This window comes from Pseudomonas sp. M20, assembly GCF_045037865.1.
Taxonomy (GTDB): domain Bacteria; phylum Pseudomonadota; class Gammaproteobacteria; order Pseudomonadales; family Pseudomonadaceae; genus Aquipseudomonas.
This window is the reverse complement of sequence record NZ_CP173611.1, coordinates 1,725,505-1,782,964: the sequence shown is the minus strand read 5'-3', so window position 1 is coordinate 1,782,964 and position 57,460 is coordinate 1,725,505. Positions and strand designations below refer to the sequence as shown.

Here is a 57,460-nt window from a genome sequence, read left to right as displayed (position 1 = left end):
GTTCGCGCAGAAAGTCGATGCGGAAATGGAACACCTGCGCGGTGGCCAGACCACATTGACCGACGCTGAGCTGCAGCGTGTGGCCAAGCACTTCGTCGATCCGGACTACAAGGCGCTGGACAACCAGACCGCGCAATTGGCCGATCTCGACAAGGAACATCCGGGTTTCGCCCGCTGGCGCACCCGCAACACTCTGGCGCACAAGAAGCCGGGTTATGTGGCCGTGACCCTGTCGCTGAAGCCGACCGGCGTTGCCCCGGGCGACATCACCGACAAGCAGCTCGATGCCGTCGCCGATCTGGCCGACCGCTACAGCTTCGGCCAACTGCGCACCTCGCACGAACAGAACATCATTCTCGCCGACGTCGAGCAAAGCCAGCTGTTTACCCTGTGGGGCGAACTGCGTGAAGGCGGTTTCGCCACGCCGAACATCGGCTTGCTGACCGACATCATCTGCTGCCCTGGCGGTGACTTCTGCTCGCTGGCCAACGCCAAGTCGATCCCGATTGCCGAATCGATCCAGCGCCGCTTCGACGACCTCGATTACCTGTTCGACATCGGCGAGCTGGATCTGAATATCTCCGGTTGCATGAACGCCTGCGGTCACCACCATGTCGGCCACATCGGTATCCTTGGCGTCGACAAGAAAGGCGAAGAGTTCTATCAGGTCTCCCTCGGCGGCAGCGCCAGCCGTGATGCGAGCCTGGGCAAGATCCTCGGCCCATCCTTCGCTCAGGAAGCCATGCCTGACGTGATCTCGAAGCTGATCGACGTGTACGTTGAACAACGTACCGAAGACGAGCGCTTCATCGACACCTACCAGCGTATTGGCATCGACCTCTTCAAGGAACGCGTCTATGCAGCGAATCATTAAAAACAACGAGGTCGTCGACGAAACCTGGCACTTGCTGCCCAAGGATTTCAACATCGACGAGATCAGCAACTGCGACGATCTGATCGTGCCACTGCAACTGTGGCGCGAACACAGCCGCATGCTCAAGGCCCGCGACGGTGGTCTGGGCATCTGGCTGGATGCCGACGAAGAAGCCGAAGAAATCGGTGAAGACGTCGCCGAGTTTCAGGTGATTGCGCTGAATTTCCCGGCGTTCACCGACGGCCGCAACTATTCCAACGCCCGTCTGCTGCGTGACCGTTACGGTTTCAAAGGCGAACTGCGGGCGATTGGCGATGTACTGCGCGATCAGCTGTTTTATATGCATCGCTGCGGTTTCGACGCCTTTGCCATTCGCGCGGACAAAGACCCGTACGAAGCGCTGGAAGGCCTCAAGGACTTCTCGGTGACCTATCAGGCCGCCACTGACGAGCCGCTGCCGCTGTTCCGTCGCCGCTAAGTCTTCAGGTTTAGCGCGGACAAAAAAACGCCGGTCATGTGACCGGCGTTTTTTTATGCCTGCTCGTGTTACCAGAAGCGCTGCTGAGTCAGACGACTCCACCAGCTCAGCAGTACGCGGTCGACCGAGCCGCTGGCGGCCATGCCGATACGCTCCTGTAAGCTTTTGCGCTCGGCGTAGTGCAGGTGATAGACCTCGGCTTTTTTTGCCCGGTCCGCCAGGTATTCATCACTGGTCTTCAGTTCATCAACCAGTTGTTTATCCAGCGCCGCGACGCCGAGCCAGACTTCACCGGTGGCGACATCGTCAATCGCCAGTTGCGGGCGATAACGGGCGACGAAGTTCTTGAACAGTTGATGAGTGATGTCGAGGTCTTCCTGGAACTTCTCCCGGCCCTTTTCGGTGTTTTCGCCGAACACCGTCAGAGTGCGTTTGTATTCGCCAGCCGTCAGCACTTCGAAGTCGATATCGTGCTTCTTCAGCAAGCGATTGACGTTAGGCAACTGCGCCACAACACCGATCGAACCGAGGATCGCGAACGGCGCACTGATGATCTTCTCGCCGATGCACGCCATCATGTAGCCGCCGCTGGCCGCGACCTTGTCGATGCAAACGGTCAACGGCACACCGGCCTCGCGAATACGCGCCAGTTGCGACGACGCCAGGCCGTAGCTGTGGACCATGCCGCCGCCACTTTCCAGACGCAGGACCACTTCGTCCTTGGCTGTAGCGAGGGTCAGCAGCGCGGTGATTTCATGGCGCAGGCTTTCGGTGGCCGAGGCCTTGATGTCGCCGTCGAAATCCAGCACGAACACACGAGGTTTGGCCTCGGGCTTGTTCTTCTGCTTCTTCTCGCTTTTCTCGGACTTGGCTTCGCCCTTGCGCAAAGCCTTGAGCTGATCCTTGTCGAGCAAGGTCTGCTCCAGGCGCTCACGCAGGCCCTTGTAGAAATCATTGAGCTTGCTGACCTGCAACTGACCGGCCGACTTGCGCCGGCCCTTGCTGCGCAATGCGGCAAAACTGGCGAGCACCACCAGAATGGCGATCACCAGAGTGACGGTCTTGGCCAGGAAGCTGGCGTATTCGGTGAAAAACTCCACAGAGACTCCTTAGAACAGTGCGTGGATGTGAAACACACGCGGGATGGCTCCAGCATACCCATGCGCCGGCTCATCGGCCAGCCGTGAAACCTCTGGCAACACCCCTGTAACGGGCATTTCAAACAAGCGTATGTTTTTTCATTGACAGCTCCCCGCCATCCTCATAACCTCGCCAAACCTTCAACGTACCGGGATGACGCGGACGTGGGCAGTATCTACTTGATTCGACATGGCCAGGCCTCCTTTGGTGCAGACGACTATGACGTCCTGTCGCCGACCGGTGTGCGCCAGGCAGAAATCCTCGGTCAGCACCTCGCTGAACTGGGTATCAGCTTCGATCGCTGCCTCGCCGGTGACCTGCGTCGCCAACAGCACACGGCCACCAGCGCGCTGGCGCAGTACGCCGCCAAAGGCCTGCCGGTGCCGACGCTGGAAACCGATTCTGCGTTCAACGAATTCGATGCCGACGCGGTCATTCGCGCGCTGCTCCCGGACATGCTGGCAGACGAGCCGGAAGCCCTCGACATCCTGCGCAACGCCGCGCAGAACCGTGGCGAATTCCAACGCATTTTCGCCCTGATCATCGAGCGCTGGCTGGCCGGCACTTACGACACACCGGGGCTGGAAAGCTGGCTGGGTTTCGTCGAACGCGTCCAGGCCGGGCTGCACCGCATTCTTGATCTGGCCGATAAAAACCAGAAAATCGCCGTGTTCACCTCCGGCGGCACCATCACCGCCCTGCTCCACCTCATTACGCAAATGCCTGCCAGACAGGCCTTTGAATTGAACTGGCAAATCGTCAACACCTCGCTCAACCAGCTGAAGTTCCGCGGTCGCGAGGTGGCTTTGGCCTCCTTCAACAGTCATGCACATTTGCAGTTGTTGAAGGCTCCGGAACTCATCACTTTCCGTTGAGTCCGGTTAACTGTGAACCTTGCTGTAATCAACCTCATAAGGATCGAACCATGACCTCCGTAGCCGATGCCGTAAAAGCAATGCAAGCCAAGTTCAACCCAGCCGCTGCTGCCGGTCTGGATCTGGTTTTCGGTTTCAACATCACCGACGAAGACAAGCAGTACTCGCTGATTGTCAAAGACGGCACCTGCGACATCCAGGAAGGCGAAAACCCGGACGCCAACTGCACGCTGGTACTGGATAGCGAAACCCTGAAAGGTATCGTCAGCGGCGAAACCGACGGCATGCAGGCTTTCATGGGCGGCAAGCTGCGCGTTGAAGGCGACATGATGCTGTCGATGAAACTGTCCGAGCTGTTCCCGGCGTAATAGCGACGTTCAGTGACACAAGAATCCCGCCCCCAGTGGCGGGATTTTTGCGTTTCGGCCCTGTAGGAGCTGCGGCACGCTGCGATCTTTTGATCTGTTTTTTTTAGAACGCAAAGTCAAAAGATCGCAGCCTCGTTTCACTCGACAGTTCCTACAGGGTTACCCAGTGAACGAAGCCGCCAGCAACTCTCGGGTATACGGATGCTGCGCCGCATCAAACAGCGCATTCGTCTCGCCACGCTCCACCACCTCGCCGTCCTTCATCACAATCAAGTCATGCGCCAACGCGCGCACCACCGCCAGATCGTGGCTGATAAACAGGTAAGTCAGGCCGTGTTCTGCCTGCAAACGCCGCAACAACGCGACGATCTGCTTTTGCACCGTGCGATCCAGCGCCGAGGTCGGCTCATCCAGCAGGATCAAGTCAGGCTTGAGCACCAGCGCCCGGGCAATGGCGATGCGTTGGCGCTGACCACCGGAAAACTCGTGGGGATAACGATGGCGAGTAGCCGGATCAAGACCGACTTCGCGCAGCACATCAATCACCGCCCTCTCGCGCTCGCTGGCGTTCAAATCGCTGTGCACCTGTAGACCTTCGGCGATGATCTGCTCCACGCACAGGCGCGGACTGAGGCTGCCGAACGGATCCTGAAACACCACTTGCAGGCGTTTTCGCAGCGGCCGGAGTTGTTTGCCGCTCAAGTGCTCCAGCGCCTCGCCTTGAAAGCGAATACTGCCTCGGGCATCGAGCAAACGCAGAATCGCCTGGCCCAGCGTCGATTTTCCGGAACCGGACTCGCCGACGATCCCCAGGGTTTTGCCGCGCTGGAGATTCAAGTCAATGCCGTTCACCGCGTGCAACCAGGATTTCGCGCGCAGCCATCCGCCGCCCAAACGGAAGCGCACATTGAGATCACGCACCTCCAGCAAATCCTCAGCGGGTTCCCGGCACAATGCCTCGCCACCCGGCTCGGCGTTGAGCAACTCGACGCTATAAGGATGCTGCGGCGCGCTGAACAACTGTTCGCACGACGCCTGTTCGACAATCACCCCGCCACGCATCACCGCCACCCGCTGAGCGATATTGCGCACCAGATTCAGGTCGTGGCTGATGATCAGCAACGCCATGCCCAGCCGCTCCTGCAGTTCTTTGAGCAGCAACAGAATCTTGCGTTGCACGGTTACGTCCAGCGCTGTAGTCGGTTCGTCGGCAATCAGTAACTGCGGCTCGCAGGCCAGCGCCATGGCGATCATCACCCGTTGCCGTTGTCCGCCCGACAGCTGATGTGGATAGGCCTTGAGCCGTTCGCGCGGGCGTTGAATGCCGACCAGTTCGAGCAACTGCAGAATCCGTTGGCGCGCCGCCGCGCCGGCCAGACCTTTGTGCAGGGCGAGGCTTTCACCCAGTTGTCGCTCAATCGTGTGCAAAGGGTTCAGCGAGCTCATCGGCTCCTGAAAAATCATCGCGATGCGGTTGCCGCGCAATTGCCGCAAGTAGCGTTCATGCACGCCGAGCAGCTCCTCGCCGGCATAACGGATGCTGCCGTCGATCCGCGCGATGGCCGGGTCCAGCAATTGCAGAATGCTGTGCGCCGTCACCGATTTGCCGGAGCCGGATTCCCCAACCAGCGCCACGCACTCCCCGGGACGAATATCGAGGTCGATGCCGTGCACCACAGATTGGCCATTGAAGGCGACACGCAGGTCGCGTATTTCGATCAGATGTTCAGGCATATCAAGTCCTCGGATCAAACGCATCGCGGCAGGCTTCGCCGATGAATACCAGTAGCGAAAGAATCAGCGCCAAAGCAAAGAACGCGGTCAAACCGAGCCACGGCGCTTGCAGGTTGCTCTTGCCCTGGCCGATCAACTCACCCAGCGAAGCGCTGCCGGCCGGCATGCCGAAACCGAGAAAATCCAGCGCCGACAAGGTCGCGATCGCTCCGGTGAGAATGAACGGCAGATAAGTCAGCGTCGCGCTCATGGCATTGGGCAGGATGTGCCGAAAGATCACTTGCGCATCGCCAACCCCCAGTGCCCGGGCGGCTTTCACGTACTCCAGACCGCGACTGCGCAGGAACTCGGCCCGCACCACATCGACCAGGCTCAACCAGGAAAACAGCGCCATGATCCCCAGCAACCACCAGAAATTCGGCTCGACAAACCCGGACAGAATGATCAGCAGGTACAACACCGGCAGTCCCGACCAGACCTCCAGCACGCGCTGACCGATCAGGTCGACCCAACCGCCGTAGTAACCCTGCAATGCGCCGGCGGCGATGCCGATCAGCGCACTCGCCGCCGTCAGCGCCAAGGCAAACAGCAGCGAAACGCGCGTGCCGAAAATCACCCGTGCCAGCACGTCGCGTGCCTGATCATCGGTGCCCAGCCAGTTGTCGCCACTGGGCGGACTCGGTGCCGGCTCCGTGAGGTCGTAATTGACCGTGTCGAAAGCGAACGGAATCGGCGCAAACCACAGCCGCCCGCCCTGCCCCTCGATCAACTGCCGCACCTGCGCGCTGCGATAGTCCGGTTGAAACGGCAACTCGCCGCCGAAGTCCTGCTCGGTGTAGCGCTTGAACGCCGGGAAATACCAGTCGCCCTGATACGTCACCAGCAGCGGTTTGTCATTGGCTACCAACTCACCGCCGAGGCTCGTGCCAAACAACAAGAGAAACAGCCACAGCGACCACCAGCCGCGCCGATGTGCCTTGAAGCGCGCCCAGCGGCGCTGGCCGATTGGAGATAACGTCAGCATCAGGCAGCCCTCGCGGTGAAGTCGATGCGCGGGTCGACCAGTGTGTAGCAAAGGTCGCCGAGCAGTTTTATCAGCAGGCCGAACAAGGTGAAGATGAACAGCGAACCGAACACCACCGGATAGTCGCGCGCCACCGCCGCTTCATAACTGAGGCGGCCGAGGCCATCCAGCGAGAAGATCACTTCGATCAGCAGCGAACCGCCGAAGAACACCGTCACCAATGCTTGCGGCAATCCGGCGACGACCAGCAGCATCGCATTGCGAAACACATGGCCGTACAACACCTGTTTTTCACTCAGGCCCTTGGCGCGCGCCGTCACCACATACAGGCGCGAGATCTCGTTGAGAAAGCTGTTCTTGGTCAGGATGGTCAATGTGGCAAAACCGCCAATGACCAAGGCGATCACCGGCAGCACCAAGTGCCAGAAATAGTCGGCCACCTTGCCCCATGGTGACAGTTCGGCGAAGTTGTCCGAGACCAGCCCGCGCACCGGAAACCAGTCCAGCGCCATGCCACCGGCAAACACCACGATCAGCAGCAGCGCAAAGAGAAATCCCGGCAGCGCATAACCGATGATGATCGCCACGCTGCTCCAGACATCGAACGCCGAGCCGTTGTGCACCGCTTTGCGAATGCCCAGCGGAATCGACACCAGATAGGTGATCAGTGTCGCCCACAGGCCCAGCGACAAGGTCACCGGCAGTTTCTGCCAGATCAATTCGGTGACGCTGGCACCGCGAAAGAAACTCTGGCCAAAGTCCAGTTGCGCATACCTTTTGAGCATCAGCCACAAGCGCTCGCTGGCCGGTTTATCGAAGCCGTACTGGCGCTCGATATCGGCCACCAGTTTCGGGTCCAGCCCTCGGGTCGCGCGGGACTCACCTCCAACGGTTTCGACATGGCTGGAACCCACCGCCGCGCCCACGCCAATCCCCTGCAAGCGCGCGATGGCCTGCTCGACCGGGCCACCGGGCGCGGCTTGCACGATAACGAAATTGACCAGCAGGATCGCCAGCAACGTCGGCACGATCAGCAGCAGGCGGCGCAGGCTATAACCCCACATGGCTGTACTCCTTGGGCTTCTGAGTTGTGGTCAGTGCGGTCGGGCTGATTTCCCACCAGGTGTCGAGGCCAGCGTCGTATAACGGCGCAATCGCCGGTCGGCCGAAGCGGTTCCACCACACCGTGGAAATCCCCGGCGGGTAATAGTTGGGCACCCAGTAATAGCCCCACTGCAACACCCGATCCAGCGCATGAGCATGACGCAGCAGACTCTGGCGATTGTCGGCCTGCACCAGCCCTTCGAGCAGTGCATCGACGGCCGGATCGCGCAACACCATGTAATTGTTCGAGCCGGGATCAGCGGCACCGTCGGAGCCAAAGTAATTGAACATCTCGCGCCCCGGTGCCTGACTCACCGGGTAACCGGCAACGATCATGTCGTAGTCGCGATTGCGCACGCGGTTGGTGTATTGCGCGGCGTCGACCTGGCGGATATCGAAGCCGATGCCGATCTGCGCCAGGTTGCGTTTGAACGGCAATAACAGCCGTTCGAAACCTTTCTGGCCATTGAGAAACGTGAAGTGCAGAGGCTCGCCATTCGCGTTCACCAACTGATCGCCCTGAGGTTTCCAGCCAGCGGCCTCCAGCAGTTTCAGTGCCTGCAATTGTTCGGCGCGGATGTTGCCACTGCCGTCGGTTTTCGGTGCTTCAAACACCGTGGTAAACACTTCCTCGGGAATCTGCCCGCGCAACGGCTCAAGAATCTTCAGCTCTTCGGCATCCGGCAATGCAGTAGCCGCCAGTGCGCTGTGCGAGAAGAAGCTGCGCTGACGCAGGTACATGCTGCGCATCATCTGCCGGTTGCTCCATTCGAAATCCCAAAGCATGGCGATCGCCTGACGCACGCGACGATCCTGAAACAGTGGTTTTTGCAGGTTGAACACAAAACCCTGCGCACCTTGCGCAGCACCGGGCGCGAGGTGCTCACGGAGCAATTTGCCTTGCTCGAGTGCAGCGCCCGCGTAGCCGATGGTGAAACTGGTGGCGGAGAACTCGCGGTTGTAATCGAAGCCGCCGGCCTTGAGCACCTGCCGCGACACGTCGGTGTCGGCGAAGAACTCCACGCTCAGTTGATCGAAGTTGTAGAGGCCGCGCGTGATCGGCAGGTCCTTGGCCCACCAGTCCTGCACCCGTTGAAATTGCACGCTACGCCCGGCATCCACCGCGCTGATGCGGTACGGGCCGCTGCCCGGCGGAATCTCGAAACCGCCGCCCTCGGCGAAGTCCCGCGTACGCCACCAATGTTCGGGCAGCACCGGCAGTGTCGCCAGGTCCAGCGGCAAGGTGCGGCTGTCGTTGTTCTTGAAGAGAAAGCGCACCTGCGTCGGCGACTCGACGACGACCTCGGCGACATCGCGAAACTGCTGGCGGTATTTGAGACTGCCCTGAGTGGTGAACAGGTTGAAGGTGTAGCGCACGTCTTCGGCGGTGATCGGCGTGCCATCGTCGAAACGCGCCTTCGGGTTCAGGTAGAAGCGTATCCAGCGACGATCCGGATCCAGCTCCATCTGCTGCGCCACCAGACCGTAGACGCTATAGGGTTCGTCCTTGCTGCGATAGGCCAGTGGCGCGTAGAGCCAGCCATCGATATCGGCCACGCCGGTGCCTTTGTCGGTGTAGGGAATCAGGTGGTCGAACGGGCCGCTTTCCAGCGAAGAACGGCGCAGGCTGCCGCCCTTCGGCGCGTCGGGGTTGGCGTAGGCCAGATGCTGGAAATCGGGAGCGTATTTGGCGGGTTCGCCGTAAACCGTTAACGCCGGTTGCGGGGCGGCCCAACTGAGCGGTGTTAGAAGCGCGAAAGCGCTGAATAAAATGAGCCTTGAGAACATGGGCAGATCCTTTTACACGGTGCTGCTACTGGCCTCTTCGCGAGCAGGCTCACTCCTACCGGGACTGCGGTGAACACAAATCCAATGTAGAAGTGAGCCTGCTCGCGATAACGCCGGGCCAGTCACCACACATCCTGCCTACCTGTGATGTGCAACAGGCCGGCGATTTTTATAGGGCGTGCTTTAGATCAATAGGTGACTAAAACCCGCCATCTCTGAGCATTTTCAAAACTTGTAACTGACCCGCGTGTACAGCGTCCGCCCGAACGGATCGCCATATTTCGGGTCGTAGCCGCTCTGGAACGTGTAGGTCTGGTTGCTGAACGGCGGTTCGCGGTCGAACAGGTTTTTTGCGCCGAGGGTCACGCTCAGGGTCTTGCGCCAGGTGTAGGTGCCGGCCAGATCCCAGACGTTGTACGAGCCGACGTAATCGTGGGTGTCGCGATCGGAGTCGTGGTAACCGCTGGTGTAGCGGTTGGTGAGCGCGGCGCCGAACGGGCCGTAATTCCAGCTGCCAGTCAGGCTGTGGCGCCAGCGCGCCACGGCACCCGCCGACGCAAAATCACCGCCACGGAAATCGCCGAGCTTGTCGATGTAGTCGCCCTTGAGCTGTTGCTGGTAGTCATAACGAGTGACGTAGGTGCCTTGCAGGCCGATGCCGAAGTTGCCGTACGGTGTGCTCGGCAAACGGTAATCGAAGCTGACGTCGACGCCATTGGTCTTGATCTTGCCGAGGTTGGCCAGCCCGGTGACGATGTGATCGATGGAGCCATCCGCCTTGCGCACCAAACGATCCGGGTACAGCTCAGGATTCTCGAACACCGCCGATTCGGGGAACTCGGCGATCTGGTTGGCGATGTCGATCCACCAGAAATCCAGCCCGGCGCTCAGGCGCTCGAACGGCTGATAGACAAACCCGAGGGTGACGTTGCGCGCGGTTTCCGGGCTCAGGTCAGTATTGCCGCCGCTGGTGCGATTGAACTGCTGCGCGCAATCGCGGTTGGCGATGCCGCCATTGCTCGGATTACCGCCCGCGCACAAACGCGGGTCGTTGTAGTTGGCGTTGGTGAAACTGCTGAACGTCGGGTTGTACAGCTCATACAGCGACGGCGCGCGAAACCCTTCGCTGTAAGCGCCGCGCACCACCAGTTCCTTGAACGGCTGGAAGCGGAACGAGTATTTCGGGTTGGTGGTGCTGCCGAAGTCGCTGTACTTGTCGTGGCGTACGGCGGCGGACAGTTCGAGGCTGTCGAGCACCGGCACGTTGACCTCGGCGTATTCGGCCGAGACGCTGCGATCCCCGGCCACGCTGCCGTTGGGATCAACACCGAGGCTTTGCACGTCGCCGGCAAATGCGGCGAAATCCTGATGGAAGTCTTCCTTGCGATACTCGCCGCCCAGTGCCAATGCTGAAGGGCCGGCGCCGAACCAGTCGCCGATTTCACGACTGATGCGCCCGTCGATGGCCTTCACCCGCCCTACCGCCGTAGCGTAATCACCGTCCACCACGTTGGCCGCCAACAGCGCCGAACCGGCAGCCGTCTGCGGGCCGAACGGGTTTATCACACCGTTGGCAATGCCGGCGCTGACCGCACGATCGTTGACGTAGCCGTCCTGAATGCTGTTGATCACTTTGTTCTGGTTGTACGAAGCGCCGAGGTTGTAATCCCAGCCGGCGAGCGTGCCATCGAAACTCAAGAGCAAGCGCTGACTGGTGTTGTCGTCCTCATGCTGCCGCGCACCGACGGCGGTTTCACGCCAGTTGACGTCAACCGCTTGCGTCGGGTCGAGGGCGAAGCCGTTCGGCCCTGGCGTGATGCCGTTACCCGGATAGAACGCCGTGCCGGGATTGACCTGATTGCCCATCAATGTGCCGGGGCCGATTTGCGTGCGGTTTTCGTTGCGTGCCCAAAAGTATTCGAGGCTGACGTTGTGCTCGTCCGACAGCTTGCCGGTGGCTTTGGCGAAGGCCGAGGTCTTCTCCGTTTCCGGCACCAGATCGAGGTAGTTCCACAGGCTCTGCCGGCAGATGCCGTTGCGTACGAGCAAACCCGGGGCGTTGCAGCCAGAACCGGCCAAAGGGTTGGTGGCATTGCTGCCCTGACTCCAGTTGGCCGGCGAAGCGGTGCCGGAGGTGTAATCAAGTCCGCGGTTGGGCTGATAGTTATAGGTGTAGCCGCGATCCTCAGCAGCCAGGCGTTGCTGCTTGTCGTAACTGACCACGCCGAACACGTTGAAGCGATCCTCCAGCAAATCACCGAAACCCCAACTGCCGCTGAAGTTGCGGCTTTCACCACCACCGGAGTGCGTCGGCGTGTCGTAGTTGGTGCTGATCTGCCCTTCGGTGAGGCTGGTCTTGGTGATGAAGTTGATCACCCCGCCAATCGCATCGGTGCCGTACAGCGCCGAGGCGCCATCGCGCAGCACCTCCACACGATCGATGGCCGCGAACGGGATGGTGTTGAGGTCGACACCGGAGCCGTTGATCGCATTGGTGGCGTTGTTACTCAGGCGCCGACCATTGAGAAGCACCAAGGTTTTGTTGGCGCCGATGCCGCGCAGATCCGCATAAGACGCACCGCCACTGCTCGAGCCCACCGAACGCCCGGAGCCAACCGAAGACTGGTTGGCGGAAATGCGACTGACCAGCTCCTCCGTGGTAGTAACACCCTGCTCGCGCAACTCTTCGACGCGCAGGATGGTGACCGGTACAGCAGTTTCTGCATCGACACGGCGGATTGCCGTACCCGTGACTTCGACACGCTGCAGTTGAGTGGTCGGTTCGGTTGCCGTGCTATCGGCGGCGATCGCCGGCAGTGTGTTGATTGCCAGCAGCAAGGCCAGGCTCAAAGGTGATTTGACGGGTGAAAACTGAATCATGAACAGCCATCCCTGCGTTTTGGTTTATGCAGGGATGTGCGATGACGAATCAGGATTTATAGAGGCCGATTTAGACTGTTGGGTGCTGAGGTTATGCAAAAAAATCCATGCCTCGATATCAACCCGATGCCATCTCCCTCAGCAACCTTGTATCCAGGCCAAAACGTTCTTGAGAAACCATTTTGAACTGCCCCTGTGCCAGGTCGCAGCTCACCAGCAGATTCCACGAGTGGCGGGTTGCCGCCGAGGGGATCAGGACAAACGGATGCTCATCCAGTAAAGCGTCGGCAAACCGCTGTTGATTGGGCGACGGCCAAGCGGGACTCAACCAGTAAGGATTCGGAACCTCTTCGGGCTGAACGACTTTGACCCGTGCATCGCCGATGACCTCAAAGCACGTCAGCACATAAGGTTCTCTGTCCAGTACATCGAAACTATTATTGGCGGCCACCTCCAGAATGGCCGAGGACGGGTCGACAGATGCATAGACGACTCGCCGGCCAGGCGCATTCCATCGACCGCCCTTCAGTTTTGGACCCATCCCGCTGTCCCACGTATCTCCGTAGGCCTCCTGATCCAGGCGCCAGCCATACCAGTGTCCTTCCCAGGGCAAGGGATTCATGGGTAACCCCCGTACAGGAGCCGACACAAGTATTGCTCGACCATCTGGAAGCCCAGTGGATGACGGGTCAATTCCAACGGTACGTAGCCGTTCAGGTAAGGGGTGGACTTCTGCATCCATATTTCCGCCTGTGGCAGCCCCCCGAACGCCCGAGTGGCCATCTCCAGCACCAGCGCATATTGGTAGGCGACGACACTCTGTTGCGAGTCAAGCCGCACCGATTTGCCTTCCTTCAACAGCCGCTGCACGGTTCTGACAGATTTGCCGGTGATGCGTTTGACCATGTCCTCGCACAGGTACATTTCGGAAGTTGAAAGCATGTTGACGACGTCGCTCAGCTCAAAGCCCTCCTCGGTAAGGCGGACAATCAGCATGGCGTCGTCACCGAGGTCCTGGCCATGCACGAGCAAATCGACAGGCTTGCCCGCGACCTTCTTCAGCCCCGTCAGCCGGGGCACTTTTGCTGTGGGCATCGCGACATCCTCCATGGGGCATCTGGCGCGATCGTCGATCCAGAAGTTGCGCAGGGAATAAACAGAGGTTTCATGCTCGATGTGTGGGGTACGCATAATCGATCCTTTATCTGGGAGCCTGAGCGTTCAAGCCACTCAGCGACTTCAATGTCAGGTCCGATGCTATAGATCGCGCTTCCGACGACCAACCTGAAAAAGTCGTCGGAAATATCCGCTGCTTGCCGCAAAACCTGCCATTTTCCGTAGGACGTAAACGCGAGATTCCTGCCCTCAGCCGCCGAAGTGATAACTCACATCCAGCCACCACTGCCGTCCGTACGGGTCATAGTTGCCGGTCGGGTAATACGGCCACCCCGCCGAGTCATCGTGTTTGACCTGATTGAGCACGTTGTTCACGGTCAGCCCGACACTCGCCCGGTCATTGAGCTTGTAACGCGCGCTGGCGTTGAACACCGTCCACGGTGACAGGCGACCGTCCCCCGCGCCGTTGGTGACCGAACCGTAACGAATGCCCACCAGAGTCGCCGTGGCTTTCTGGTAATCCCAGGTCAGGCTGGCGTTGACCTTGCTGCGCCAGTCGTAGTTGGTGCGTGAGGTGCGCCAGTCTTGCGTGGGTGCCTCTTCCGACTCCTTGTAGTAATGCGACAACACCAGGGTGTAACCCAGCGCAGAACTGAACGCGCCGTATTGCCCGGCGCCCCAGCGGATATTGCTCTTGAAATCCAGACCACTGACCCGCTCGCTGGCGGCGTTGATCGCATTGACCCGCACGCGCTGCAACTGGTTGGGGTCGACCGCGGCATTGCCGGCGTTGCGATCGATGCGTGCCAGGGTCGCTTGGCAGTTGGCCGAATTGATGTCCTGCGTGCCGTTGCGGCATTCGTTTTCCTGTTGCAGCAAACGGTTTTCATCGACAGTGGTCAGCAAATCATCGATCTCGACGCGCCAGAAATCCGTGGAGAAATCGAAGTTGCGCGACGGCGACCAGACAAACCCGTACGTCCACGATTTGCCACGTTCGGACTCCAGATTCGCTGTACCGCTCTGGGTGTAATCGACCCGCCCACGATCACAGGCACCCTCCACGCCCTGGCTGCAACCGTAGTAATCGATCTGCGCCGGGTAGTAGCCGTTGCTGTCGGACTGATAGATGTAATTCAGATCCGGCGCGCGGAAACTGGTGCCGTAACTGCCGCGCAGCAACAGGCTGGTGACCGGGCGCCATTCCAGTCCCAGGTTGTAGGTTTTCTGCTGTTCGGTGCGGCCGCTGAATTTGTATTGATCCCAGCGTCCGGCGGCGGTCGCCAGCAGCGTGTCAGTCAGCGGAATGCTGAACTCGCCACCCGCCGCGTAGCGTTTGCGCGAGCCACCGGAACTCTGCTGTGGGCTCACGCCGTAAAAAATGCCGTCATTGAGGCCATCGTCCGGGTCAACGCGGTATTCCTGCTTGCCCGCTTCCAGCACCCCGGCGAAGCCCACCGGACCCGCCGGCAAGTCGAACAGGTCACCATTGACCGAGGCGTTGTAACTGGTCGACACCGACTTGCTGCTCTGGGTGAGGTTGCCGCGAAACTGCTGCCACTCCTGCGGCGTCAGCGGCCGGTCGAGCCGTGAAGCATCCGGGGCGAATACTGGATAACCGCCGCTGACACCGAGTTGCGGGCCAAGGTAGAAATCCTGAATCGATGACAGTGGCGTGTAGCGCGTGGTCCTGACGCTGCGATATTCCGAGCGATTGGCTGCCAGATCGTAACTCCAGCCGGTGTCGGCGATCTTGTCCGAGAGCCCCAGGGTGCCGGTCCATGAGGTGTCGCGCCACTTGCTGTTGTTGCTGGTGCGACCACCGATTTCCTCTTCGCCGAAGCGTCGATACCAGCGCTCCAGATTGCCGCTGTTCTGGTTGATGAAATCCGGTGAGGTGAAGGTCGGCCCGCGCGTGTTGTTCTGGATATGGTCGAGGCCGTACATCAAATCGGCGAAGACCTGGCCGCTGTCGCTGAAATGCCAGGTGCCACGGGTATAGCCGTCGTAGTTTTCCTTCTGGGTCTGCACGGTCCAGTAATCGTTGTACATCTGATCGGTGCGGCAGCGCCCGCCGCTGTTGACCAGTTTGTTGTCGAAGGTGCCCTGATAAGCACCGCAACCCGGTCCCCGATAACGATTGTTGCTCAGGTCGCGGCGGTAACCGACATCTGCCAGCGGGCCGTTTTGCATAAAGCCACGGTCATCGGCCCAGATCGGATCGCGGTTAGTCAGCTCCAGACCGAACAAGCCGTCAAAATCCCCCCAACTGCCGCCGCCGCTGATCTGCAAGCGCTGGTTGTCACCGCCGCCGCGCTCGCTGGTGCCGCCCTTGAGATTGACGTCGACACCGTTGATCTTGTCCTTGAGGATGATGTTGACCACCCCGGCGATCGCGTCCGAGCCGTAAATCGCCGAGGCGCCGCTGCTGAGGATTTCGATGCGTTCGATGACCGCCGACGGAATGTTCGCCAGGTTGGTGAAATTGACCTTGCCGTCGTACGGCGTTGGGTAGTCGGCGACGCGACGGCCATTGATTAACACCAGCGTATGGTTCGGGCCGAGGCCGCGCAGGTTGAGTGCGCTGGCCGCCGGTTGCCAGGTGTTGCCGTAATCTTCGCCTTGGGTCATTCCGGTGTTTTGCGTCTGCGTCGCCAGGGCGTCGTAGACGTTTTTGTAGCCGCGCGCTTCCATTTCTTCGTGGGTAATGACGTTGACCGGTGTGGCGCCATCGCTCTGCGCGCGGGCAATGCGCGAACCGGTCACGGTGACTTTTTCCATACGGTAATCGGCGCTGGTGACCGGCGCCACAGCGGTGACTTTCGCCGGCACATCAGCCGCGCGAACCGTTAAACCCTGGGTGCTTTGTTCGACTTGCAGACCGCTGCCAAGCAAGGCCTTTTCCACCGCCTGACGACCGCCCAATGCCCCACGCACCGCCGCGCTGTGTTTGCCTTTCACCAGTTCTTGGCTGAAAGAAATCGGTACACCGCTCTGCCGCGAGATGTCCAGCAACACTTCGTCGAGCGGTCCGCTGGCGATGTCGAAGGTGAACACCGCCGCTGCCGATTCCTGGGCCACCGCCGCCCATGGACTGATGCCCATCGCCAATGCAGCAGCAAGAGTCAATCGAGGTAATTTTTGTTTGATTGAGAACATCGAAGGGTTTCCCTGTTGGAGGCATCTGCAGGGAATGAGCAGCGGGCCGGCGCTTTTTATAGGGCGGCGATTAGGCCAAGAAGTTATGGGTTTATAACCGCGCGTCGATGCTGACCCAGTACGGGTTGTGCCAGGTGATGCGGATCGGCAGCGAGCGTTCCAGCAGTTGCAACGTGCGATCGCTGTCGTCAAGCGGATAGAGGCCGCTGAGGCGCAGGTCGGCGACTTCCGGGCTTAGATGCAAGATGCCGCGACGGTAGCGGCGCAAGCTGTCGATGACTTCGTACAAAGGCCGGTCGCGGACTTCCAGGCGACCTTGCACCCATGCACTTTCCTGGCCGTTGCTACGTTCCAGCGACAGCACTCCAGCGCCGTTGAACAACAGACTTTCGCCGGCCTGCACCACTTGCCGCGCACCGCCGGCGGTGACCACTTCGACCTGCGAATGGAGCATCACCAAACGCGTCGCCTCCTCGCGGTACTGCACGAGAAACTTCGTCCCCAGCGCGCGCAGGCGACCGTGCTCGGTCTCGACCACAAAGGGCCGCGCCGGCTCTTTCGCCACATCCACCAACAACTCACCGCTGCGCAAGGCGAGCAGGCGCTGTTGGCTATCGAACAAAGGCACCACACGACTGCGCGCGTTGAGGGTCAGCGCACTGCCGTCGGCCAGGGTGAAGTCACGTCGCTCGCCGGTCCCGGTCGACAACTCCCCCGCCTCCGGCAGCCAGCCGTAACGCCGCCCGAGCAGCCCGGCCAACAGCCCGATGCCGAGCACACTCAGACTGCCGCTGATAAAGCGTCGCCGACTCGATGGCGCGTTAAGGCTGTGCAGCAGACTGCTGCGCGGCAAGGTGCGCAGGGTCGGGTTGCGTAGCAGATTGAGGCCACCGCCCATTTGCTCGATGACCTGCTGATGCCGTGGGTCGGCAACGCGCCAAGCCTCGAATGCGGCCCGCTCAGCCATGCCCGCCTCGCCCGACTGCAACAACGCCAGCCATTGCGCCGCCTCGTCGATCACCGCTTCGTCCGGCCTCATGTCTGCATCGCCTGATAGCAGCGCTTGAACGCTTCGACCATGTATTGCTGCACGCGACTGGTGGATACGCCGAGGCGCTCGCCGATCTCGCTGTAGGTCAAACCGTCGAGCTGGTGGTAGAGAAACGCCGCTTTGGCTTTGGCCGACAACCCGTTGAGCAAACGATCGACCGCCAGCAGCGCTTCGATCACCAGTGCCCGCTCTTCCGGAGACGGGTGCACCGGCTCCGGCGCCAGCGCCAGGCTTTCCAGATAGGCGCGCTCAAGGTCCTGACGGCGCCAGCCTTCGTACACCAGTCGGCGGGCGATGGTGGTCAGCAGCGCGCGTGGCTCGCGAATGGCCGTGGGGTCTGGCAGTGCCAGCACCCGCAGAAAGGTTTCCGAGGCAATGTCTTGCGCACTGTGCGGGCAACCCAGCGTGCGACCAACGGCAGCGCACAGCCAGCGATAGTCCTTTTGGAACATCTGCCCAATGATCTGGTAATGCGGGTTGTACCCACCCATGTCTTGCTCCCTGAAACGGGTCCCACCCGCTGCGAAAAACCATCGTTCTGCCGGGATCGTCCGGCTCTGATCAGGCGCGACTGTGCAATAGCCTCGAAGACATTTGAAGTAATAAAAAATCAGCATATGCAAACCATTGAGCATAAGCCGCTTCGTCGCCGCAGAAACATTGGCTGACAGAACGTTGACCTCGGTCACTGGCGCGTGGGCGGTCACTGATTAATCTCGCGGCTCCATCGAAGGCCAGGGACGGCTCACCGAGAGCCCACGGCTAAACCCACTCAAGGAAGAGCAAGCATGCGACCACTCAACATCATCCTGCTGTCGTCAGCGTTCAATGGCCTGACCCAACGCGCCTGGCTGGAACTGCGTGAGGCCGGGCACTCGCCGAGCGTCGTGTTGTTTACCGATGAACAAGTGGTGTGCGAGCAGATCGAACACAGCGGCGCCGATCTGGTGATCTGCCCGTTCCTCAAGGACCGTGTACCGCAGGCGCTGTGGAGCAATGCCCAGCGGCCGGTGGTGATCATCCATCCGGGTATCGTCGGCGATCGCGGCGCCAGTGCCCTAGACTGGGCGATTACCAACGAGCTGCCGAGCTGGGGCGTCACCGCGCTGCAGGCCGTCGAGGAAATGGACGCCGGCCCGGTGTGGGCCACCTGCGAATTCAACCTGCCGGCGGGCCTGCGCAAATCCGAGCTGTACAACGGCCGGGTCAGTGACGCGGCAATTCGTTGCATACGCGAAGTGGTAGAGAAATTCATCGAAGGTTTTGAGCCGGTTACCCTCGACTATGCCGATGCGAAAGTGCGCGGGCGTTTGCAACCGAACATGAAACAGGTCGACCGCAGTTTCAGCTGGCATGACTGCGCGCGCTTCATCAAACGTTGCATCGATGCCGCCGACGGCCAGCCCGGCGTGCTGGCGAGCCTGGCCGGCGGTCAGTATTACGTGTACGACGCGCACCTAGATTCGCGCAGCGGCATGCCCGGCGAGATTCTCGCGGTGCATGACGATGCGGTGCTGGTCGCGGCTGGTGATCAGAGTTTGTGGCTTGGTTCGTTGCGACGCAAACCGCAACCCGGCGAAGAAACCTTCAAGCAACCGGCGCGGCACCTGTTGGCCGAGCAATTGGCCGACGTGCCGGTGCTCGACTGGTCGATCGCTACACAGCCGTTCAGTGACGAAGCCTATCAACCGCTGCGTTATCGCGAATCCGGCATCGTCGGTGAGCTGACCTTTGAGTTTTACAACGGCGCCATGAGCACCGAGCAATGCCAGCGCATGGTCGCCGCGCTGCGCTGGGCCAAATCCCGTGATACGCAGGTGTTGCTGATCAAGGGCGGGCGCGGCAGCTTTTCCAACGGCGTGCATTTGAACGTGATTCAAGCCGCGCAGGATCCCGGAGCTGAAGCCTGGGCGAATATTCAGGCGATCGACGATGTCTGCGCAGAACTGTTGACGGCCCGGCAACTGGTGGTCAGCGGTGTCACCGGCAATGCCGGCGCCGGCGGTGTGATGCTCGCACTGGCGGCGGACATTGTGTTTGCCCGCGCCGATATCGTGCTCAACCCGCATTACAAGAGCATGGGTTTGTATGGTTCCGAATACTGGACCTACAGCCTGCCCCGCGCCGTCGGCCCGGCGATGGCCGAACAATTGACTCAGGCGTGTCTGCCGGTGAGCGCGGTGCAGGCGTGGCAACTGGGCATGGTCCAGGAAATCGGCCCGCGCTGCCCGGACGAGTTTTCGTTGTGGTTACTGCAACGGGCCAACGGTGCGGTGAGCGATCCGACCTATGCTGCGGTGCGCGAGCGCAAGGCGCGGGTTGATCAGGTGTTGATCCAGCAGTGCCGCGAAACCGAGCTGCAGGAGATGCAGGAGGACATGCTTTACAACCGCAATCAGTTTGCCGAGAAGTGCCGGAACTTTGTGTTCAAGCGCAAAGTGTGTGGCACGCCGGCGCGGTTGATCGAGGCGTGGGCGCGGGTATGTTTGACCGAGTTGGCCAGTTGATTTTGCGGTGACTGCTTTCCCCTCACCCTAGCCCTCTCCCCAAGGAGAGGGAACTGACCGAGGTGTCTGGCGCCCTGCATCGACCTGAAAAAACGTGTCGATTATGGATTCAACGCTGATCGTTCAAGTCAGTGCATTTCTTCAATATCCCCCAATCAGTCCCCTCTCCCTCCGGGAGAGGGTTAGGCGGGCGGCGATCCGATGAGGGGCTTTTGCCTTTACAATGCCCGACACCTCAAACACCGGCCCGCCCATGGACATCGATCTCGCTCGCACCTTTCTGGAAATCGTCCGTCACGGCAGCCTCGCCGCTGCCGCGCAGAAGTTGTTCGTCACGCAAACGGCGATCACCGCCCGGGTGCAGAAGCTCGAAAGCCAACTGGGCAGCACACTGTTCGTGCGCAACCGTGCCGGGGCAAAGCTGACGCCCAATGGCGAGGCCTTTGTGATCTACGCCAATCAACTGGTGCAGACCTGGGAAGCCGCGCGCCGTGATCTGCCGCTGCCCGAGGGCTATCACAACGTGCTGCACATCGGCGGCGAAGTCAGCCTGTGCAACCCGTTGATGCTGAGTTGGGCGGCGGAGCTGCGCGAGAAAATTCCCGGGCATGCCCTGCGCATGGAAATCCGCGACGGCGAGAACCTGTTGCGCCAACTCGAACTCGGTGTGCTCGACGCGGCGCTGGTCTATCAGCCGGAATACTGGCCGGGCTTGCAGGTCGAGCAAGTGCTGGAAGAAAAACTGATTCTGGTGCGTGCGCCCGAGCGCCCCGATCCCTACGTCTACATCGACTGGGGCCCGGACTTTCGCCGCCAGCATGACGCCGCCCTGCCGGAAAAAGCCAAAGCGGCGCTGAGTTTCAACCTCGGTCCGCTGGCCCTGCAATACATTCTCGAACACGGCGGCAGCGGCTACTTCCGCACCCGTGTGGTACGCACGTATCTGGAAAGCGGCGCCCTGGAAGCAGTGACCAAAGCCCCGGAATTCGGCTACCCGACTTATCTTGTCTACTCACGCGACCGCGATTCGGCAACGCTGCAACAAGCCTTCCATCTGCTGCGCGAAGTGATCCGCACCGATGACGACTGGTCGCAACGCTGGAACCCGCTGAGCTGAAGCGGCGGCTTTGCACCGGAGCATGGCGCAAGTGACACCGAGGTGCGGCCTGCACAAACGGCCGGATCGGCTAATCTGCCGGGTATAACAACAATCCCCGCAGGTGATGCAGTGAGGCAGACCACCGAGGCATTCCGCAGTCGCTACCGTGCGGCCATTCACCCGTTGTACAACCCATGGCTGCACGGTGCCTTCGTGCTGCTGTTCGGTGTGCTGGCCATCGCTGCGTTCTCGGCCAGCGTGCAGCAGGTCAGTCTGCTGGAATGGCTGACAGTGCCGCTGACCCTGCTGTTGTTCAATTTCGGCGTGTACATGGTCCATCGCCATCTCGGCCACCACAAAAAAACCTTCGCGAAAATGTTCTACGCCCGGCACGCGGGCGATCATCACAGCTTCTTCACTCCCGGCCATATGACCTACGACAGTGCGCGTGACTGGCGGGTGATTCTGTTCCCCGCCTGGCTGATTGTGCTGCATACGCTGGTGATCACCGTACCGTTGTGGTGGCTGTTGGCACCGGTAAACGCCAACGTTGCCGGGTTGTTCGGCGGTTGCATGGTGCTGGGTTATCTGACTTACGAAGTGTTTCATGCCTGCGAGCATTTGCCGGCAGACAACCCTTTGGCACGCCTGCCATGGATCCGCCAGATGCGCCGTTTGCATGAGCTGCATCACCGCCGCGAACGCATGCAGGAGCGCAATTTCAACATCGTCCTGCCGCTGATGGACTACCTGTTCGGCACCCTGTACTGGGAGCCGGAAACCACCCCTTTGAGCTATTCGAAAATGCCCATGACCCGCATGCAGCACAGCATCGATATCGCTGGCGATCCCATTGCCGTACTGGCCTACGCCGCCAGTGTCGGTCGCTGGCCTGAGTGGCACCCCTCGTCGCTGAAAATCGACGGCCCACACGGCCCGCTGCATGCCGGCGCGCGCTTTGAAGAAGACATTCATGCCGGCGGCCGTGAAGGCCATTTGAGTTGGGAAGTCACCGAGTACTTGCCCGGTCGGCGCTGGTGCGCGCGGGCGCAAGGTGATCATGGATTGTCGTTGCTGCTGACCTATGAATGCAGCGCCGAAGGCAGCGGCGCGCGATTTGTGCGCACACTGGATTATCGCTTCGCCGGTCTGGGCATGCGCATCGCCAATCACCTGCTGCTCAAGCGCCGCATCGAGCGCGAATCTGCCGCGTCGATGCTGGCGCTGCGCGACATGGCCGCCCAGTACCTGTCATCGGCGAGGGCCAGCGCGTGAAGCTACGGCATCTGTTGTTGCTGCTGATCCTTATCGTCATCGCGTTCTTATTGTTGATGCCAACCAAAGTCGAACCCGTGGCCTGGACGCCGTCGCCTGCGCCATCGCTGAAAGAAGGCATTTACGCCGAGAATCAGAAACTCAAAGGCGCAGCGCAGGTCGGGCCGAGCGACATCGAAGGGCCGGAAGCGTTGCTGCTGGAAAGTGACTTCTTGATCACCGGACTGCACGACGGCCGACTGATCCGTACCAGCCTCGACGGCCAGCAACGCAAAGTACTCGCCGACACCGGTGGCCGTCCGCTCGGATTGGCCCGACATCCGAACGGCATGCTGGTGATCGCTGATGGGGTCAAGGGCTTGCTGTCCCTTGATGCGCAAGGTCAGTTGATTCCTTTGACCACGGAGGCCAATGGTCTGGGCTTCGGTTTCACCGATGATGTGGCCATCGACAAGTCCGGGCATTACGCCTATTTCAGCGATGCATCCAGTCGCTGGGGTTATGGCCATGACGGCGAGGCAATCATCGAGCACGGCGGCGACGGACGTCTGCTGCGCTATGACTTCCAGAGCGGTAAAACCAGTGTGCTGCTGGACAGACTGGAGTTCGCCAACGGCGTGACCCTCGGCCCCGATGACGCCTATGTGCTGGTCAACGAAACCGGCGCTTATCGCATCAGCCGTTATTGGCTGACCGGTCCGAAAGCCGGCACTCACGACCTGTTCATCGACAATCTGCCTGGGCTGCCGGACAACCTGGCATTCAATGGCAGCAACCGGTTCTGGGTGGCGTTGTATGCGCCGCGCAATGCTCTGCTGGATGGCACTGCGGGGCATCCGTTCGTGCGCAAGATGATCGTGCGCGCGCTGACGGTTTTACCGAAACCGGTAGAAAAGCGCGGGTTTGTGTTGGGGCTGGATCTGGACGGCAAGGTGATTGCCAATCTGCAGGACGCGAGCAGTGGCAATTACTCGCCGATTACCACGGTGCGCGAGTATGGGCCGTGGTTGTACTTTGGCTCGTTGAAAGCCACGCATATGGCGCGGATGCCGTTGGATGCGGCCCTGAAGTGAGCCTGATGTTTTTTGTGTTGCATGGACTTACGCCTTCGTCGGAACGCCGCCCGGAGCAGGCTCGCTCCCACAGGGGTTCTTTGCTGACCACAGCATTAGTGGTCAACACAATCCACTGTGGGAGCGAGCCTGCTCGCGAAGACGGTCTGTCAGTTGCTGGACTTGTCGAACTTGTCCGGATCTTCGTCTTCAGGCAGATCCTCATCCGGCTCTTCGGGGTTAGCGGTGGTATGCGCCGGGCTGTTGGGTTCAGGATGGGTGGGAACCGGGTCGAATGCGCCCTGCTCTTCACTGGGGAATTTCGGATCGTTCATAAGGCACCTCGCAAAGAGTCGCTGATGGAAGACTCTGTACATTCGAGGTGCCGGTCGTGGCTGTCGTTCCCGTCAATCCGCAACCGCAGGTCGGCGGATCATTGTCGAGTCAGGACGGGGCCTGCAAATGGCTGACGATTTCGTCTTTGACCTTCAAGCGCTTTTCTTTGAGCTTTTTCAATGCGTCGTCGGTGGGAGCATCTGAAGTGGCCGTTTCGGCCTTGACCACTTCGGCGTCGGCTTGGGAATACTTGTTGATCAGTGAATCCAGTCGTGGATCCTGGGTGCGTTTTTGCTGGATCTCTTCCTTCGTGCAACTCAAGTCCTGAAACAGGTCATGGGGAACCGGCATGGAACACCTCCGTCAGTTGATCGGCAGCCAGCGCGACCGATGCGCTGGCCCGTTATCAGAATGGCCTTGGTTGAGCCGTTCTGTCGACCACCTGTCAGACCAGCGGTGGCCGTTCGTCGCCCTGTCGCAAATGCGATAAAACCTTTACTCGCCGCGTTGCCTCCATTGGATAACCCCGACAAAAACTGCGTGGAGATACACCAATGGACGGATTCAACCTGCGTCATCTGGTTTTGGCTGTCGCTTTGAGCAGCGGCATGGGCAGTGCTTTCGCCGCGACGGACAATGACTTCGTCGATAACGCCGCAGCCGGTGGCATCGCCGAAATCGAAACCAGCCGTCTGGCCCTGGAAAAAAGCCAATCGGCAGACATCAAGGCGTTCGCCAACATGATGATCACCGATCACGGCAAGGCCAATGACGAACTGGCGACCATTGCCAAGGCTAATGACATCGAAGTCCCGGACACCACAACCCTGGTCAAACAGGCCAAGGAAAAAATCCTCGAAGTGCGCGATGAGTCCTTTGATGCCGCTTACGCCAACAATCAGGTGAAGGCGCACGAAGAGACCATCGAACTGTTCAAGAAACAGGCCAATACCGTGACCGATGACAAGGTTAAAGGCGCTACTGAACTGAAAGCGTTTGCGCAGAAAATGCTGCCGGGGCTGGAAAAACATTTGGCCGCCGCAAAAGAATTGCAGGCCAAGCATCCGAGCAAGTAAAAAGCCTTACCCTCACCCCAGCCCTCCCGAAACGTCGGACCGCCCCGAGGGAGTGGGAGCCGACCGAGGTGGATGTTCGAGTTACGCCGACCTGACAGTCTCGAGTTGAACGCAGGTTTTGAACATTCCCCAATCGGCTCCCTTTCCCCTCGCCCCCTTGGGGGAGAGGGCTGGGGTGAGGGGGATCGATATCAGCCACACCACCAGACTCAAGCGTAAAAAAGGCCGCATCCAAATAGATGCGGCCTTGTCATATCCGCCGAAATCAACCGCCATCGGTATCAATATCGGCATCCGTCTCCTCCCCCGGCTTCGCCCGATCCGGCTGCGGTTTGAAGCCCGGGCTGAACTCGTTGTCGTTGTCCGTATGCTGGTTCTTCTGATCCACCGCCGGATCGGCACTCTGCGCCTGATCATCCTCGCCCTGCTGCTGCGTCGGAGCCGGTTGCCCCGGCACCTGCGGGTCAATGGCCGGATCATTGCGATTGATCGGTTCGCCAGATTGGCTCTGCTTCGTTTGCTCGTTCATGGCCACCTCGTTGGTCAAACACCCCCGGCACACATCCGCCGGGTGTCAAAGATTCGAAGCCTGCCCTGCGTCAACGTTCAAAACTTCACCGCACCCGGCCACGCCGACTAGAGTTACCGGGACGTTCCTTGCGCCAGATCAAAAATATACGTGCGTGAACGAACAACTATTTCGAACGGCAAATGTCGATCATTCCGCGGCGTTCATTTATAGCGATCGCCCCCCAATTCGCGACGGAGCAACAGGCACATGGCAGCACTGCAGAACAGCACACTCGATGCGATGAAAAACAAACAAGCACAACTGCTGAGTGAATGGGTCAACGGACTGGAAACCAGCGGTGCCACGCGTAATCTGAAAGGCCACGACATACAGCAACAAACCGGCGAATTCCTGCAACTGGTGATCAATGGTCTGCAAAACGACAACGGCACCAATGTGGCCGCGCCGGGCTGGGAAGCCACCCGCCAGTTCCTCGAAAAGCTCTCCCACAGCCGCGCCCTGCTCGGCCAGGACTCGCAGCAGACCGCGAGTTTCATCTTCGCCCTCAAAGGCCCGCTGTTTAACCTGCTCCAAAGTCATTACAAAGACCAACCGGCGCTGCTGGCCGAACAACTCTGGGAAGTGTCCGAGCTGCTCGACGCGTTCGGCATGCACACCATCCGCACCTTTCAGAAATCCCGCGAAGCGGTGATCAAGCGTCAACAGGAAGAACTGCTGGAGCTGTCGACCCCGGTGGTCAAGCTGTGGGACGGCGTGCTGGCGCTACCGATGATCGGCACCCTCGACTCGCAACGCACGCAAGTGGTGATGGAATCGCTGCTGCAACGCATCGTCGACACCGGTTCGGAAATCGCCATCATCGACATCACCGGCGTGCCGACCGTCGACACTCTGGTTGCCCAGCACCTGCTGAAGACTGTCACCGCGATCCGCCTGATGGGCGCCGACTGCATCATCAGCGGCGTACGTCCGCAAATCGCACAAACCATCGTCCACCTCGGCCTCGACCTGCAAGGCGTGGTGACCAAAGCCAATCTGGCCGATGCATTGAAACTGGCCCTGACCCGTCTGGGTGTCAGCCTCGTCAAGACGGTTTAAACATGGAACGTATCCCGATTCTGCAAATGGGCGAATTTCTGCTGGTGACCATTCAGGTCGACATGCATGACCAACTCGCCCTCACCCTGCAAGATGACTTGTCCGAGCGCATCAGCAAGACCTCGGCGCGGGGCGTGCTGATCGACATCTCCGCGCTGGACATGGTCGACTCGTTCATTGGCCGGATGATCGGCACGATTTCCGGCCTGTCGAAAATCATGGACGCCGAAACTGTACTGGTGGGCATGCAACCGGCAGTGGCGATTACTTTGGTGGAACTTGGCATGACGTTGCCCGGCGTCAGTACCGCACTGAATGTCGAGCGCGGGATGAAGCTGCTCCGGGAACGAGTAGCGCTGCAATGACCGTACGCAGCAGCGGTACTCAACCCATCCACATCGAGCAGGATGTCGTGCTCGCGCGCCAGACCGCGCGCAAGTTGGCGACGGAGTGCGGCATGCGTCTGATCGACCTGACCAAAATGGTCACGGCGGTCAGCGAACTGGCGCGCAACACCATGGTTTACGGTGGCGGCGGCGACATGGACTGGCAGATTCTCGATGAGGATCACAAAGTCGGTCTGCGCTTGACCTTTCGCGACGAAGGCCCGGGCATTCCCGACCTGAAACTGGCGATGACCGACGGCTGGACCTCGGGCAGCGGCATGGGCCTGGGCTTGACCGGCGCCAAACGTCTGGTCGAAGAGTTCGAACTGGACACCGAGCCCGGCAAAGGCACGCGCATAACGATTACCCGATGGACATGAATATCGTCGGGTCGCTGACCCAGGTTCTGTTGGTCGAGGACAGCAGTCAGATCGGTCATGCCCGGCGCACCGCGCAGCAACTCGCTGAACAGCATGGCTTTGATGAGCGCGATGCCGGGCGGGTCGCTCTGGTTGCCACGGAATTGGCCAGTAATGTGCTCAAGCACGCTACGCACGGCGAATTGCATCTGCGGGTATTACCTCGGCCTGCGGGTTTCGGTATTGAAATGCTCGCGGTGGATCGCGCTCAGGGTTTTGATCTGGAGGCCTGCGTGGCCGACGGATTCTCCACCGGTGGCACGCAAGGTATCGGCCTCGGCGCAGTTTCGCGGCAGACCGAGGTATTTGACGTCTATGCCGACGGCCGTGGCGCGGTACTGTTGGCGCGTCTTTACCCGCGTACCGACCGCGATCCGGATATCCGTTATGGCGTCAGCCAGCACTCGTTGCACAACGATCCGGCCTGCGGTGACGTTTGGCACCTGAAGTATGAAGGCGCCAGCATCAGCGCACTGGTGATCGATGGCCTCGGGCATGGCGAGGAAGCCGAACGCGCCGGGCGTGCGGGGGCTCAAGCCTTTGCCCTGACACCGTTTGCCGATCCGGTGATGCTGATGGAGGACATGCACCGCGACATGATCGGCACGCGTGGCGGCGCTGTCGCGTTTAGCCAGTTCGACGGCAGGCGCGACAACCTGACCTTCGCTGGCGTGGGCAATATTGGCGCCAGTCTGATCGCCGCAGACAAATCGCGAGGTCTGGCCTCGCACCCGGGTATCGTCGGCGTGCAATACCGAAAAGCCCGGCCTTTTGACTATGCTCACGTGAACGGACATCTATTGATCATGTACAGCGACGGCTTGCAGTCCCGTTGGAATCTACAAGACTACCCCGGCCTGGTGCATCGCCACCCCGCTGTGATAGCCAGCGTCCTGCACCGCGACTTCAGTCGCGGGCGTGACGATGCAACAGTATTGGTCGTTGCCCTGGAGGCCGCCCATGGCTGAGTCACCGATGTTGAGCAATGCCGAACAGGCCGCGCTCATCGCGCAGTTGCAGAGCGAAACAGTGGCTTTGCGCGAAGAGCTCGACGAAACCAATCAGGGCGTGCTGGCGCTGTATGCCGAACTCGACGAACAAGCTGAAGAATTACGCCAGGCCTCAGATCTGAAAAGTCGCTTTCTGTCATACATGAGCCATGAATTCCGCACGCCGCTGGGCTCGATCCTCAGCATCAACAGCCTGCTCGCCGACGAACTCGACGGCCCGCTCAGCCCTGAACAACACAAGCAGGTCGCGTTCGTCAGCACCGCTGCCCGCGAGTTGAGCGACATGGTCGATGACCTGCTCGACCTGGCGAAGATCGAGGCCGGGCGCATCACGATTTCCCCGGCGTGGTTCGACATGTTCGATCTGTTCTCCGCGCTGCGCGGGATGTTCCGGCCGATTGTCGATGCCTCCGCCGTCGATCTGATCTTCGAAGAACCGGTCGGTTTGCCTCGCCTGTACACCGACGACAAGAAACTCGGGCAAATCCTGCGCAACTTCATTTCCAATTCGCTGAAGTTCACTACCCGTGGCGAAGTGCGGGTGTCCGCGCGCCTCGAAGGCGTGGACAAGGTGCGTTTTGCCGTCAGCGACACTGGAATCGGTATCGCTGCGGAGCTGCATGGTGCATTGTTCGAGGACTTTTCCCAGGTCGACTCGCCACTGCAGAAACGTCTGCGCGGCACCGGGCTAGGCCTGTCACTGTGCAAACGCTTCGCGGCCCTGCTCGGCGGTGAAGTCGGGCTGGAAAGCACGCCGGGGGTCGGTTCGACCTTCTTCGTGATCATCCCGTTGGCGATCGCTCTGGAGAATGTCGATGAAACGTGACATCCGTCTGTTGATCGTCGATGACAACGTCGCCACCCGCTACGCCCTGCGGCGACGGCTGGAGCGCCACGGTTACGAAGTCCTTGAGGCCGGTACCGGCGGCGACGGGCTGGCGCTGATCGACAGTGAAGCGCTCGATGCGTTGATTCTCGACGTCAATCTGCCGGACATGAGCGGTTTCGACATTGTGCGGATTCTGCGCGCCGACAGCCGCACTGCTCTGCTGCCGGTGATCCATGTGTCCGCCGCGTCGATCCAGACCGGCGACATCATCACCGGCCTCGACGCCGGCGCCGATGCCTATCTGATTCACCCGGTCGATCCGGACGTGCTGCTGGCCACCCTGCGTACGCTGTTGCGGGTGCGCGACACGGAAAATGCCCTGCGCGAAAGTGAAGCGCGATTCCGCGAAATTTTTGCCAATGTGTCCGCACCGATTGCAGTGCTCGATGCCAGCCTCAAGGTGCATGAGTGCAACCAGGCCTTCGCGCAACTGATTCTCGACAATCGGGATCCGCAAGCGCTGCGTGAATGCTTTGCCGATGATCAGAGCGCCATCCTCAATGAGCTGCGCCTGCGCCTGGTCGATGGCGAGCGCTGGAAAGGCACGCTGAACATGCGCGTGCAGGGCGAGATTCGCGAAACCGAATGGCAGATTTCGCCGTACCGCACGCCAGAGTTGAGCCTGGTGTTTGTCGAAGACGTCACCGAACATCGCCATCGCGAGCGCTCGCATCTGGCGCGCCTGGATGACACCACCACGCAACTGGCCAAGGAAGTCGCCGAACGTGCGCGCGCCGAGGCGCAGTTGCTGCAAGTGCAGAAGATGGATGCCCTGGGCAAGCTCACGGGCGGTATTGCTCACGACTTCAACAACCTGCTGACCGGGATCATCACTAGCCTGGAGTTGATCCAGAAGCGTGTCGCCGATGAGCGCCTGGACAAGGTGCAGTTCTATAGCGAAGCAGCGCTGAACTCGGCGATGAGCGCCGCGTCCCTGACCCATCGCTTGCTGGCCTTCGCACGGCAACAGCCGCTGGATACACGGCCGGTGGACATCAACGACCAAGTCCGCTCGCTGGAAGAACTGCTGATGCGCACCATCGGTGAGCGGATCAACCTCAAGCTGGAGCTGACCAGCAAACCGGCGATCGCGTTGGTTGATCCGGTACAACTGGAAAGCGCGGTGTTGAATCTGGTGATCAACGCCCGTGATGCCCTGCCGGCGGGCGGTAATATCTGGGTCAACACCTACGCCGCGTACTCCCACGGCGACCCGAATCTGGCCGATGGCGCTTACGTGGCGCTGTCGGTGCGCGACGACGGCACAGGGATCGAGCACAACGTCATCGACAAGGTCTTCGATCCTTTTTTCACCACAAAACCGCTGGGCCAAGGCACAGGACTGGGGTTGTCGACGATCTATGGCTTTGCCCGTCAGTCGGGCGGTGATGCGCACATCCGCAGCGTCGCGCGGCGCGGCACCGAAGTGACGATCATGTTGCCGGCCACCACCGACCCGACTGGGGTCGACATCCCTGCGCCGGTAGTTGACCCGCAAGGTAGCGGCGAGCATGTACTGATTGTCGAAGACATGCCGTCGGTGCGCATGTTTGTCACTGAAGTGCTGGAGGACGCGGGTTATCGCTGCACCCAGGCGGCGGATATCGAAACGGCGCTGGAGCGGTTGCAAAATGATCCCTCGATCAACCTGCTGCTGACCGACGTCGGCCTGCCGCGCATGAGCGGTCGGGAATTGGCAGATGTTGCGCGAGGCTGGCGTGACGGATTGCCGATTCTGTTCATGACCGGGTATGCAGAAACGGCAATCAATCGTCAGGTGTTTCTCGGCAGTGGCATGGACATGCTGGTCAAGCCGTTTCAGATCAGTGAACTGCTCGACAAGGTCCGCCGAACCCTCGATGGTGCCTGACCACAGCTTCACAGGGATTAATGTCGAACATAGATCCAATGTAGGAGTGAGCCTGCTCGCGATAGCGGAGTGTCAGCCACAGATGAATTGACTGACCTGGCGCCATCACGAGCAGGCTCACTCCTACAGGGGTTCTGTGTGGACAGATAACGTGTCACACCACAAAACCCTGTGGGAGCGAGCTTGCTCCGGGCGGCGTTCCGACGAAGACGTCAGCCCTGCCAATACCCCTATCGGCTCAAAGCCCGAGCCAGAAACGGCGCAGTCTTGCTCTTCTTGCTCGCCGCCACTTTCTGCGGCGTGCCCGCGACGACAATCCTGCCGCCCTGATCTCCCGCCCCTGGCCCGATGTCGATCACCCAGTCACTCTGCGCCACCACGCGCATTTCGTGCTCGACCACAATCACCGTGTGCCCCGCCGTGACCAGCGTATCCAGCTGTTCCAGCAGCCGGTCGACATCGCGCGGATGCAACCCGGTGGTCGGTTCATCGAGCACATACAAGGTCGCGCCGCGCTGGTTGCGCTGCAACTCGGTGGCCAGTTTGATCCGCTGCGCTTCGCCACCGGACAACTCCGTGGCCGGTTGCCCGAGGCGCAGATAACCCAGGCCAATATCACGCAGCACTTCCAGTGACCGACGAATCCCCGGTTGCCCGGCAAACACCGTCACTGCTTCCTCGACGGTCAATTGCAGCACCTGGGCAATGCTCAGACCCTCCCAGAGAATCGCCAGCGTCTGCGGGTTATAGCGTGCGCCATGGCAGGTCGGACAGGGCGCATACACACTGGGCATGAACAACAATTCAACACTGACAAACCCCTCACCTTCGCAGGTGGCGCAACGGCCCTTGGCGACGTTGAAGGAAAACTGCCCGGCGTCATAACCTGCGGCCCGAGCAGCATCTGTCGCGGCGTACAGCTTACGGACGTTATCGAACAACCCGGTGTAGGTCGCCAGATTTGAGCGTGGCGTGCGGCCGATGGGTTTCTGGTCGACCTGCACCAGGCGCTTGATCGACTCCAGCCCGGACGTGACCTGGCCGCTGCTGAGTGGCGGTGCGTCGTCTTCGAGGCTGAGTTCCTCTGGCTCGCTTTCCTGCGCGGGACGGCCCAACTGCGCGCCGACCAGTTCCAGCAACGCCTGACTGACCAGACTCGACTTGCCAGAGCCGGACACGCCCGTCACCGAGGTGAAGCAGCCCAAGGGAAATTCGGCACTCAGCTTGTTCAGGTTGTTGCGGGTAATGCCGTCGAGTTTCAGCCACGCCGTCGGTTTGCGCGCGGCGCGTGTCTGACGCTGCGATTCGGCAAACAGATAAGCGCGCGTCTGCGACTGTTCGATCTCGGCAAGACCTGCCGGCGGGCCGCTGTACAGCACCTGACCGCCCTGCTCGCCCGCCGCCGGGCCGACATCGATCAGCCAGTCAGCGCGGCGCATGGTTTCCAGATCATGCTCCACCACAAACAGCGTATTGCCGTCAGCTTTCAAGCGCTGCAAGGCCTCGAACAACGCCTCGCCATCGGCCGGGTGCAAACCGGCGGAGGGTTCGTCGAGCACGTAAATCACCCCGAACAATTGCGAGCCCAGCTGCGTCGCCAAGCGCAAGCGCTGCAACTCACCCGACGACAGCGTCGGTGTGCTGCGCTCCAGCGCCAGATAACCGAGGCCCAGATCGGTCAGCGTGCTGACCCGCTCCAGCAGATCCTCGGCAATGCGCTGCGCCGCCAGACGTTTCTCCAGCGACAGGTTTGGCGTGTGGCGCACGTCTGGCGCACTGCCGTGCCCGCTGGCGCCGTGGGCCACGCGCTGCTGGCGGGCGTCGCGGGTTTGCGCGTGGCTTAAGGTCTCGCCGGTTTCCTCTGCGTGTTCGAGGTAGCTGGCCGCCGCCACCGGCCGCAGCACCTCGGCCACTTGCAGCAATGGCATCTGCGATAGCTCACCGATGTCATACCCGGCAAACGTCACCGACAACGCCTCGCGCTTCAGGCGTTTGCCGTCGCATAACGGGCAAGGGCTGCCGAGCATGAACTGTGAAACGCGCTTCTTCATCAGCGCACTTTGCGAATGGGTGAAGGTGTGCAGGATGTAGCGCCGGGCGCCGGTGAAGGTGCCCTGATAACTCGGTTCCATCTTGCGTTTGAGGGCGACGCGGGTTTCTTCCGGGGTCAGCCCGGCGTACACCGGCACGGTCGGGGTTTCTTCGGTGAAGAGAATCCACTCGCGCTGCTTTTTCGGCAGTTTTTTCCATGGAATATCGACATCGATGCCCATGGTCACGAGGATGTCGCGCAGGTTCTGCCCCTGCCACGCCAGCGGCCAGGACGCCACCGCGCGCTGGCGGATGGTCAGGTTCGGATCGGGCACCATCAGCGCCTCGGTGACTTCATACACCCGCCCAAGACCATGGCACTCCGGACACGCGCCTTGCGGCGTGTTCGGCGAAAAGTCCTCGGCGTACAACATCGGCTGCCCCGGCGGATAACTGCCGGCGCGCGAATAGAGCATGCGGATCAAGCTCGACAGCGTAGTCACGCTGCCCACCGACGAACGCGTACTCGGCGTACCGCGCTGCTGTTGCAGAGCCACGGCCGGTGGCAAGCCTTCGATGGAGTCGACATCCGGCACGCCGACCTGATCGATCAGTCGTCGCGCATACGGCGCCACCGACTCAAAGTAACGGCGCTGGGCTTCGGCATACAAGGTCGAGAAGGCCAACGAGGATTTGCCCGAACCGGACACGCCGGTGAACACCACCAGCGCATCGCGGGGAATGTCGACATCGACGTTTTTCAGGTTGTGTTCACGGGCGCCGCGCACCCGGACCATGCCGGTAGGCGCTTTGGAGGTGCGTTTGGAAGTCATCGACCTGCCTTGGTGAAGGAATGTTCAACGCTCAGCTACCGAGCACCACCCGAATCATCTGCAACATGGCTTCCGGGCTGTACGGTTTGCTCAGCAAATGGGTGTCGGGGCTTAACTGGTGATTGCGCGAAATGATGTCGCGGGTGTGCCCGGAGGTGAACAGCACCGCCACCGGCGGCGTCTGCACCTTGGCCCAGGCGAACAGGTCGGAGCTTTTGATCAGTCCCGGCATGACCACGTCGGTGAAGATCAGGTCGACCTCGACACCTTCGAGAAGCATTTGCATGGCCGCATCGCCGTGACCGGCGGTCAACACGCGATAGCCCTCCTCGCGCAACAGCTCGACCGCCGAAGTGCGTACGGCGTCGTTGTCCTCGACCACCAGAATCGTCTCGTGGCCGCCGCTCTGCTGCCTTTGCAGATTGGGCGCCTCATCAAGGATCGGGCGCAGGCTGCGCGGGAAGTACAACTGCACCCGCGTGCCCTCGCCCAAAGCGCTGGTGATCTCGACATGCCCGCCGCTCTGCTTGACGAAGCCGAACACCATGCTCAGGCCCAGCCCAGTGCCCTGACCATCAGCCTTGGTGGTGAAAAACGGCTCAAACACTTGCTCGAGAATCTCTGGCGGGATACCGGCGCCGGTGTCACTGACCGCGACGCGGACAAACTCGCCGGGGACGATGCCTTTACCGGCACAGAACTCGCGTTCGAGTCGCACATTGGCAGCGCTGAGCGCAATGGTGCCCTCGCCCTTCATCGCATCCCGGGCGTTGATCGCCAGATTGAGAATCGCGTTTTCCAGTTGATTGCGGTCGACGTTGATGTGCCAAGGCGCGGTCGGCAACTGCACGTCGATCTGGATGGTTTCGCCCAGCGCCCGTTGCAGCAATTCGCCAACGCCTTCGAAAATCTGCTGCGGGTTACACACCGCCGGCGACAACGGCTGGCGGCGGGCAAACGCGAGCAACTGCGAGGACAGCTTGGCACCGCGCTCGACCGCCGCCAGCGACGCGCTGACCCGACGCTGCACGTTGGCGTTGTTCGGTTCGTGGCGGGCGAGCAGATGCAGATTGCCGGCGATCACTTGCAGCAGATTATTGAAGTCATGAGCCACGCCACCGGTCAAACCGCCAATGGCTTCGAGCTTCTGTGATTGGCGCAACTGCTCTTCAGCCGCCAGCCGCGCCTCGACTTCTTCGCCGACGCGCTGTTCGAGGTTGCGGGTAAATTTGAGCAGGGATTCTTCGGCAATCTTGCGTTCATGAATGTCGATCAGTACGCCGGGAAAGCGCAGCGGTTTACCGTGTTCGTCAAACTCGCAACCGCCACTGGCCAACACCCACAGATAACTGCCGTCACTACGCTGCACGCGATATTCGGCGTTATACGGCACGCCGGTCTGCACGGAATGGGCGACGCGCTCTTGGACCCAAGCGTGGTCATCGGGATGGATACGCGACTCGGCAATGTCCTGGGCCAGATTGCTCAGGTCATGATCCGGCGGATAAGAAAACGTGCGGGCGAACCGTTCGTCTGCCGACAGCGTGTTGTTTTTCACGTCCCAGACAAACGAGCCAAGCAAAGCGCCGGCATTCAGCGCCAGACGTACCCGCTCGTTGTCGGCGCGGTAAGCCTTTTCAGCGGCCTGACGGCGGCGTTCGGAATGCATGAATTCGGTGGTTTCCACCACCATCGCCATCACCCCGGCCGGCTTGCCGTCATCATTGGCCACCGGGCTGTAATACAGGTCCATCCAGACGTCTTCGGGGACGCCATCGCGCAACAGCACCAACTCTTTATTGCGAAACGACAAGGTGCCGCCGGCCAGGCAGGTATCGACCACATGCCGGTTGAAATCGGCGACCTCCGGCCAGCCCAGCTCCACCGGTGCACCGAGTAGATACGGATGCCGACCACCGGCAAATTTCGAATAGGCATCGTTGTAGATCATGTACCCGGCGCGGCCCCAGAGCATGACCATCGGCAGTGGCGAGGCCAGCATCAATTGCACCGCGCTGCACAGGCTGGCCGGCCAGCTGTTCAGCGGGCCAAGTTCGGTGTGGCTCCAGTCGAACGCACTGATGCGCCCGGCCATTTCGCCTTTCCAGCCGTCACAACCATGGCTATCGGATAAAAACTGCATCGACTGACTCAGTGTCCTTAGGTGGTTGCCCGATAAATCGCGACGCCATAACGACGCGACGCCCGTCTGTTTCGAGCGTCTGCAGTCGTATTGGTTTCATATGAGGTATAGCCGATTTAATTCCGCGCGGAGACTAGACCCCGATCAGGTGCTTGAGCGGATGGTAGCCAGTTTTCATCTTCGCGGCGACGTCGAGAATAGCCTTCTCGATACCGTTGAGATGCGTGCAGGTCAGCTCGATGGCAGCGCTTTGATTGCCGGCCTCGATGTATTCGAGCAAACGCAGGTGTTCGTCGTCACGGCAGACTTCGTGACTGTCATCGTCCAGTGCAGCGGCATACAGCGAAGCGCGGGAAATCAGTTTCTGGAACCAGTCGAGCAGCACCGGATTGTTCAGGCTGCGCGCCAGTTTGATGTGGAACTCGCCAAGCAGGTGAATCAAGCGTTCATGATCGCCCGCCGCATGGGCTTCATCTTCGAGCAGCAGGTGTTCGCGCAGATCCTGCATCGCTGCGCTGTCCTTGCGTCGGCACAGTTCGGTGACGATGCCGATCTCGATCAGCCGCCGGGTTTCGAACAGCGAACGGATCTCTTCATTGCTCGGCAACGACACCGATGCACCTTTATTGGGCTCGGTGGTGACCAGTCCATCGGCCTCCAGTTGCTTCAATGCGGCGCGCACCGACGTGCGGCTGACATTGAACAACTCGGCCAGCGAGGCCTCGCCCAGCTTCATCCCCGGGCGCAACGAACGCTTGCTGATCGCCTCGTAAACCCCTTGGTAGACGCGGTCGACCGTGGTTTCCGGTTTCTTTTCGGTCATTCGAACACTCCTTTAGCGTCAGGCAACCAGCCCCGGCGATGCCTGACCATGGAAGAAGGGCGGCAGACGCAGGTTAATCCGGGCCTTGGCAAATTGCATTCATATATTGCATACCGACGGAGTATGGCGCTGAACATCGGTCAATTGGGGCTGGATGCGATCGGGCGCATGGGTGGCCATGGCTATGCGCGAACCCGCGATTACTCCAATCTGCCGACCCGCTCGTTGCAAGCGTGGACGGAAGCACCGGGCGGTGGTGAGCGGTTTTGGCCGGCCGCGAAATAAGCGCCAACAGCAAAAGATCGCAGCCTTCGGCAGCTCCTACATTTGGGATGCATTCCCCTGTAGGAGCTGCCGAAGGCTGCGATCTTTTGATCTATCAGTCCGTGCCGTATTTCGGCGAGCGCGGGCCGTACAGCAGGCCTGCCGGGTGCCCGGCCGAGAGCAGGCGATTGCTTGCCACACCGGCAATCGGGTAGCCGGCATCGGTGGAGCTGTTGATGATCTGTTTCACTGCCGCCGTGATCAGCATGCCGATCAGACCGCCACCGCCGTTATTGCCGCCCTCTTCGCTCGACGCCCGCGCCGAACCGGTCCACAGCGTGGTGCCGCTTTTCAGGTCGACCAGTTTCGCCGTCGCGGTCACTGCCGTTTCGCTGCTGATCACCATGTAACGCGTACCGTATTCGGTCACGGTGATGTACAGCGCAGCGTCCGCACCGAAGATTTCCTTCAGTTTGCTCGGCGGTGCCTGATGGATGTCGTCCGGAGTGGTCAGGCCGTTCTGGCGGAACGTCTCGTCAACCAGCGTGATCGGCAGTACGTAATAACCGGCCTCGGCCAGCGGGAACGTCACCTGCGACAACAGGCTGTACGACGCCTTCACATCCGGCGAGGTGTTCAGCGGAGGCAGCACCAGAATGGTTTTTGGCCGCGCCTGTTTGTAGGCCGAGTAATCCACGGTCTTGGGGGCAACGCAGCCACCCAGCACGGTCAGGGCCAGACCGGCGGCCAGCAGTTTCAAGGTACGCGCGATCATTTCGCGTCTCCGCTCTTGGCGTTTTTGAGCAGGAAATCCATGTACGTCCCGGACTCAGGGAACAGGGTTTTCTCGGTTTTGAACTGCTGCACCATCTGGTCGTCCTTGCCCATGCTCAGATAGAGCAGGCCAAGGTGCGCGTGGTAACCCGGCGGTACAGCCTTGCCGGTGGAGCGGATTTTCTGCAGGTCACGTTCCAGCGCTTCGGCTTGGGCTTCCTTCGGCTCTTCGCCTTTGAAGTATTCGTAGACCTGGGGCTCGTAGCCTTCCCACTGATACAGGGTTTTCGGGCTGCTGCAACCGGTCAGCAAGGCGCTGGCGGCCAGCGTCAGCGCCATCAGCGAGCGCGACAAAGTCAGATTCATGGGTGTTGCTCCTTGCAATGGGCGTCGATCAGTTGCCCGGTTTCCAGGCACCGGCGTTCATGCCATCGACCAGACGATTGATCGCCTCGCGCATGGCCAGATCCAGTACTTTGCCGTTGAGGGTGGAGTCGTAGGCAGCGGTGCCACCGAAGCCGATGATTTCGCGGTTGGACAAGGCGTATTCGCCGGCGCCCTGGGTCGAATACACCACTTCGGAGGTGCTGATGTTGACGATGTTCAGGTTGACCTTGGCGTAGGCGACTTGAGTTTTGCCACGGCCAAGAATGCCGAACAGTTGATGATCGCCAGTCTCTTTGCGGCCGAACTCAGTGACGTCACCGGTGACCACGTAATCAGCACCTTTGAGACGCTGGGCCTGGCCCTTGATCGCGGCTTCCTGCTGGATTTCACCCATGTTGTCGCGATCCAGCACGCTGAAGCGATTGGTCTGCTGCAAATGGGTGATGAGGATGGTCTTGGCCTGACCGCCGAGACGGTCGACGCCGTCGGAGAAGATTCCGCGCATGTAGCTGGAGCGGTTGTCGAACTTGCCCACGGCCATTGGCACGCGAACGCCGGTCCAGACTTGTGTGGCGCTTTCTACCTTGGCCACCGGCAGCGCGCGGGAGCTTTCGGTGGCGCAACCGGCGAGTGTGCCGGCAATCGTGCCGAGCACAGCAATCGCGACGCCTGAAACCAGCATCCGGGAGATCATTCTCACTGAGTATTCCTTTTGAAAAACGGGGATGTCCCGGCACGGCAATGCGCGGCGGGAGTTGAAAAGGGCCGGTATTATGACAAAGTGCCATCATTCGTGACAGATTTTTTTGACGCCAGTGAATTGGCCTTCTTGAGCACACACAAAACCCTGTAGGAGTGAGCCTGCTCGCGATAGCGGTGTGTCATTCACGGTGATGTTGTCTGACACACCTCTATCGCGAGCAGGCTCACTCCTACAGGGGTTTTGTGTTTGGCTTGGGATCAGTGGAAATCGCGGCTCTGCACGCGGATGCCATTGAGCAGTGGGCTGAGATCGCTCAGGCGGCCGGCAATCAGATGGCGCACTTCGCCTTCGCGCTCCCAGCGGCCATCGACCTTGAGCAATTGCGAGCCAACCAGCACTTGCCGCTGACGCTCGGCCAGATCACGCCAGACCACCACGTTGACGTTGCCGAATTCGTCTTCCAGGGTCACGAAGGTCACGCCACTGGCGGTGCCAGGTCGTTGCCGTCCCGTCACCAGCCCGGCGACGCTCACCTGCCGACCGTGCTCGACGTCGAGCAATTCCCGCGAACTGCGGCAACGCCGGGCTTTGAGTTCAGCGCGCAGCAGCGCCAATGGATGCGGCCCCAACGTGGTGCCGACGGTGCTGTAATCGGCGTGAAGATCCTCGCCAACACTGGGTTTGGGCAGCACCACCTCGGCCTCCTCCTGACTCGGCAACCCGGCAAACAGGCCCAGCTGTTTCTGCACCCCAGCGACTTCCCAGCGCGCCCGATGCCGATGCCCGGCCAAACCGCGCAACGCTCCGGAATCGGCGAGCAACGCCTGCGCCCGACTGTCGAGCGCCGCTCGCTCGCCCAGGTCAGCAACATCGGCAAACGCCCCACGCGCACGCGCCGCTTCGATGCGCCGGGCATCCTCCTCGCGAAAGCCCTTGATCATGCGCAGGCCCATGCGGATCGCCGGTTGTGCCGTCGTGGTGGTTTCCAGGCTGCAATCCCAGTCACTGGCGCGCACGTCGACCGGGCGGATCTGCAACTGATGCCGACGCGCGTCCTGGAGAATCTGGTCCGGACTGTAGAAACCCATCGGCCAACTGTTGATCAACGCACAGGCGAAGGCCGCCGGTTCGTGGCACTTGAGCCAGCAACTGGCATAGGTCAGCAAAGCAAAACTGGCGGCGTGGGACTCGGGAAAACCGTAGCTGCCAAAGCCTTTTATCTGCTCGAAAATCTGCGCGGCGAACTCCGGCGTGTAGCCGTTCTTTTTCATGCCGGCGGCGAGACGCTCCTTGTGCGGCTCAAGTCCACCGTGACGTTTCCACGCGGCCATCGAGCGACGCAACTGATCAGCCTCACCGGGGCTGTAATCAGCAGCGACAATGGCGATCTGCATCACCTGCTCCTGAAACAGCGGCACGCCGAGGGTTCTTTCCAGGACGACCTTGAGTTCTGGCGACGGATAGGTTTCCTCTTCCTCCTTGTTCCGGCGACGCAGATACGGATGGACCATCCCGCCCTGAATCGGCCCCGGGCGGACGATGGCCACTTCGATCACCAAGTCATAGAACTTCGCCGGTTTCAGACGTGGCAGCATCGACATTTGTGCGCGGGACTCGATCTGGAACACGCCAATGGTGTCGGCGCGACTGATCATCTCGTAGGTCGGTTTGTCTTCAGGCGGAATCGTCGCCAGGCTCAAATCCAGATTGCGATGGCGGCGCAGCAAGTCGAAGCAACGGCGAATCGCACTGAGCATGCCGAGGGCGAGGATATCCACCTTGAGCAGGCCGACCGCATCGAGGTCGTCCTTGTCCCACTGAATGATCGTGCGCTCGGCCATCGCCGCGTTCTCCACCGGCACCAGCGTGTCCAGCGGTTGCTCGGAAATCACGAACCCGCCGGGATGCTGCGACAGGTGGCGGGGGAAACCGATCAGTTGCCCGGTCAGGCTCAGCACCCGGCGCAGCACCGGGCTTTCCGGGTCGAAACCACCTTCGAGCAAACGCGCGACCGGCGGGGTTTCATCGCTCCAGTGGCCGCAGCAATCGGCCAGTGCGTTGATCTGATCCGGCGGCAGACCCAAGGCCTTGGCCACATCACGCACCGCGCCGGCAGCGTGGTAAGTGCTGACCACTGCGGTCAGCGCCGCACGACCACGGCCGTAACGGCGGAACACGTATTGCAGGACTTCTTCGCGGCGCTCGTGTTCGAAGTCGACGTCGATGTCTGGCGGTTCGTTACGCTCTTTGGACATGAAGCGCTCGAACAGCAGCGTGGTGCGATCCGGGTCGATCTCGGTGATGCCCAAGGCAAAACACACCGCCGAGTTGGCTGCCGAGCCACGGCCCTGACACAGAATCTTCTGCTCGCGGGCGAAGCGCACCACGTCATGCACGGTGAGGAAGTAGCTTTCATAGCCGAGTTCGGCGATCAGCTTCAGCTCCTTGTTGATCTGCCTCAGCACCTTGAAGGGCGCGCCCTTCTTCCAACGCCAGGCGATGCCTTCCTTGGTCAGTTGCCGTAGCCAGGAACTGGCGCTGTGCCCCTCGGGGACCAGCTCTTTCGGGTATTGATAACGCAACTCGCCCAGATCGAAGGTGCAACGCCGGGCCAGCTTCACCGACTCATCCAGCAAGGCCTGCGGATACAACTCGCGCAACACCTCAACGCTGCGCAAATGTCGCTCGCCATTGGGGTGCAAACGCAACCCCGCCTCGGCCACCGGCACGTGATGACGGATCGCCGTCATGGTGTCCTGCAAGGCGCGGCGGCCACGGGCGTGCATGTGCACATCGCCGCTGGCCACTGCCGGAATCTGCAACTCGGCGGCCAGACTCAATAACTCCGCCAACCGCTGCTGATCGTCTTGGCCACGATGCAATTGCACCGCCAGCCACAACCGTTCGCCAAAGGTCTGCTGCAGCCAACGACCCTCCTCCACGTCATCAAGCGAGTCCGGCACCCACAACACCAGCAATCCCGGCAGCGCTTCGTCGAAGTCCTCGCGCAGCACCTGATACTGGCCTTTCTGCGTGCGCCGTCGTGCACGGGTGATCAAGCCGCACAGCGCCTGATAGCCCGCAAGATTCTCCACCAGCAGCACCAGCTTCGGGCCGTTTTCAATGCGCACTTCACTGCCGATGATCAGCGGCAGCTCAACGGATTTCGCCGCTTGCCAGGCGCGGACGATCCCGGCCAGCGTGCACTCATCGGTGATCGCCAGTGCCTGATAACCGTGTTTCTTCGCCCGTTGAAACAGCTCAAGGGCACTGGAAGCACCGCGCTGGAAACTGAAATTCGACAGGCAGTGCAGTTCGGCATAACCGTCATTCATGCAAACCAGCCCTGCAGCCACAACGGACCGCCCTCGCCCACCGCGCGATAAGCCCAGCCCTGTTGGCCGGCGCGGTTCTGGATCAGGTAATAATCGCGGCGCACATCGTCGCCGTCCCACCAGCCGGATTCGATGCGCTCCGGGCCCATGAGAATCCGCGCCGAACCCTGCGCCACGCTCTGCGGTTCACCCAGTAACCAGCCCGGACGATGCACACTCGGCAAGCCTGCGCAGCGCTGTTTGTCGACGCCGTGCTGCCACGCGCACTCCGGCCGATGATCGGCCTGAAAGCGCAGCCCCTGCACGGCGTCATCGCCCAAGCGTGCACGCAGGCGTTCGCGCAACTGCTCCCAGGGCAAGGTCTGTTGCGGACGGTCATCGAACAGTTCCTGAAATTGCGGCACGAAGCTCGGCAGATCCTCGGCACGCAGACGAAAGCCGCGTACCGGTGCCTCGACCTGTACCTGCTCCAGCCGTCCGCGCGCCAGTTCGAAGAGCATCGCCGGATCGCGTTCGGCGCTGAGCAAACCGACCTTGATCACGCTGTCCGGCAGCCCGGCGTGCTCCAGATGCAGGTCGAAACGCTGCACGCCGCTGTCACGCCCACAGAGGAACGCCGACAGGTCACCGGTCAAACGGCGTAACGGGAACAGCAATGCCTGATGGGATTGCACGTCGAAATTCAGTTCGATGCGTACGTCGAAACGATCCGGCGGCAGGTAGAACGCCAGCGCCAAGGGTCGCGCACCGAACAAGGTGTCGAGATGCTTGAGCATCTGTGCTTCGAAGCGCCGCGCCAGTGCCTGACGCGGCAGGCTCTGCACCTGATTGAGGGTGCGCAGGCCCATGCGCGACAACGCCGTGGCCACACTTGGCTCCAGGCCGACACGGTCGACCGGTAACTGGCCGAGGTGGTGCTGCAAGGCTTCGCCGTCCGGCACCACCAAGCCGTCGTAAGCATTGGCCAGCACCCGCGCAGCCACCGGATTGGGCGCGGCAACGATGCGATGGCGGAAGCCCAGATCGGTCAGTTCCTGGCGCAGTCGTGCTTCGAACTGCGCCCACGAACCGAACAGACCCAGGCTCGATTCGATCTCGAACACCACGGTGCGCGGGTAATGCACGCTGACCTGCGAACTGAAACGGTAGGCCCACGCAGCGAGAAATTGCTGCCAGTGTTCGACCTCGGCGGCCTCGTAATCGGCTGTGGCGAAACCTTTGCTCATCGCCTGCGCAGCGGTCATCGACTGGCCGGCACGCAAACCGAGTTTGCGCGCCGCCGGGTTGACCGCTTGCAACACCCGACGCTGGGCCGGGCCGTTGAGCAGCACCAATGGCTCATCGGGGTCGGGACGCTGACGCAGCACGGCGTCGAGGGCCAATTGCGGAAACAGAATACACACCCAGCGCATGGCGACCTCAGTGACCCACGGCAAAGGCAATCGGCGCCGCACGCGCCAGTCCGCCACGGCACTTGAGCACGCGCAACTGCGCAGGTTTGGCATCGATGGCAATGCGCAACGCCGCCGGTGACGGGTTGACCGCTTCGCTCAACGGCCGCCAGGCAAACGCCAGGGTCTGGCCGGTTTCCGCCGCCACCTGCAAACGCCGCAACGCGCGGTCATCGGCCTTGTGCGGCCAGCACAGTACGGCGCCGCAACTGCCCGAACGCAAACACTGTTCCGCTGCCCACAAGGCATCGCGTTCACTGGCCTGAATCACCGACAACTGGCGCAGATCGACCCCGGCGTTTGCCCACGCCTGCGGGTACGGCACGAACGGCGGCGCCACCAGCACGATACGCTCGCCCGCCGCCGCCAACCGCGCCAGCGTCGGCCAGACCAGTTGCAACTCGCCGACACCGGGGCCGGCCAGAAGAATTTCACTCAGCGCCGCTTCCGGCCAGCCACCGCTGGGCAGTGCCGCGTCCAGCGCCGCATGCCCGGTCGGTTGCGGGCTGGCGGCCGGTGGCGCAGGCCGGCCTTTCCAGACCTGGCCGCCATTGAACAGCGTATCCAACGCAACGACGGCGCCCATCAGCCTTGCCTCACCAGACCGCAGAACACCCCTTCGATGGCCAGATCCTGATCGTCACGCACGACAATCGGCCGATACGCCGGGTTGCGCGGCAACAGGCGCACTTCATCGCCGAGCCGTTCGAAGCGTTTGATGGTGACTTCACCGTCGAGCCGCGCCACGACGATCTGGCCGTTGAGTGCCTCGGGATTGCGTCGAACGCCGACCAGATCGCCGTCGAGGATGCCGTCCTCGATCATCGAATCGCCTTGCACCCGCAGCATGTAATCGGGTGTGCGGGAGAACAGCGCCGGATCGAGCAGCAAGCGGCTATGAATGTCGGCATCGGCGCCAATCGGCGCACCGGCAGCGACGCGGCCGAGCACGGGGATGTCGAGCAGTTCCGGACGCGGCGGCTGCCCGAGCAGGCGAATGCCGCGGGCCTGATGCGGATTGACCTCGATAAAACCGGCTTCGGTCAGCGCGAGCACGTGCTTGCGCGCCACGCTGCGCGAGGCAAAACCAAAAGCCTCGCTGATTTCAGCGAGGCTTGGGGGCTGACCGTGTTCGGCGATTCGATCGCGGATAAAGGTCAGGATGGCGGTACGGCGGGGAGTCAGATTGGTCATGGAGTACATTTGTACTCCTGTAGGATTTTCCTGACAAGCGCCGCCAGTCGGCCTAGGCCGACGTAGGAGCTGCCGAAGGCTCGGGCCGCGATCGGACGATCTTTTGATGTTGTTTTTTAAGGGCAAGATCAAAAGATCGCAGCCTTCGGCAGCTCCTACAGGGGTTGTGGCGTTAGCTCAGGCCGCGTTCGGCGAGAAATGCCGAGATGTAATCGATGAAGGCGACAACCTTCGCCGTGGCCCGCCGATGGCTCGGATACACCGCCAGAATGTGCGGGCCGAAAGTATCCGGATCGATCTCGTAATCCGCCATGACCCGCACCAGTCGCCCGTCGGCAATGTACGGCGCGGCGCTCCACAGCGGCGTGTGCAGCAAACCACGCCCGGCCAAAGCACTGGCCAGCAACAAATCGTAATTATCACTGCGCAATCGCGGCGCCGTCGGTTGCGCCAGGCTCAGGCGCTGCCCGTCGCGCTCGGCCCACCAGAACTCGCGACTGAGCAGCGGATGCTGGTAAAGCAGCCATTCATGTTGTTCGAGGGTTTGCGGGTTCACCGGCAAATCCTTGCGCGCCAAGTACTCCGGGCTGCCGCACAACGCCAGGCGATTGCTGCCGACCACCCGCGCAATCAGCCCCGGCAAGTCATCGTGACCTTCGCGCAACGCTAGGTCATAACCACTTTCCAGCAGATTGACGAACGCATCGCACAGGTCCACTTGCAGGCTGATCTGCGGGTATTGCTGCAAAAAGCCGTCACACACCTGATCGAGAAACGCCCGCCCATACGCCAGCGGTGCGGTGATTTTCAGGCTGCCGCGCAAGCCGTGCTGCAACTGCTCGATTTCCTCGCTGGCCTCATCGAGCCGCTGCAACACCAGCCGCGCAGTTTCCAGGTACACCCGGCCAATTTCGGTGAGCAGAATCCGCCGCGTGCTGCGCTCGAACAGCCGTGCGCCCAGCTCCGACTCCAGGTGATTGACCGCTTTGGTCAGCGCCGACGGGGTTTTGCCCAACTGCTCGGCGGCACGGCTGAAACTGCCGAGCTGCGCAGTAACCACGAACATTTTCAATGCGCCCAACTTGCCCATACTTTTTCCATTCAGGCAAAAACGTTTTTCGTGAGGGAGGCGTTCTGTCCGCCGTTGCCAACCACTAATCTCGCCATCAGACGCAATAACAAGGAAATCTTCAATGAAAAGATTCATCCCGAGTCTGCTGGTAGCCGCTGTTAGTTTTGCCTCGATGGAAGCCATGGCCACCACCGATCTGGTGCTGCTCAACGGCAAGATTTTCACCGCCGACCGCACGCAACCCAAGGTGCAAGCCCTCGCCGTAGAAAACGGCAAAGTGCTGAAAGTCGGCACCGACGCACAGATCAAAGCCTTGATCGAACCCGGCACCCAAGTCATCGACCTCAAGGGCAAAGCGCTGATGCCCGGCCTGATCGACAGCCATTCCCACGCGATTTTCGGCGGACTGGAAATGGTCTCGGCGAACATGGAAGACGAAGTCGTCGCCCTCGACGAACTGCAAAAGCGTCTGCGCGACTGGCGTGCAGACGGCAAGGCCAAACACGGCGATGTGCTGAGCATTGCCGGCATGAGTTCGGTTTATTGGGCGCAAGCCGAGGCCTTGGGCGAAACCTTCAACAGCGGCGAATGGGCCAATGTGCCAGTGGTGTTTATCGGCAGCGACCACCACACCGCATGGGCCAACAACGTCATGCTCAAGCGCGCCGGGATTGATGCTACCTTGCTGAAAACCCTGCCCGACGCGGAAAAAGACACCATCGGTAAACTGGCGAGCGGAGAGCCCAACGGCTTTGTGGTCGACGCCGGTTGGGATCGAGTCGCCTCGAAAATGCCGGTGCCGAGTCCCGCCGACATGTTGAACGCCGCGAAATCCGCAGTGCGCTACAACAACAGCCTCGGCATCACCGCGTGGATGGACCCGGCCGCCAACGCCGCACCGGGCGAAGCAGTATTCGCGCTCAAACCGACCGAGAAAACCGTCGGCGTGCTACCGGCTTATAAAGCGCTGTCGGAAAGCGGCGACATGAGCGTCCACGTCGCCGCGCTGCTGGTGGCCAACCCGAAAAGTGTGCCCGCCGACCTTGATACGCTGGACAAGGTGCGTCAGCAATTTCAGGGCATCCCCAACCTGAGCCTGCCCGGCATCAAGATCTTCGCCGATGGCGTGATCGAGTTCCCGGCGCAGAGCGCGGCGATGATCGATCCGTACAGCAACTCGCACAAACAAGGCGAACTGCTGATCGATCCGCAGCATTTCGGCGAACTGGTCAGCGCCATTGATCAGCGCGGCTGGCTAGTGCATATCCATGCGATCGGAGACCGCGCCGTGCGTGAAGCGCTGAACGGCATCGCTCAGGCGCGCAAGGATCGCCAGAGTGGCGTGACCCACTCGATCACCCACCTGCAAATGGTCAATCCGAAAGAGTTCGCCCGTTTCAAACCGCTCAACGTCATCGCCTCGATGCAACTGCTGTGGGCCAGCGCCGACGACTACACCACCGACATGATCAAGCCCTACGTCAGCGCCCTCGCCTTTCGCTACCAGTACCCGGCGCATTCGCTGCTCAAACAAGGCGCGACGATTGCCGGCGCCAGTGACTGGCCGGTATCGACGCCAAATCCGTTCAACGCCATGGCCCAGGCGATTACTCGGGTCGGCCCGTTGGGTGTGCTCAACGCCGATGAGCGTCTGGACCGCGACACGATGTTCTATGCCTATACCGTCAACGCGGCGCGCACGATTGGCCTGGAGAAACAGATCGGCTCGCTGACACCGGGCAAACAGGCTGACTTTATCGTCCTCGACCGCGACGTGTTCAGCGTCGACAACAAAGCCCTGCATGACACCCAAGTCCTGCAAACCTGGTTCGGCGGCCGTCAGGTCTATACCGCCACCCAATAACAACACAATCTTTCCTTTGTAGGAGTGAGCCTGCTCGCGATAGCGGTGTGTCAGATAACACATCGACACCTGACACACCGCTATCGCGAGCAGGCTCACTCCTACAAGGTTTTCGTACCGCCCAAAAATAATCACAACATCGGGACTTCACATGAAAGCCTTGCCCCTGTTCGCCCTGAGTTTTTTCAGTCTGCTGCCGTTGAGCAGCCAAGCGATCCCCTTGAACGATGACTTTGCGCTGTTGGTCGACCTGACCCTGGCCAGCGACTACCGCACCCGGGGCATCTCGCAAACCCAGAATGACCCCGCCGTACAGGCCGGTCTGACCCTCGCCCACAGCAGCGGTCTGTACCTCGGCGCCTGGAGTTCCAACGTCGATTTCGGCGACGGCCTGAAAACCCGGCAGGAAGTCGATTACTACGGCGGCTGGTTATGGCAGGCGACCGACGAGGTCAGCCTCGATCTGGGCTACATCAAGTATGCCTACCCCAAGGAAAGCCAGTTCAACCAGAGCGAGGTCTACGGGATTCTCGGGGTTTATGGGGTGAAACTGGCGGCGTATTACTCCAGTGATGCGCCGGGGATCGATAGCAAGCAGAGTTCGCTGTACAGCTACATCGGTTATGAAACCGAGTTGCCTTACGACTCGGGGTTGAAATTGCGTTACGGCAATATGGATTTCAAGGATGCGCATTTGTACTCGGCGTCCGACAGCGCCGAAGAGTCGTACCGAGAATGGGAAGTCAAACTCACCCACAATCTGGCCGGCGTGGTGATGGGGTTGAGCTATATCGACACCGACCTGTCGCAGAGCCAGTGCCTGAGTAACTGGGGCTTCAAAGACGTCTGCACCGCCACCGTTGTCGCCAGCGTCAGCAAATCCTTCTGACCCACCGAAATCCCACTGTAGGAGCTGCCGAAGGCTGCGATCTTTTGATTTTGTTTTTTAAAGGCAAGATCAAAAGATCGCAGCCTGCGGCTGCTCCTACAGCAATGGCACTCGGTAGTTGTTACAGGATGTTTACGAATTTTTTACTAACGTTCTTCTACAGTTACCCGCGCAACAGCGTGGTTTTCATTCATGTAGAGGAATGTCTGACATGGCTTTGGGCAACGGACTGCGTTTACCGTCCATCACTCCTACCCGGCTGGTGCTGCTGTTTTCCCTGGCGCTGGTGGCGTTGTACAACCTGGCGACCTGGAAGGCGCTGGGCACACTGATCACCCTGCAAGGCGCGCACAAAGTGGCGTTTTTCGCCTCATTCGGGCTGTTTCTGTGGGCAGCGATCACCCTGCTGCTGACCCTGGTGTCGTTCCGCTGGACACTGAAACCGGTGCTCACCGTGATCGCCCTGCTCTCGGCGTGTGCCGCGTATTTCATGAACGAATACGGCATCGCCATCGACACGGTGATGATGCAGAACGTCTTCGAAACCAACCCCGCCGAAGCCACTGCGCTGTTCAACGGCAAGCTGCTGGCTTACCTGCTGGTGCTCGGTGTGTTGCCGGCCGCGTTGATCTGGCGTTGGCCGGTGAGTTATCGGCCGTTCTTTCGCGGCTTGCTCAACAAGATTCTGGTGATCATCGCCTGTGTGCTGGTGATCGCCGCGTCAGTGGGCGCGTTCTATTCGACCTACGCGCCGATCTTTCGCGAAGAAGACAAGCTCACCCACTTCATCAACCCGACCAACTACATTTACGCGATCAGCAAATACACCAAGCAACGCTTGGGCATCAAAAAGCACCTTGTCGTGCAGGCCATCGGCGAAGACGCGGTGATGAGCGCCAAGGCTGCGAGCCGCGAGAAGAAATCGCTGATGGTGTTTGTGGTCGGTGAAACGGCGCGGGCCGATCACTTTTCGCTGAACGGCTATGCGCGCGAGACCAATCCGGAACTGAGCAAACTCGACATCCTCAATTTCACCCAGGTGCACTCCTGCGGCACGTCGACGGCGGTGTCGGTGCCGTGCATGTTCTCGATGTTCCCGCGTAAGGATTACAGCGACAAGAAAGGCAAAACCTACGAGGGCCTGCTCGACATCCTCCAGCGTGCAGGCGTGCAAGTGCTGTGGCTGGACAACAACAGCGACTGCAAAGGCACCTGCCTGCGCGTACCGCATCGCGATATTTCGAAGAACCAGCCGGGGCCGTTCTGCGATGGCAACAACTGCCTCGACGAAGCGCTGCTGGCCGATCTGCAAAGCTACATCGACAGCCTCAAGGGCCACGCGATCATCGTCCTGCATGCGGATGGCAGCCACGGCCCGGAATACTACGAGCGCTACCCGAAAGACAGGGAGCACTTCAAACCGATCTGCCACACCAACCAGTTGGGCAGTTGCAGCCGTGATGAACTGGTGAACGTGTACGACAACACGATTCTGTACACCGACCATTTCCTCGCCAAGGTCATCGAGCTGCTCAAGCGTAATCAGGACTCGCTGGACACCTCGATGGTGTACGTCTCCGATCACGGTGAATCGCTGGGCGAGAATGGCCTGTACCTGCATGCGGCGCCGTATGCGCTGGCGCCGGAAGCACAGACCCATGTGCCGATGGTGATGTGGTTCGGCGACGGCACGCTCGCCAGTGAGGGGATTGATCGCGGCTGCCTGCAAGGCAAGACCGGGCAGGCGGATCTGAGCCACGACAACCTGTTTCATTCGGTGCTGGGGTTGTTTGAGGTGAAGACCTCGTTGTATCAGCCGGGGCTGGATATTTTTCATGGCTGCCGGCCTTGATGACAGCTGCGCAATAACCCCAGGAACTGCACAAATCCCCTTGTAGGAGTGAGCCTGCTCGCGATAGCGGTGGATCAGCCAACATCATTGTTGAATGACATACCGCTATCGCGAGCAGGCTCACTCCTACAGGGGGAGGTGGTGGATCAGGGGTTGAGGTTTGCCAGATAGGCCCACGGGTAGATGCCGCGCTGGTGACCATCGCTGAACACCAGTTGCACGCCGTAGCCCTGCGGGTTGAGTTCAATCAGGCGTATGCGGTCATCGACCAGCGGCGTCAGCCCTTTCAGGCGAAACGCGCGGCACTGCGAGCACGGGCACTGGCGGCGCAGTTCGGCGTGGTTGAGCTGTTGCTCGCGGCCGTCCGGCCAGCTCAATCGTAGCGTCCCTTCGCTCTGCGAATTCGCCACCGACAGCGGGTTCATTGCAACTGACTCAAGGCAATGCGCACGGCTTTGCGCACTTCCGGGTCGCCATCGTCCTGCGCGGCCTGCAACGCGGCCACGGCGCCGCGATCATTCAGTTCGCCCAAGGCCAGCGCGGCTTCTTTGCGCAGGTTGCTGATGCGATGGCCGAGGGTTTCAATCAGCGCGTCCAGTGCCGGGGCAAATTGCAAACGGCCGAGACTGCGGGTAGCGCGCAGGCGCACTTGCCAGTAGTCATCGCTCAGCGCTTCGACCAACGCCGGGCCGGCATCGCAGTGGCCAACTTTGCCCAACGTCGTGGCGGCTTCCTCGCGCACTTGCCAGGCGTTGTCCTGCAAAGCCTGGCGCAGGGCCGGGAGGACTTCGGCGCTGGAGGCCAGGCCCAAAGCGCCGGTGGCGGCGCGGCGCACTTCGGTGTCGGGGTCAGCGCTGGCCAACCGCGCCAATGCCGGTAATGCGTCGAGCTGCTTGAGCCAGCCGAGCACGCCCACGGCTTCACGACGAACACTGGCGTCGGCATCGTTCAGCGCGGAAAACGCAGCCGGTGCGGCGTCGGCGAAACGCAATTCGCGCAAGGCGCGGAACGCCGCGATGCGCACGCTGACGTCGGCATGATCGGTCCACGGCAGAATCACCCGCCCCGCTGCTTGCGTCTTGAGCAGACTCAAGCTCTGCGCAGCAGCGGATTGCACGGTGGGCGACGAGTCGGTCAGCGCCTCGCACAACGCTTGCACGACGTCCTCATCTTCCCAAGCCTCCAGCAACCGCGCGGCTTCGGCGCGGACGTCTTCAGCGGGATCCTGGCCGAGGCGATCGACCAGCCAGAGCAAGCCATCGGGCTCCTCCAGATCTGCCAGATCAATCAGCGCAATACGCCGCACGCCAGCATCTTCAGCAGTCAGGCGCGGTTGCAGATCGAGAATGTCTTGGTTATCGGTCACAGCAAAAATAGAGGTCATAGGGCAAATCGCGGCAAAGGGTTTTCGGGAGGCAGGCCGAGCGGATTGAGGCGCGGCAGCGGTCGGTCGTTGTCGTGGCGCAGCAGGTCGAGGCAGTGGCGCTTGAGCCGGGAGAATTCAGGACTGGTGACCAGTTCGCTGGCGCGTGGCCGGGCGAAATCCAGGCGCAAGTCTTCGATGATTCGCCCCGGTCGTGCGCTCATCACCAGCAAGCGGTCGGCGAGGAACAGCGCCTCGTCGATGTCGTGGGTGACGAAGACCACGGTGGTGCGGATGCGCGTCCAGATGTCCAGCAGCAGTTCCTGCATGTTCAAACGGGTAAGCGCATCCAGTGCGCCGAACGGCTCGTCCATCAGCAACAGGCGCGGGCGATTGACCAGCACTCGGGCGATCTCGACGCGTTGCTGCATGCCGCCGGACAGCTGATCGGGCCAGCGTTCGGCGAAACCTTCGAGGCCGACCAGTTTGAGGATTTCGTCGGCGGCGCGATGACGTTCGGCCTTGCCGATGCCGCGCATCTTCAGGCCGAACGCAACGTTGTCACGCACCGTGCGCCACGGGAACAGCGTGTGATGCTGGAACACCATGCCGCGCTGCGGTGACGGGCCGGACACCGCAGCGCCATCGACTTTCAGACTCCCGGCATGCGCGTTCAGATGCCCGGCCAAGGCGCCGAGCAAGGTCGATTTACCGCAACCGGACGGGCCAAGAATGCACACGAACTGGCCCGGTTCAATCTGGCAATCGAGTTCCCGTACCGCCTCGAACGCCTCACGCCCAGCGCCGAGGACGATGGATAACTGGCGGATGTCGATCCGCCCTTCCGGGGTTTGCATCACGCTCATCAGGCTTTTCCTCGCGGTCGATGCCAGGGCGTGAACAACCCGCCCAGACGTTTGATCAGCAGACTGCTGCCCATGCCCAGCACGCCGATCAGCAACATGCCGACGACGATGTCGGCGTAGTTCTGGATCGTGTAGGACTCCCAGGTGTAGTAACCGATGCCGAACTGGCCGGAGATCATTTCCGCCGTGACCAGACAGAACCACGAAGTGCCCATGCCGATTGCCAGGCCGGTGATGATGCTTGGCGCTGCGCCGGGCAAGATCACTTCCAGCAGGATCGCGCGGCGCCCTGCCCCGAGGCTTTTCGCTGAGGCGATCAGCCGTGGATCGACACCTTCGACACCGTGCACGGTGTTGAGCAGGATCGGGAACAGCGCGCCGGTGAAGGTGATGAAGACCATCGACAGTTCCGAGGACGGGAACATCAGGATCGCCAGTGGGATCCATGCCACGGCGGGGATTGGGCGCAGGACTTCCAGTGGGGGCAGCAGCAGGTCTTCGGCCCATTTTGAACGGCCGATGGCCAGACCGAGGGCGATGCCGATGACTAGCGCAGCGAGGTAGCCGGCGAAGACGCGGCTGAGGCTGGCGGTCAGGTGTTGAAGGAGCTTGCCGGAATCGCCCAAACCGAGTGCCGCTTCGATCACCGCGACAGGTGTCGGCACGTTGGCGAAGGTGACCAGGCCGAGGTTCCAGTGGTGGCTGGCGGCGAGTTGCCAGAACAGCAGGCAGAGCAGCAAGGATGTGGCTCTTGATGTCCAGCGGATGGGTGTTTTCATCGAGCGGGTTTCCGGTTCTGGATCTGTGTGATGGCTGAGATTTACCCCCCTCACCCCAGCCCTCTCCCCCCAAGGGGGGCGAGGGGGAAAGGGAGCCGATCTTCATGCCTTTCAAACCTGAGTTCGGCTCAAGAAGGAGCCGATCTTCATGCTTTTCAGAACCTGAGTTCGGCTCGGTATTTCAGGTCGGCGTACCTTGCCAAAACACCGCGGTCAGTCCCCTCTCCCTCCGGGAGAGGGCTAGGGTGAGGGGCTTTTGATCTTCATCAACGCGCAGCAACAGCCTGGGCAGTGGCATCGGTGAAATCGAAAACCTTGCCACCCTGCGTCGAGGCAAATTGCTGGGCCTGGCCCTTAAGCAAAAACGCACTCAACCGTCCCTTCGCATCGCTGGCAAACCACGCCTGCTCCGCGAGCAACTTGATCCCGCTGTCACTGGCCTGCGCATACACCGCCCGCACGTTTTTGCCTTCCTGCTTCAACGCGGCGAGTGCAGCGAACGCCTCTTCCGCAGACGCGTACTGCCGCACCTTGCTCTCACCGCGCACCCAGATTTCGGCAACGTGGCTGAAGTCAGTGATCGCTTTACCGGTAGTCTTCAACGGCGTCTGCGCGTAATTGGCCAACTGCGCCGTGTAATCCAGGTTCGACGCCTTGAACGCCGCACGGATGTACTGATCGTCAATAAACGTATTCAGATCGAGCCCGCGATCAGCCTTCTTCAGCAGCTTCAACGTATCGATAGCCGTGCCGACCGCCTGGCGATATTCCGGCTTCCAGCTCAGGTCGCGGGTCTGCACGCCGAGCGGGCCGTGGAACAGGTAATTCACTTCGGCATCGACGCCGGTGACTTTGGCGATCAGCTCGCTGTACTTCTCAGGCTCGGCAGTGAGCAACTGATTGGCCTCGATACTCGCCCGCAGGTAAGCGACAACGATCTCCGGGTACTTCTTGGCGTAAGCCTGATCCACCAGCGCACCATGGAACGTCGGCGCATTGGCCTGGGCGCCGTCATAAATCTTGCGCGCGAAACCTCGGCTCGGGAACAGTTCGGCGAACGGCACGAAATCGGCGTGGGCGTCGATCTTGCCGGCCTGCAACGCCGAGCCGGCGACTTCCGGCGGCTGGGCGATGATGTTGACATCCTTGAGCGGATCCCAGCCCTGTGCCGCCACCGCACGCAGCAACATGCCGTGGGCGGTGGAGGCGAACGGCACAGAAATCGTCTTGCCCTTGAGCTCGCTCAGCGACTGCACACCCGATGCGCTCGGCACGACAATGCCGTTGCCGCTGCCCTTGATGCTGCCCGACAACACGCTGATGAACAGGCTGTGTTTGCCGGCGGTTTCGAACGCGACGCCGTTGAATGCGCCGGGGAAATCAGCCATGGCGCCGAAGTCGAGTTTGCCCGCGACCATCTCGTTGGTCAGCGGTGCGCCGCTGGTGAAGTTCTTCCACTGCACGTCGTACTTGGCGTCTTTGTAGGCGCCGTCGTGGGGCAGGTACTTGTCGAGCAGACCGAGTTCACGAATCAACAAGCCGCCGGCGGCGCAGTTGATGGTGGTGTCCTGGGTGCCGATGGCGATGCGGATGGTTTCGGCCGAGGCCGACAAAGTGAACGAAGCCAGTACCAGACCGGCGATTGCTGCACGCAACATGGTTGTTTCCCCTCGAATCATTTATTTGAGTTCGTCTCCGCCGCGATCAGGGCGCGGTGGGAAACGAGGGGTGTTTTTCAATTCAGCGTCCGGGGTTTGCCGGATGGCTTTGGGTTGTCACAGTTCAAATGTAGGAGTGAGCCTGCTCGCGATAGCGGTTTTCCAGATGTTGATGTGCTGACTGACACACCGCTATCGCGAGCAGGCTCACTCCTACAGGGGATCGGGTTTCAACGCAGGAGATAGGGGATGTCGACTTTGACGGCACCCGTCGGGCAATCCTTTTCGCACGGCATGCAGTACCAGCATTCATCGAACGCCATATAAGCCTTCTGCGTCGCCGGGTTGATCGCCAGCAAATCCATCGGGCAAACGTCGACACACACGGTGCAGCCCTTTTCTGCAATGCATTTGTCCTCGTCCACGGTGACGGGGGCGTTGGAGCGGAAGAAGATTTCCTGAGCTTGATAGGCCATGGTCCGGACTCTCTTTTTAGGGGTGCATCAAGCGGCGAAAGCGCCGACCCGCAAACGGTCGTAAGCCTGCATTTCTTCAGCATCGAGCGGGATAATGTAAGGCTCGACGGCTTTCTTGAAACTGTTCATCTGGCCGTCCTCGCCCTTCTTCAAATGGCAATGGCAGAACCACTCGCTGTCGTTGCGCTGTGGGTGATCGACGCGATAGTGGTACAGGCCCCAACGGCTTTCAGCGCGGAACAATGAAGCGCGGGCGGCCATTTCGGCACAGTCGCGAATCACGCTGGTTTCCATGGCGCGCATCAGTTCGTGGGCGTTGTTGGCCTTCATCTGCTCGAGATCACGTTCGATGTCGCTGAAGCGTTGCAGGCCGATCTGCATCTTCTTGGTGACTTTCGGCGGTTGCAGGTAATCGTTGACGAAGCGCCGCAGCTTGTACTCGACCTGCGCCGGCGGCAGGCCGTGTTCGCGATCCAGCGGTGCGTAGACCCGGGCTTTTTCCTTTTCGATCTGCTCGGCATCCAGCGCGGAAAACTCGCGGCCGGCGACAAAATCCGCCGCGTTGTGCCCGGCGAACCAGCCGTAGGTGAAGGCACCGAGCATGTAATTGTGCGGCACAGCGGCCATGTCGCCCGCCGAATACAAGCCTTTCACCGAAGTCTCGGCACGTTCGTTGACCCACACACCGGACGCCGAGTGGCCGCTGCAAAAACCGATTTCGGAAATGTGCATTTCGACCATTTGCGTGCGGTAATCGGTGCCGCGATTGGCGTGGAACTGGCCACGACTCGGGCGCTCGTTGCTGTGCAGGATTTCCTCGATGTTCTGGATGGTTTCCTCGGCGAGGTGATCGAGTTTGAGAAACACAGGACCGTTGCCGCTCTCCAGTTCCTGGTGGAATTCCCACATCATCTGCCCGCTCCAGTAGTCGCACTCGATGAAGCGTTCGCCCTTGTTGTTGGCGGTGTAGCCACCCAGCGGGCCGGTGACGTAGGCGCAGGCCGGGCCGTTATAGTCCTTGATCAGCGGGTTGATCTGGAAGCATTCGAGGTTGGCCAGTTCCGCGCCGGCGTGATAGGCCATCGCGTAACCGTCGCCAGCGTTGGTCGGGTTCTCGTAGGTGCCCATCAGATAACCGGAGGACGGCAAGCCGAGGCGCCCGGCAGCACCGCAGGCAAGAATCACCGCTTTGGCCTTGATCACATGGAAATCAGCGGTGCGGCAATCGAAGCCCATCACACCGTTGACGGTGCCCTCCTCGTCAGTCAGCAACCGCGTGCAGACAAGGCGATTGGTGATGCTCACCCGGGCGCGTTTCAACTGCCGATAAAGGACCTTTTTGATGTCGTGCCCTTCCGGCATCGGCAGCACGTAGGCGCCCATGTGGTGGACTTTTTTCACCGCGTAATCGCCGGTTTCGTCCTTTTCGAACTTCACGCCCCAGCGATCAAGCTGTTCGATGGTTTCGAAGCTGTGCGTCGCGTAGGCGTAAACGGCGGCCTGATTGACGATGCCGTCGTTGGCGATGGTGATTTCCTTGGTGTACTGCTCAGGCGTCGAGTG

At 60.8% G+C, this 57,460-nt stretch carries 50 protein-coding genes and 1 pseudogene (2 of these 51 running past the window's edge); 19 read left to right on the top strand and 32 right to left on the bottom strand.

Annotated elements, in window-relative coordinates; translation table 11 throughout:
* Positions 1-874, top strand: partial view of a nitrite/sulfite reductase gene (locus ACI514_RS08120; protein WP_034152311.1) — the 3' portion only. Its footprint begins 785 nt before the window's first position; 874 of the gene's 1,659 nt are visible here — the last part of the coding sequence; the start codon falls outside the window, past its left edge; its stop codon occupies positions 872-874.
* Positions 858-1,352: a DUF934 domain-containing protein gene (locus tag ACI514_RS08115; protein WP_160058279.1), complete on the top strand. Its 495-nt coding sequence runs from the start codon at positions 858-860 to the stop codon at positions 1,350-1,352. The genes ACI514_RS08120 and ACI514_RS08115 overlap by 17 nt, the downstream gene beginning before the upstream one ends.
* Positions 1,353-1,420: 68 nt before the next feature.
* Here the strand turns inward: ACI514_RS08115 and sohB are convergent, their stop codons facing one another.
* Positions 1,421-2,452 carry a protease SohB gene (gene sohB, locus ACI514_RS08110; RefSeq protein WP_160058281.1) on the bottom strand — a complete coding sequence of 344 codons (1,032 nt, stop codon included), beginning with the start codon at positions 2,450-2,452 and terminating at the stop codon, positions 1,421-1,423.
* 204 nt (positions 2,453-2,656) lie between these two features.
* Here sohB and ACI514_RS08105 point away from each other — a divergent pair, with 204 nt between their 5' ends.
* Both ACI514_RS08105 and ACI514_RS08100 read left to right on the top strand, forming a co-directional pair.
* Entirely contained in the window at positions 2,657-3,367 is a 711-nt protein-coding gene (locus ACI514_RS08105) for a histidine phosphatase family protein (RefSeq protein WP_160058282.1), read from the top strand.
* A gap of 50 nt (positions 3,368-3,417) precedes the next feature.
* Entirely contained in the window at positions 3,418-3,735 is a 318-nt protein-coding gene (locus ACI514_RS08100) for an SCP2 sterol-binding domain-containing protein (RefSeq protein ID WP_053120860.1), read from the top strand.
* Between the two features lie 159 nt (positions 3,736-3,894).
* Here the strand turns inward: ACI514_RS08100 and ACI514_RS08095 are convergent, their stop codons facing one another.
* From ACI514_RS08095 to ACI514_RS08050, 10 genes are all read right to left on the bottom strand, one after another.
* Entirely contained in the window at positions 3,895-5,469 is a 1,575-nt protein-coding gene (locus ACI514_RS08095) for an ABC transporter ATP-binding protein (RefSeq protein ID WP_405123485.1), read from the bottom strand.
* A gap of 1 nt (position 5,470) precedes the next feature.
* The gene (locus ACI514_RS08090) at positions 5,471-6,493 is read right to left on the bottom strand and encodes an ABC transporter permease (RefSeq protein ID WP_405123484.1); all 1,023 of its coding nucleotides are present in this window, start codon (positions 6,491-6,493) and stop codon (positions 5,471-5,473) included.
* A complete protein-coding gene (locus ACI514_RS08085) occupies positions 6,493-7,557 on the bottom strand; it encodes a microcin C ABC transporter permease YejB (RefSeq protein WP_160058288.1) in 1,065 nt (354 codons plus the stop codon). Before ACI514_RS08085 ends, ACI514_RS08090 begins: the two co-directional genes overlap by 1 nt.
* Positions 7,544-9,385 carry an extracellular solute-binding protein gene (locus ACI514_RS08080; protein WP_405123483.1) on the bottom strand — a complete coding sequence of 614 codons (1,842 nt, stop codon included), beginning with the start codon at positions 9,383-9,385 and terminating at the stop codon, positions 7,544-7,546. The genes ACI514_RS08085 and ACI514_RS08080 overlap by 14 nt, the downstream gene beginning before the upstream one ends.
* 225 nt (positions 9,386-9,610) lie before the next feature.
* The gene (locus ACI514_RS08075; protein WP_405123482.1) at positions 9,611-12,265 is read right to left on the bottom strand and encodes a TonB-dependent receptor; all 2,655 of its coding nucleotides are present in this window, start codon (positions 12,263-12,265) and stop codon (positions 9,611-9,613) included.
* Between the two features lie 118 nt (positions 12,266-12,383).
* The gene (locus ACI514_RS08070; protein WP_160058294.1) at positions 12,384-12,887 is read right to left on the bottom strand and encodes an RES family NAD+ phosphorylase; all 504 of its coding nucleotides are present in this window, start codon (positions 12,885-12,887) and stop codon (positions 12,384-12,386) included.
* Complete coding sequence (locus ACI514_RS08065; RefSeq protein ID WP_174244514.1) at positions 12,884-13,360, bottom strand: antitoxin Xre/MbcA/ParS toxin-binding domain-containing protein; 477 nt, start codon at positions 13,358-13,360, stop codon at positions 12,884-12,886. The genes ACI514_RS08070 and ACI514_RS08065 overlap by 4 nt, the downstream gene beginning before the upstream one ends.
* Positions 13,361-13,630: 270 nt before the next feature.
* Positions 13,631-16,540 carry a TonB-dependent receptor domain-containing protein gene (locus tag ACI514_RS08060; protein ID WP_405123481.1) on the bottom strand — a complete coding sequence of 970 codons (2,910 nt, stop codon included), beginning with the start codon at positions 16,538-16,540 and terminating at the stop codon, positions 13,631-13,633.
* Between the two features lie 91 nt (positions 16,541-16,631).
* Positions 16,632-17,579, bottom strand: coding sequence for a FecR domain-containing protein (locus ACI514_RS08055; protein WP_160058298.1), 948 nt, complete (start codon positions 17,577-17,579; stop codon positions 16,632-16,634).
* On the bottom strand, positions 17,576-18,082 hold the full coding sequence (locus tag ACI514_RS08050) for a sigma-70 family RNA polymerase sigma factor (RefSeq protein WP_405123480.1): 507 nt from the start codon (positions 18,080-18,082) through the stop codon (positions 17,576-17,578). The genes ACI514_RS08055 and ACI514_RS08050 overlap by 4 nt, the downstream gene beginning before the upstream one ends.
* Before the next feature lie 297 nt (positions 18,083-18,379).
* On the opposite strand from ACI514_RS08050, the gene ACI514_RS08045 reads away from it, so the two are divergent.
* The 4 genes from ACI514_RS08045 (at position 18,380) to ACI514_RS08030 (ending at position 23,545) form a co-directional block, all read left to right on the top strand.
* A complete protein-coding gene (locus ACI514_RS08045; RefSeq protein WP_405123479.1) occupies positions 18,380-20,098 on the top strand; it encodes a hydrogenase maturation protein in 1,719 nt (572 codons plus the stop codon).
* A gap of 253 nt (positions 20,099-20,351) precedes the next feature.
* Positions 20,352-21,215: a LysR family transcriptional regulator gene (locus ACI514_RS08040; RefSeq protein ID WP_077573167.1), complete on the top strand. Its 864-nt coding sequence runs from the start codon at positions 20,352-20,354 to the stop codon at positions 21,213-21,215.
* 111 nt (positions 21,216-21,326) lie between these two features.
* Entirely contained in the window at positions 21,327-22,472 is a 1,146-nt protein-coding gene (locus ACI514_RS08035; protein ID WP_160058301.1) for an SRPBCC family protein, read from the top strand.
* On the top strand, positions 22,469-23,545 hold the full coding sequence (locus tag ACI514_RS08030) for an SMP-30/gluconolactonase/LRE family protein (RefSeq protein ID WP_405123478.1): 1,077 nt from the start codon (positions 22,469-22,471) through the stop codon (positions 23,543-23,545). The genes ACI514_RS08035 and ACI514_RS08030 overlap by 4 nt, the downstream gene beginning before the upstream one ends.
* A 149-nt stretch (positions 23,546-23,694) precedes the next feature.
* On the opposite strand, the gene ACI514_RS08025 is transcribed toward ACI514_RS08030, so the two are convergent.
* Together ACI514_RS08025 and ACI514_RS08020 are read right to left on the bottom strand one after the other, a co-directional pair.
* The gene (locus ACI514_RS08025; RefSeq protein ID WP_007912545.1) at positions 23,695-23,859 is read right to left on the bottom strand and encodes a hypothetical protein; all 165 of its coding nucleotides are present in this window, start codon (positions 23,857-23,859) and stop codon (positions 23,695-23,697) included.
* Positions 23,860-23,968: 109 nt separating this feature from the next.
* Positions 23,969-24,211: a DUF465 domain-containing protein gene (locus ACI514_RS08020; protein WP_038368920.1), complete on the bottom strand. Its 243-nt coding sequence runs from the start codon at positions 24,209-24,211 to the stop codon at positions 23,969-23,971.
* Between the two features lie 203 nt (positions 24,212-24,414).
* Here ACI514_RS08020 and ACI514_RS08015 point away from each other — a divergent pair, with 203 nt between their 5' ends.
* Positions 24,415-24,936: a DUF4142 domain-containing protein gene (locus ACI514_RS08015; protein ID WP_016983387.1), complete on the top strand. Its 522-nt coding sequence runs from the start codon at positions 24,415-24,417 to the stop codon at positions 24,934-24,936.
* A 265-nt stretch (positions 24,937-25,201) separates the two neighbouring features.
* Here the strand turns inward: ACI514_RS08015 and ACI514_RS08010 are convergent, their stop codons facing one another.
* Entirely contained in the window at positions 25,202-25,465 is a 264-nt protein-coding gene (locus ACI514_RS08010) for a hypothetical protein (protein ID WP_160058305.1), read from the bottom strand.
* A gap of 249 nt (positions 25,466-25,714) precedes the next feature.
* Here ACI514_RS08010 and ACI514_RS08005 point away from each other — a divergent pair, with 249 nt between their 5' ends.
* The 6 genes from ACI514_RS08005 to ACI514_RS07980 are packed head-to-tail and all read left to right on the top strand — an operon-like array spanning position 25,715 to position 31,140.
* The gene (locus ACI514_RS08005; RefSeq protein WP_405123477.1) at positions 25,715-26,566 is read left to right on the top strand and encodes an STAS domain-containing protein; all 852 of its coding nucleotides are present in this window, start codon (positions 25,715-25,717) and stop codon (positions 26,564-26,566) included.
* 2 nt (positions 26,567-26,568) lie between these two features.
* Positions 26,569-26,931, top strand: a complete 363-nt coding sequence (locus ACI514_RS08000; protein ID WP_160058309.1) for an STAS domain-containing protein — start codon at positions 26,569-26,571, stop codon at positions 26,929-26,931.
* The gene (locus ACI514_RS07995; protein ID WP_008084828.1) at positions 26,928-27,332 is read left to right on the top strand and encodes an anti-sigma regulatory factor; all 405 of its coding nucleotides are present in this window, start codon (positions 26,928-26,930) and stop codon (positions 27,330-27,332) included. Before ACI514_RS08000 ends, ACI514_RS07995 begins: the two co-directional genes overlap by 4 nt.
* Positions 27,329-28,339 carry an ATP-binding protein gene (locus tag ACI514_RS07990; protein ID WP_160060108.1) on the top strand — a complete coding sequence of 337 codons (1,011 nt, stop codon included), beginning with the start codon at positions 27,329-27,331 and terminating at the stop codon, positions 28,337-28,339. The genes ACI514_RS07995 and ACI514_RS07990 overlap by 4 nt, the downstream gene beginning before the upstream one ends.
* On the top strand, positions 28,332-29,207 hold the full coding sequence (locus ACI514_RS07985) for a sensor histidine kinase KdpD (RefSeq protein WP_160058311.1): 876 nt from the start codon (positions 28,332-28,334) through the stop codon (positions 29,205-29,207). Before ACI514_RS07990 ends, ACI514_RS07985 begins: the two co-directional genes overlap by 8 nt.
* Positions 29,197-31,140: a response regulator gene (locus tag ACI514_RS07980; RefSeq protein ID WP_405123476.1), complete on the top strand. Its 1,944-nt coding sequence runs from the start codon at positions 29,197-29,199 to the stop codon at positions 31,138-31,140. The genes ACI514_RS07985 and ACI514_RS07980 overlap by 11 nt, the downstream gene beginning before the upstream one ends.
* 230 nt (positions 31,141-31,370) lie before the next feature.
* Here ACI514_RS07980 and ACI514_RS07975 read toward each other — a convergent pair whose 3' ends face one another.
* The 3 genes from ACI514_RS07975 to ACI514_RS07965 all read right to left on the bottom strand — a co-directional run bounded on the left by ACI514_RS07975 (position 31,371) and on the right by ACI514_RS07965 (position 36,970).
* On the bottom strand, positions 31,371-34,004 hold the full coding sequence (locus ACI514_RS07975) for an excinuclease ABC subunit A (RefSeq protein ID WP_405123475.1): 2,634 nt from the start codon (positions 34,002-34,004) through the stop codon (positions 31,371-31,373).
* Between the two features lie 31 nt (positions 34,005-34,035).
* Complete coding sequence (locus ACI514_RS07970) at positions 34,036-36,147, bottom strand: ATP-binding protein (protein ID WP_405123474.1); 2,112 nt, start codon at positions 36,145-36,147, stop codon at positions 34,036-34,038.
* 133 nt (positions 36,148-36,280) lie between these two features.
* Positions 36,281-36,970, bottom strand: a complete 690-nt coding sequence (locus ACI514_RS07965; RefSeq protein ID WP_160058319.1) for a GntR family transcriptional regulator — start codon at positions 36,968-36,970, stop codon at positions 36,281-36,283.
* Positions 36,971-37,099: 129 nt separating this feature from the next.
* On the opposite strand from ACI514_RS07965, the pseudogene ACI514_RS07960 reads away from it, so the two are divergent.
* Positions 37,100-37,255 (top strand): annotated as a pseudogene (locus tag ACI514_RS07960) (flavin reductase family protein); the annotation flags it as partial.
* A 94-nt stretch (positions 37,256-37,349) separates the two neighbouring features.
* Here the strand turns inward: ACI514_RS07960 and ACI514_RS07955 are convergent.
* From ACI514_RS07955 to ACI514_RS07920, 8 genes are all read right to left on the bottom strand, one after another.
* A complete protein-coding gene (locus ACI514_RS07955) occupies positions 37,350-38,009 on the bottom strand; it encodes a DUF799 domain-containing protein (protein ID WP_160058321.1) in 660 nt (219 codons plus the stop codon).
* Positions 38,006-38,374 (bottom strand): DUF4810 domain-containing protein, encoded by a 369-nt coding sequence (locus ACI514_RS07950; RefSeq protein ID WP_160058323.1) that lies wholly within the window; start codon positions 38,372-38,374, stop codon positions 38,006-38,008. The genes ACI514_RS07955 and ACI514_RS07950 overlap by 4 nt, the downstream gene beginning before the upstream one ends.
* Before the next feature lie 28 nt (positions 38,375-38,402).
* A complete protein-coding gene (locus tag ACI514_RS07945) occupies positions 38,403-39,089 on the bottom strand; it encodes a CsgG/HfaB family protein (RefSeq protein ID WP_161986630.1) in 687 nt (228 codons plus the stop codon).
* Between the two features lie 266 nt (positions 39,090-39,355).
* Positions 39,356-42,454 (bottom strand): error-prone DNA polymerase, encoded by a 3,099-nt coding sequence (locus tag ACI514_RS07940; RefSeq protein WP_405123473.1) that lies wholly within the window; start codon positions 42,452-42,454, stop codon positions 39,356-39,358.
* Positions 42,430-43,845, bottom strand: coding sequence for a Y-family DNA polymerase (locus ACI514_RS07935; RefSeq protein ID WP_405123472.1), 1,416 nt, complete (start codon positions 43,843-43,845; stop codon positions 42,430-42,432). Before ACI514_RS07935 ends, ACI514_RS07940 begins: the two co-directional genes overlap by 25 nt.
* Before the next feature lie 7 nt (positions 43,846-43,852).
* Positions 43,853-44,470: a translesion DNA synthesis-associated protein ImuA gene (gene imuA / locus ACI514_RS07930; protein WP_160058329.1), complete on the bottom strand. Its 618-nt coding sequence runs from the start codon at positions 44,468-44,470 to the stop codon at positions 43,853-43,855.
* On the bottom strand, positions 44,470-45,087 hold the full coding sequence (gene lexA / locus ACI514_RS07925; RefSeq protein ID WP_064120653.1) for a transcriptional repressor LexA: 618 nt from the start codon (positions 45,085-45,087) through the stop codon (positions 44,470-44,472). The genes imuA and lexA overlap by 1 nt, the downstream gene beginning before the upstream one ends.
* Positions 45,088-45,250: 163 nt before the next feature.
* Positions 45,251-46,168: a LysR family transcriptional regulator gene (locus tag ACI514_RS07920; protein WP_160058330.1), complete on the bottom strand. Its 918-nt coding sequence runs from the start codon at positions 46,166-46,168 to the stop codon at positions 45,251-45,253.
* A gap of 103 nt (positions 46,169-46,271) precedes the next feature.
* On the opposite strand from ACI514_RS07920, the gene ACI514_RS07915 reads away from it, so the two are divergent.
* The 3 genes from ACI514_RS07915 to ACI514_RS07905 all read left to right on the top strand — a co-directional run bounded on the left by ACI514_RS07915 (position 46,272) and on the right by ACI514_RS07905 (position 50,755).
* Positions 46,272-48,014: an amidohydrolase gene (locus ACI514_RS07915; RefSeq protein WP_160058332.1), complete on the top strand. Its 1,743-nt coding sequence runs from the start codon at positions 46,272-46,274 to the stop codon at positions 48,012-48,014.
* Between the two features lie 151 nt (positions 48,015-48,165).
* Complete coding sequence (locus ACI514_RS07910) at positions 48,166-48,903, top strand: TorF family putative porin (protein ID WP_405123471.1); 738 nt, start codon at positions 48,166-48,168, stop codon at positions 48,901-48,903.
* Positions 48,904-49,114: 211 nt separating this feature from the next.
* Positions 49,115-50,755: a phosphoethanolamine transferase gene (locus ACI514_RS07905; RefSeq protein WP_405123470.1), complete on the top strand. Its 1,641-nt coding sequence runs from the start codon at positions 49,115-49,117 to the stop codon at positions 50,753-50,755.
* A 146-nt stretch (positions 50,756-50,901) separates the two neighbouring features.
* On the opposite strand, the gene ACI514_RS07900 is transcribed toward ACI514_RS07905, so the two are convergent.
* The 7 genes from ACI514_RS07900 to ACI514_RS07870 all read right to left on the bottom strand — a co-directional run.
* On the bottom strand, positions 50,902-51,180 hold the full coding sequence (locus tag ACI514_RS07900) for a DUF971 domain-containing protein (protein WP_160058338.1): 279 nt from the start codon (positions 51,178-51,180) through the stop codon (positions 50,902-50,904).
* Positions 51,177-52,139, bottom strand: coding sequence for a HEAT repeat domain-containing protein (locus ACI514_RS07895; RefSeq protein WP_405123469.1), 963 nt, complete (start codon positions 52,137-52,139; stop codon positions 51,177-51,179). The genes ACI514_RS07900 and ACI514_RS07895 overlap by 4 nt, the downstream gene beginning before the upstream one ends.
* Entirely contained in the window at positions 52,136-52,984 is an 849-nt protein-coding gene (locus ACI514_RS07890; RefSeq protein ID WP_160058342.1) for an ABC transporter ATP-binding protein, read from the bottom strand. Before ACI514_RS07890 ends, ACI514_RS07895 begins: the two co-directional genes overlap by 4 nt.
* Positions 52,984-53,763, bottom strand: a complete 780-nt coding sequence (locus ACI514_RS07885; RefSeq protein WP_160058344.1) for an ABC transporter permease — start codon at positions 53,761-53,763, stop codon at positions 52,984-52,986. The genes ACI514_RS07890 and ACI514_RS07885 overlap by 1 nt, the downstream gene beginning before the upstream one ends.
* A 266-nt stretch (positions 53,764-54,029) precedes the next feature.
* The gene (locus tag ACI514_RS07880) at positions 54,030-55,442 is read right to left on the bottom strand and encodes an ABC transporter substrate-binding protein (RefSeq protein ID WP_405123468.1); all 1,413 of its coding nucleotides are present in this window, start codon (positions 55,440-55,442) and stop codon (positions 54,030-54,032) included.
* Positions 55,443-55,651: 209 nt separating this feature from the next.
* Entirely contained in the window at positions 55,652-55,897 is a 246-nt protein-coding gene (locus tag ACI514_RS07875) for a ferredoxin family protein (RefSeq protein ID WP_003225615.1), read from the bottom strand.
* A gap of 27 nt (positions 55,898-55,924) precedes the next feature.
* A protein-coding gene (locus ACI514_RS07870) for a fumarate reductase/succinate dehydrogenase flavoprotein subunit (RefSeq protein WP_405123467.1) crosses the window boundary here: on the bottom strand, positions 55,925-57,460 show its 3' portion. 195 nt of this gene lie beyond the right edge of the window; the window shows 1,536 of its 1,731 coding nt (coding positions 196-1,731); its start codon lies off the right edge, out of view; the stop codon is at positions 55,925-55,927.

Excerpts from the sequence above, each read along its gene's own strand:
- ACI514_RS07875 (WP_003225615.1), bottom strand. The coding sequence starts at position 55,897 with ATGGCCTATCAAGCTCAGGAAATCTTCTTCCGCTCCAACGCCCCCGTC.
- ACI514_RS07965 (WP_160058319.1), bottom strand. The coding sequence starts at position 36,970 with ATGACCGAAAAGAAACCGGAAACCACGGTCGACCGCGTCTACCAAGGG.
- ACI514_RS08040 (WP_077573167.1), top strand. The coding sequence starts at position 20,352 with ATGGACATCGATCTCGCTCGCACCTTTCTGGAAATCGTCCGTCACGGC.
- ACI514_RS07910 (WP_405123471.1), top strand. The coding sequence starts at position 48,166 with ATGAAAGCCTTGCCCCTGTTCGCCCTGAGTTTTTTCAGTCTGCTGCCG.
- ACI514_RS08025 (WP_007912545.1), bottom strand. The coding sequence starts at position 23,859 with ATGAACGATCCGAAATTCCCCAGTGAAGAGCAGGGCGCATTCGACCCG.
- ACI514_RS07920 (WP_160058330.1), bottom strand. The coding sequence starts at position 46,168 with ATGGGCAAGTTGGGCGCATTGAAAATGTTCGTGGTTACTGCGCAGCTC.
- ACI514_RS08115 (WP_160058279.1), top strand. The coding sequence starts at position 858 with ATGCAGCGAATCATTAAAAACAACGAGGTCGTCGACGAAACCTGGCAC.
- ACI514_RS07975 (WP_405123475.1), bottom strand. The coding sequence starts at position 34,004 with ATGACTTCCAAACGCACCTCCAAAGCGCCTACCGGCATGGTCCGGGTG.
- ACI514_RS08075 (WP_405123482.1), bottom strand. The coding sequence starts at position 12,265 with ATGATTCAGTTTTCACCCGTCAAATCACCTTTGAGCCTGGCCTTGCTG.
- ACI514_RS07890 (WP_160058342.1), bottom strand. The coding sequence starts at position 52,984 with ATGAGCGTGATGCAAACCCCGGAAGGGCGGATCGACATCCGCCAGTTA.
- ACI514_RS08095 (WP_405123485.1), bottom strand. The coding sequence starts at position 5,469 with ATGCCTGAACATCTGATCGAAATACGCGACCTGCGTGTCGCCTTCAAT.
- ACI514_RS07990 (WP_160060108.1), top strand. The coding sequence starts at position 27,329 with ATGAATATCGTCGGGTCGCTGACCCAGGTTCTGTTGGTCGAGGACAGC.
- ACI514_RS07880 (WP_405123468.1), bottom strand. The coding sequence starts at position 55,442 with ATGATTCGAGGGGAAACAACCATGTTGCGTGCAGCAATCGCCGGTCTG.
- ACI514_RS07945 (WP_161986630.1), bottom strand. The coding sequence starts at position 39,089 with ATGATCTCCCGGATGCTGGTTTCAGGCGTCGCGATTGCTGTGCTCGGC.
- ACI514_RS08100 (WP_053120860.1), top strand. The coding sequence starts at position 3,418 with ATGACCTCCGTAGCCGATGCCGTAAAAGCAATGCAAGCCAAGTTCAAC.
- imuA (WP_160058329.1), bottom strand. The coding sequence starts at position 44,470 with ATGGGCGCCGTCGTTGCGTTGGATACGCTGTTCAATGGCGGCCAGGTC.
- ACI514_RS07985 (WP_160058311.1), top strand. The coding sequence starts at position 28,332 with ATGGCTGAGTCACCGATGTTGAGCAATGCCGAACAGGCCGCGCTCATC.
- ACI514_RS08050 (WP_405123480.1), bottom strand. The coding sequence starts at position 18,082 with ATGGGTGGGTACAACCCGCATTACCAGATCATTGGGCAGATGTTCCAA.
- ACI514_RS08005 (WP_405123477.1), top strand. The coding sequence starts at position 25,715 with ATGGCAGCACTGCAGAACAGCACACTCGATGCGATGAAAAACAAACAA.
- ACI514_RS07935 (WP_405123472.1), bottom strand. The coding sequence starts at position 43,845 with ATGCGCTGGGTGTGTATTCTGTTTCCGCAATTGGCCCTCGACGCCGTG.
- ACI514_RS07980 (WP_405123476.1), top strand. The coding sequence starts at position 29,197 with ATGAAACGTGACATCCGTCTGTTGATCGTCGATGACAACGTCGCCACC.
- lexA (WP_064120653.1), bottom strand. The coding sequence starts at position 45,087 with ATGTACTCCATGACCAATCTGACTCCCCGCCGTACCGCCATCCTGACC.
- ACI514_RS07905 (WP_405123470.1), top strand. The coding sequence starts at position 49,115 with ATGGCTTTGGGCAACGGACTGCGTTTACCGTCCATCACTCCTACCCGG.
- ACI514_RS08055 (WP_160058298.1), bottom strand. The coding sequence starts at position 17,579 with ATGAGGCCGGACGAAGCGGTGATCGACGAGGCGGCGCAATGGCTGGCG.
- ACI514_RS07995 (WP_008084828.1), top strand. The coding sequence starts at position 26,928 with ATGACCGTACGCAGCAGCGGTACTCAACCCATCCACATCGAGCAGGAT.
- ACI514_RS08085 (WP_160058288.1), bottom strand. The coding sequence starts at position 7,557 with ATGTGGGGTTATAGCCTGCGCCGCCTGCTGCTGATCGTGCCGACGTTG.
- ACI514_RS07950 (WP_160058323.1), bottom strand. The coding sequence starts at position 38,374 with ATGAATCTGACTTTGTCGCGCTCGCTGATGGCGCTGACGCTGGCCGCC.
- ACI514_RS08020 (WP_038368920.1), bottom strand. The coding sequence starts at position 24,211 with ATGCCGGTTCCCCATGACCTGTTTCAGGACTTGAGTTGCACGAAGGAA.
- ACI514_RS08080 (WP_405123483.1), bottom strand. The coding sequence starts at position 9,385 with ATGTTCTCAAGGCTCATTTTATTCAGCGCTTTCGCGCTTCTAACACCG.
- ACI514_RS07970 (WP_405123474.1), bottom strand. The coding sequence starts at position 36,147 with ATGCAGTTTTTATCCGATAGCCATGGTTGTGACGGCTGGAAAGGCGAA.
- ACI514_RS07915 (WP_160058332.1), top strand. The coding sequence starts at position 46,272 with ATGAAAAGATTCATCCCGAGTCTGCTGGTAGCCGCTGTTAGTTTTGCC.
- ACI514_RS07895 (WP_405123469.1), bottom strand. The coding sequence starts at position 52,139 with ATGACCTCTATTTTTGCTGTGACCGATAACCAAGACATTCTCGATCTG.
- ACI514_RS07900 (WP_160058338.1), bottom strand. The coding sequence starts at position 51,180 with ATGAACCCGCTGTCGGTGGCGAATTCGCAGAGCGAAGGGACGCTACGA.
- ACI514_RS08090 (WP_405123484.1), bottom strand. The coding sequence starts at position 6,493 with ATGCTGACGTTATCTCCAATCGGCCAGCGCCGCTGGGCGCGCTTCAAG.
- ACI514_RS08000 (WP_160058309.1), top strand. The coding sequence starts at position 26,569 with ATGGAACGTATCCCGATTCTGCAAATGGGCGAATTTCTGCTGGTGACC.
- ACI514_RS08010 (WP_160058305.1), bottom strand. The coding sequence starts at position 25,465 with ATGAACGAGCAAACGAAGCAGAGCCAATCTGGCGAACCGATCAATCGC.
- ACI514_RS08045 (WP_405123479.1), top strand. The coding sequence starts at position 18,380 with ATGCGACCACTCAACATCATCCTGCTGTCGTCAGCGTTCAATGGCCTG.
- ACI514_RS08065 (WP_174244514.1), bottom strand. The coding sequence starts at position 13,360 with ATGCCCACAGCAAAAGTGCCCCGGCTGACGGGGCTGAAGAAGGTCGCG.
- ACI514_RS08070 (WP_160058294.1), bottom strand. The coding sequence starts at position 12,887 with ATGAATCCCTTGCCCTGGGAAGGACACTGGTATGGCTGGCGCCTGGAT.
- ACI514_RS07955 (WP_160058321.1), bottom strand. The coding sequence starts at position 38,009 with ATGATCGCGCGTACCTTGAAACTGCTGGCCGCCGGTCTGGCCCTGACC.
- ACI514_RS08060 (WP_405123481.1), bottom strand. The coding sequence starts at position 16,540 with ATGTTCTCAATCAAACAAAAATTACCTCGATTGACTCTTGCTGCTGCA.
- ACI514_RS08015 (WP_016983387.1), top strand. The coding sequence starts at position 24,415 with ATGGACGGATTCAACCTGCGTCATCTGGTTTTGGCTGTCGCTTTGAGC.
- ACI514_RS07885 (WP_160058344.1), bottom strand. The coding sequence starts at position 53,763 with ATGAAAACACCCATCCGCTGGACATCAAGAGCCACATCCTTGCTGCTC.